This is a genomic window from Bacillus sp. Au-Bac7 (assembly GCF_021341655.1).
GTDB lineage: Bacteria > Bacillota > Bacilli > Bacillales > Cytobacillaceae > Niallia.
On sequence record NZ_JAJTTG010000014.1, the window covers coordinates 1 to 57,671 of the forward strand.

The window sequence follows — 57,671 nt, forward strand, 5'->3', positions numbered from 1 at the left end:
ACTACACTTGCGCTTGTGCTGGCGCTAGAACGCATATTTAATGAGGAACCCTTTGTAACATTTACATATTTCGTTGTAGTTTTCACAACATTGGTTGAACCACTGTCAGCAGTAGATGTTGAAGGTTTTGTTTTTGATAGATATTGTGTGGAAACATATCCTTCTTTTCCATAAACGTTTACTTTTGTCCAGCCATTAGAATCTCCGTATGATGTTACCGCCACTCCCCTGGCAAGCTTCACGATTACAGACCCGCTGTTTGAAGCCTTGTTTCTCATGTTTAAGCTTGAACCTTGGTCAACATTGACATACATCGTAGTTGTTTTTGCTTCAGCAGCTGTGTTTGGTTTGGAAGAAGAGCTTTCCGAAGAATTATCCTTTACTGCTGTTACCTTGTCAGCTAAATACTTAGAAGCTACATATCCTTCCTTTCCGTTCACTTTTATTTTTGACCAGCCATTAGATGTTGAGGAAACTTCCACACTAGTGTTCACTTTTATTTTTGTAACAACAGACGAAGAAGTATTCGGTGCGCTTCGCACATTCAGAGTAGAATTTTGATCAATAGACACATATTTTATGTAGTTACTAGTTTTTTCAGAAAGATAGGCAGTGCTTACATAGCCAGTCTTCCCATCAACAGATATTTTTGCCCATCCATTGCTTTCAGACAGAACAGTTACTTCTTTTCCTTTTTTTAACGTTGTTACTACAGCCGCGCTAGATGACGCGCTTTTTCTCACATTAAGGGAAGAGTTGCTTTCTACATTGACATACTTTACAACAGCCTCATTTGACGCTGCTTGTGCTTCTTGAATAAGGACAGGTGCTGATAATGCCGTAAAAAACACACCTGGCACAATTACTTTTTTCATCCTAAAACCTCCTTATTACTAGAATCACATCCAACAATATGATTCTATTGACCTACAAAACTTCATTATGTAATTTGTTCTCATATATTTACTGTATATTACCTATATTATTCTTTATGCGATTATACGTATATAATACTATAGTCACGTTTTATCACAATGAAGAAATGCTTTTTATACTATGTATTATCGGATGGTTTTTTCAGTTATTAAGATATTTTTCCGTGTTTTTCCACTGCCAACAGACAAAAAATCCCTAAAAATCAAGCTGACCCCTCAAAAAGACATAAAAAAAACAGGGTAGAAATACTTACCCTGTTACATGCCTGTTTAAACAACATTATTAAAATTACTGCCCATCACTTCGTTCATATTATGTACAGTAATGAATGCTCTCTTATCAATTTTATAGATAAATTTTTTTAATTTTATATAATCCTGTCTTTCTAATACAATCGTAATAACTTCTTTATCGTCATTAGAAAATGCCCCTTTGGCAGAGTGCAGTGTTGCGCTTTGATGAAGGTTTTCAATAATATACTGCTTAATGAATTCACATTTCTCGCTAATGATAACTACCTCTTTTGTCATTTGCAGCTGGTTGCGGAAGTAATCCACTACAATTCCTCTCAAGAAAACTCCAAAGCAGGCGTACAATCCTTTTTCCACACCGAAAACAAACAGTGCAGCCACAGAAATAAGACAATCTGCCATAAGTACGGCCTTGCCTATTTCAATCGAAAAATATTTATTGAGTATCATGGCAACTAAGTCCATCCCACCAGTAGAAGCATTTTGCTTTAATACAAGCACTAACCCAAAGCCCGCGATTAAAGTACCGACAACAAGCTGGATGAAAAGATCATGACTTAACGGTGCACTTACAGGATCTAGTTCTCCTAATCCCCAAACAAAAAACGTTAGCAAAAAACTAGCATAGATTGTTTTAAGGCCAAATTGAAACCCTAAAAACGCAAACCCTAACAGGAAGAATATTATATTGAGCAAACCCATCAGCCCGCCAAGAGGCATATTAGGGAACACCGCTTGAAGGACAATGCTCAAACCTCCGAGTCCTCCAGAAGCAAACTGGTTTGGCGCCATAAAATAATGAATATTAACGGCCATAAGCAATACCCCTATATGGAGCCAAATATAGCTTGCTGTCTTCTCAAACGAAATTACCTTCACTTTTCCCAATCCACTGAAAGATCCCATGCGATCGGCTTCTCCATCCATTCTTTTGCTTCTTTAACATTATCTGCTTTTCCTAATACCCACATCAGCTTGGCGATAATAGCTTCTGTGTTCATATCCGCCGATAAGATAACATTATATTGCGCAACCTTTCTTCCTACCTCATATAAATACAAGTCTTGACCTTCCTCTAGGCACTGGGTGGAGATGACGACAGCCACTCCTGACTCTACCATTTCCTGAAGCTTAGGAAGCAGGTTTCTTCCCTCAAAAGGCAGGCCTCCATTGCCGAAGCTCTCAATAACAATGCCTTTATAGTTGTCTTTTAAATAGTCGAATATTTCCGGCTTCGTACCTGGATGAAGCTTCAACAGAAACACATCTGGACACAGGCTAGTATCCTTCTTAAAAGAACCTTCTGCTTTGCCAGGCTTCCAGTAATAATGAATATGATTGTCTTGAATGGATGCAACATACGGATGATTTATACTCTCAAAAGCATCATAGCTTTTCGTTCTCATCTTCACTGCACGCGTGCCAATGATAACCCTGCCATCAAAGACAACAAATACCCCGCCGATGTTTTCTGTTGCAAAACGGATACTGTCTGCCACATTTTTCTTTGCATCAGTCTGTTTAAAGCTGATCGGAACTTGAGATCCTGTAATAACAACTGGCTTGTCTAATCCTTGAAGCATGTATGATAATGCTGCAGAAGTATAGCCCATCGTATCTGTTCCATGTGTTATCACAAAACCATCATATAAGTTATAATTGTTGCTGATTGCCTCCGCAATCACTTTCCAATGCTCTGGCTGCATATTCGTACTGTCTCTGTTCATCAGTATTTCACATGTGACATCAACAGTCTGAGAATCTCCTTCAAAATGCTCTAATAACTGCTCCGCAGACATGCCAGGAACTAACCCTTCATTTCCTTCTACAGAAGCAATTGTACCACCTGTTGCAAGCAGCAATATTTTTTTCATGAGTGTTCCTCCTACTTCCTCCATCATTTCTTTATATGCGTTACGCGTATTTATTTATTTGTATTATAGTCCCATTCCTATTAATAAAGCAATATATGTATTCAATTCGCGTATTTTTTCTTTTAAAACGAGGATTGACATGCTATACTCCAAATATAGAGTAAAAGGAGGAATTAAAGTTGCTGCAAATATTAAGTGAACTTAGGAAAAACAAAAACTGGTCTCAAGCTGAAACAGCTGAACTTTTAGGAATTGCTAAAAGCACTTATGCCGGCTATGAATCTGGCTACCGCGAGCCATCATTAAGAGCACTCATTCAAATAGCAGACTTGTTTGATGTTTCTGTTGATGTAATTCTTTCCCGCAAGAATAAGACAACAAAAGTAGAAATCGGGTCTATTCCGAAAATGGACAACCTTGTGCTGACAGTAGATGGAAAGCCGCTTACAAAAGAAGAAATTGCAAATATCGTTGCATTTACAACAGTCAGAAGACAGCTGGATAAGGAAGAAATTGCTCAATAAAAAAACCTGATTTAATAAAATCAAGTTTTTTAAATCCCTAATTCAAATGTTTTACTTTTAATTCGATCGATTGTCTTTCCTTTGCGTCCTTCGTCTCATCAGGATACCCAGCTGCAATTACACCGATCACATCATAGTCTTCTGTCACACCTAAAATATTTCTACCGTTCTCAGAAGCGCCTACAGAACTCCAAAAAGTTCCGATTCCTTTCTCCCATGCCAGCAATAGAAAGTTTTGGATAAAACAAGACACCGCAGCTGTATTTTCTTCCCTTTCTAAAGCAGTCTTTCCTTTGTGAGATAAAACAGCAAATAAAATTGGCGCATCTCCGAAATTGATTTTATGATTAAACTTAGCCCTTGTTTCTTCCCCGATAAATACGATTTCCCACGGTTCTGTTAATTTATGGTTTGGAGCAAATGCTGATACTTGCAGCAGCTCTTTAATTGTTTCCAAATCAATAGCTTCTGTTTTAAACTTCTTAAAGGTTCTTCTTTCCTTAATAATTGTAGCCAAACTCATCTCTCATATCCCCTTTGCTTTTTAGTCTCTTTTATTATACATGAATGCAAGTTTTTTCTGTTATTTTAACTACTTTATCCTGTCGACAAATTTCCCAGGAAATCTGTTAAATAAGGTTTTGCTTGTTTCACTGCCTTTCTATCAGGGAATTAGGATGGTAATTAACTAGTAATAGAAGGGAGTAGCATTATGGATAAAAAAGTAGCAGTAATCACAGGCTCCGGAATGGGGATTGGCAAAGCGATTGCAGAACGCCTTGGCAAAGATGGTTTCAAGGTTATAGTCAGTGACATTAATGAAGAAAGTGCAAACAGAACCAGCATCGAACTGATAGAGAAAGGCATCGATTCGATTGCAATTCAAGCAAATGTCAGCAAAAAACAAGAGCTAGAAGCATTAGTAGAACAAACGGTGCAAGAATACGGACAGCTAGATGTGTTTGTAAACAATGCAGGTATAGATCAAGTTGATTCTATTCTTAATATTTCGGAAGAGGATTTACAAAGAATTTTTGAAGTCAACGTGTTCGGAACCTTGTACGGTATCCAAGCAGCCGCAGTGCAAATGAAAAAACAAGGAACTGGCGGAAAAATCATTAATGCCTGCAGCATCGCAGGGCACAGAGCTTATTCCTTACTAGGTGCTTATTCTGCCACTAAATTTGCAGTCAAAGCGTGGACACAAGCTGCTGCTGAGGAACTCGCTTCTGCCAAAATAACAGTTAACGCATATTGCCCAGGCATTGTCGGCACCAGCATGTGGGACAGAATTGACGAGGGCATGGTTGAGTATATGAATCTCGAAAAAGGGCAAGCCTTTGAACAATTCTCTAAATCTATAGCATTAGGCCGCACACAGGAACCAGAAGATGTAGCCAATTTTGTATCCTTTCTCGCTTCTAAAGATTCAGACTATATGACAGGACAATCAGTATTAATCGACGGCGGTATTCTTTACGGCTAATAAAAAGGGGGCTCATGTTTATGAGCCCCCTTCTCTCTGTTACTTTTTAAACCGGAAAGGCACAGTAGTTACGATAACATTTCGTCTGTAAAGAAGATGGGCTTTAAGAAGCAAGCTGGATTGATTATGCAGGATATTATGCCAGCTTTTTTTCGTTATGAACTGTGGAATAATAACCGTGACACTATGGTTATTTTCTGCTCCTTTTTCTTCAATTACATCTATGAATCTCCTTAATGGTCTCACTAAACTGCGATATTGGGAATGGATTGTCACAAGGCGGATATCCGGTCTATATGCTTTCCATTTCTCCTCCATCCGTTTTTCGCTTTCTCTGTCAAAGGCAACATATACAGCGATAATCGTCTGTCCAATCGTTTCTGCATATGCTAAAGAATTATCGACAACCTTCGTTATCCCAGCAACAGGCAAAATAACAATATTACCTTCTGGCTTTTCTGCTTTATGATGTTCATCCATACGGAGCTGGCTGGCAACATCCTCATAATGCCCTTTAATCTTATGAAAGATAAAGACGATTATCGGTAGGAATATCAGCACAGACCATACTTGAGAAAACTTTGTCGTGAATAAAATAAGCAGCACAGTTAGTGTTATTAATGCCCCAGCCAAGTTTATGCTCATTTTCCACTTCCAGTTTTTCGGTTTTTCTGTGCACCATTTTTTAATCATTCCGCTTTGGGATAGTGTAAATGGAATAAATACACCTACTGCATACAGCGGAATAAGCATTTCTGTATTCCCTTTAAAAAGAATAATTAATAGAATAGATGCCGCTCCTAATGTAACAATTCCATTCGAATAGCCCAATCTGTCACCACGAATTGTAAAAATTCTTGGCATATACTTATCAACAGCAAGGTTGACTGCAAGCAACGGAAACGCAGCAAAGCCAGTATTAGCAGCTAATATTAAAATAAGCGCTGTCGTTACTTGAATGAAATAATAAAATCCATTCCGGCCAAACACCTCTGAAGCGATTTGTGATACAACCGTTTCTTCTGCTTTTGGCGAAATCCCATACCAATAGGCAAGTAAGGTAATACCGGAAAAGAGCACTCCCAGTATAACTCCCATCAGCGTTAATGTTCGGACTGCATTTTTTGCTGAAGGCTCTTTAAAGTTCGGTACAGCATTGGAAATAGCCTCGACCCCTGTTAACGCTGAGCATCCAGATGAGAATGCCTTCAATAATAGAAAAATACTCAATCCAGGAACAGCTGTACCAATTGGTGTATGCACCGCGTTGCCAACATCACCTGTGACCATTTTCCATAAACCTGTAAGAATCAGCACCACTAACGCGATAACAAACAGATACACTGGATAAGCCAGAATAGATGCTGATTCTGTGACTCCTCTTAAGTTCAAAATAGTAATTAATATAACAAACAAGCTGGCTATAAGCACATTATGTTCATGTAAGCTAGGAAATGCTGATGTAATTGCATCTGTACCTGCTGATACACTTACAGCAACAGTCAGGATATAATCAACGAGCAAGGAGCCTCCTGCAATCAAGCCGGCATTTTCCCCTAGATTTGTTTTTGAAACAATATAAGCACCGCCTCCGCGAGGATATGCGTAGATGATTTGACGATATGATAATATCAGTGCTACAAGCAGCACAAGTACCCCAATGGCAATCGGTATAGAATACCAGTATGCGAGAATACCAATACCTGCTAATACGAGCAGTATTTGTTCTGTTCCGTATGCAACCGATGAAAGTGCATCAGAAGAAAGAATCGCCAATGCTTTAAGCTTATTTAATTTTTGCTCCCCCAATGCACTTGTTTTTAGTGGCTTCCCAATTAAAATTCGTTTCAAAATTGAACCGCTCATGTTACCCTCCAGCTTTCTCGTAAAATGTCTTTCCAAGTAGGCGATATCCCAATTTTTGCACACAAAAAAACCACGAGGATACCCCGTGGTCGATCGTGTCAAATCGAACATCAGATTATTCCTCTCTCTAAACGCTTGCGGAGTTAGCTGTCGGGTTGGGACATCTGAGAGTTGCCCCTCCTGCAATAGGATTCACCCCAAGCGCCATTATCACGGCACATAAAAATTGGGTCCCCCGCTCCAAAAATGGATTAAGCGATTTACGAAATATTATTTACTTGAAGATATTACTCCCAAAAAGATAAAAAGTAAATGAAGGAAAAAGAGCAAAAAAGAACAAAAAAACGCTAAAAGACGCAGGCAATGCAAATTACTCGTCCTCATCTAACCAATTCTCTGTTTTTTGCTGTTTTTCTCGTTAATTCATCGTTTTATAAAATAAAAAATAAAAAAGGAAGGATTGTCGTTAAGACAACTCTTCCTTTAAAAAAAATATTAGTATGCTAAGCTGAACAAGCCTTTAATATGTGAAAGATAACGGATGTTAGAAGCTTCTTTCATCAATGATGCAGGCATGCCTTTAAGCGGTGTAGAGCTTCCGCCAACAATAGCAACTCCGTCTTTGCGGCCTAGGCTTGCAAGTGTACCAGAGTTGATTGGGCTGAATCCTTCTAGTGTTTTACCTTCAAGGTAAGCAAAAAGGTTGTACCCGATTAATTCACCCATTTGCCATGCGATTTGTGCAGTTGGAGGTGCTGGACGGCCATCTCCATCAGCTGGGAAGTATACAGCACTGTCTCCTGCAACAAATACTTCAGGATGTGAAGTTGATTGCAAGAAGTCATTAACTGTAGCACGTCCGCGGTTTACTTCTAGACCAGAAACACCAACTAGAGGGTTACCCTGAACCCCACCAGTCCATACAAATGTGTTAGCAACGATTTTTTGACCATCTTTCAAGTCAATAACATTGCCTGCTACATTTGTTACTGCAAGTCCAGTCAAGAACTTAACGCCGCGAGCTTCCAAGCTTTTAGTAGCTCTGTCGATTAAATCATCTGGAAGAACAGGAAGAATCTTTGGTCCTGCTTCAACAAGAGATAGGTTGATTTCTTTATAGTCAACGCCGTATTTCTTTGTCATTGCAGGCAGGATGTCAGCTAGTTCACCAACTAGTTCAACACCAGTCAATCCGCCGCCGCCGATAAGAATAGTAGCATCTTCTGGTTTTTTCGTTTTAGCATATTCGCTGATGCGTTCTTCCACATGCTTGAAAATTTTGTTTGCATCTTCAGCTGATTTTAAAACCATGCTGTTTTCTTCCAATCCAGGAATACCGAAGTAAGCTGTTACGCTTCCTAATGCAACAACAAGTGCATCGTAGCTTAGCTTAGATCCGCCTGCAAGGATTACTTCTTTATTATCTACGTTGAAAGATTCAACTGTTGCAATCTTAATATCAACATCAAGACCTTTAAGAAGCTTATCAAGAGGCATTGCTACAGCCTTTTCATGAACGTTTCCTGCTGCAAGGCGATGCAATTCCGTAATGATTTGGTGTGTTGGATATTTATTGATTACCGTTACATTCGCTTGTGATTTAGTGTAATATTTGCGGACATTTTGAGCTGCCAATAGACCGCCGTAGCCTGCACCTAAAATAACTATATTTTTTGCCATGGTATATCCTCCGTCCTTCGTTCTATTCAATTGTTGAACTTATTTTTGTTGGTCGCGTTCGTTCAAGATTTGAAGATAGCTTTGTGTAAAACGCAGCATTTTTTGAGCTTGAGGATCTTTTAGTAATTTAAGCAATCCGAATACACCGATTGTTTCATTGCTTTGCTCAGCACGATCCTTCGCTTCAATTACAGCTGAAGCCATACCTTTTGCTGAATGAACGACTGGTTCAAGCATTTCAGTTGTTGCATTGACCATATCACTCATGAAGACCTCATCTTTTGATAGGCCTTGAACAAGATCATATGAGCTTGTCAATGTATTAACGACTTCTGTTAATTTTGGCAGCTGTTCGATTAAAGTAGTCAATGACTCTTGTACCTCAGGCTTTAAAAGCTGATCCAATAAGTCTTGGCTATTAGTAGATGTAGCTGTCAGTTCAGCACTTGTTTGTGTAGTTGTTTCTGACATAACTGATTCTCCTTTGCTATTGGCATTTTCCTAATGTTTTTTTGAATATCAAACTATTGTGCATTTTTGCACAAAAGTTCGTAGACTAATAATTTGGATACATTGATAATAAGGTATGTAGTTATACAAAACTAGTAATTCTAAAGTTTCTACAACAACCCTTCATTAACTCCTTTAATATAATACCACTTTTTTATTAAAAATAAATGTGAGAACCGCAAAATTTTAAAGATTTTTTTGTTTTGTGTGAGATATGTCACAGCGACTCCATCCAATCCTTGCTCTTACCTACCAGGAAAAAACCTTGATGTCATGCGTTGTTATTATAGATACGTTAGTTATGCTTCAGTGAGAACTTTTTACAAATATTTGTCGATTTAATCATAGTCTTCACGTATCAACCTGCCGCTATGCATTCTATTTTTAATGTGTGGAGATAATTTCTTTTGATCCATCTAATACAAAAAACAGGCCAATTTCGGCCTGTTTTTCTTTTATATTTCAATATCCACGACGATGCTGTCGACTCTGCCGACTTCGCGAATATATGTTGCTACTGCTTGATGTTCGGGATTTGGTCCATATAATGCAAGGGCCTCCCTGTCTTCAAAACGAACCTTCAGGACTACCTGATAATCTTTACTGCTTTGGGCGAAGTTCAGTCCTGCCTGCAGGTCTACAACTCCCATGATTTTGTTTCTTAAGGCGCGGAACCTTTTAATCACTTCCTGCAGCTGTTCTTCTGTTGTTGTTTCACTAAATTTGACAAGGACAATATGATCTATCATGCTTGAACCTCTTTCTGGCATACTTTTTTCGTTCTCATTTTAGCGGAATTTTAAACAAGCAGCAAATTTTTTAGCAAAGTTATGTAAATGGACTTATTTTTCCTGAGTCCTTTGTAGTAATTAGACAAGGTCTGCCGCTTAATTTTACACATATTTTTCCATCAATGATGAAAATCAGCGCTCCGCAAATATTTCTATGAAAACGATACATACTAAGTTAAGACATATAACCATTTTTATTATTATTTAAGAAGGAGTTATTATGAGCAGCCAAGAAAAAGACAATCAGAAGGATTCAAATAAGCAAGGTAATTTAAAATGGTATGAATTATCACTTGTTGGTGTCGGCTGTACGATTGGCACTGGCTACTTTGTAGGTTCCAGCCTGGGAATCATTGAAACAGGTCCAGCGATTGTATTATCTTTCATGATTGCGGCAATTGGAACTTATATTGTTTTTAATTTATTGGCAAAAATGACAGCAGAAGATCCCCAGGAAGGGTCCTTTTGTTATTACGCTAACAAGGCTTTTGGTTCTTGGGCCGGCTTTAGCTGCGGTTGGAATTATTGGGGTTCCAATATTCTTATTATGGGCAGCCAGCTTACCGCCCTGTCTCTTCTTTCACAATTTTGGTTTCCCAACATACCTCTTTGGGTATTTGCTTGTATTTTTGCTGTATTATCGATATTTGTCGTTTTCTTGGGCACAGACGGCTTTGATAAGGTTGAGAATTATTTAGCTGTTATAAAAACAGCAGCGATTGTTATGTTTATCATCTTAGGTGCTGCAGCTTTATTTGGCTGGATTCATGGCGGAGATCATGCTATGCAGACCCCTAAAAGCCTTGATGCTTTTTTCCCAAAAGGATATAAAGGATTTTGGACATCTCTTATCTATGCCTTTTATGCATATGGAGGGATAGAAGTTATTGGAATGATGGCGATGCAGCTTAAGGACAAGAAGGATGCACCAAAAGCTGGTACTAATATGCTCATCATTTTGCTGATTATCTATGTTCTGTCTTTAGCTTTAGCAGTATTGCTTGTACCACTTGATAAATTTAATGAGAAGGAAAGTCCTTTTGTAACAGCACTCGCAGGTTATCCGCTCAGCTTTTTCCCTCATGTTTTTAATGGGGCGATCATTATTGCTGGGTTTTCAACGATGACTGCATCGCTATTCGGTGTAACTAAATTACTTGTTACAATGGCTAAAGGTGGCGATGCACCTAAAATTTTCGAAAAGAAGCTAAAGAAATTTCATAAGCTGCCCCTTCCCTCATTAACTTTAGGAGCAATAGGATTATTTGCATCCGTTCTAGCTGCTTTACTATTGCCAGGGAAGATATTTGAGTATATTACAACTGCAGCCGGGATACTGTTACTGTACAATTGGGCATTTATTTTGTTCTCCTCCTTTAAAGTTTTGAAGCCTAAAGGATGGGATAAGACAAAGGCAATAATCGGACTGCTTCTTATTCTTGCTGCTGTCAGCGGGACAGTGTTAGAAAAAGGTATTCGAACTGGCTTCTTTATAAGTCTTGCTTGTGTTTTACTGATTGGGATTGCAACCTTTATCGTACATTTAAAACATAAAAAGTCCTCACCTGAAACCACCTAAATGAAGAGGAAAGCGTTCTAAGCTTTCCTCTTTTAGCGATTTTGCCGTTTTTTATTAGAGATGCCAGCTTGGATTTGTTTCATTTCTGCTTCATTAATAATTCCTAATGTTTTGCAAATATAAGAATATGCAGCAATCTTCTTTTCAACTCGTCCGCTTCGATTCATTTAAATCACTCCTTTAATACCATTTATATGCATTATGTTAAAAAAGTTTCCTTTACGCAAAAAAACTAACCATACGCACAGGTTGGCTAGTTTCCAATTATTCACTTTACTTTTTTGTTATACTATTTATAAGGCTTGGCAGCCACTCTTGCAAATTCGAGAATAGATACCCCATCCCTTTAGCTTTATCATTGCTCATTGCCCAAAATGAGTCAATTCCATAAGGAGATGCATTATTGTCCTGCTTCTCATTAGCTAAAACCGCTTGTTTTCCAGTGCTTTTTTCAATTATTGCTATTAGTTCAGACAAGTGAATGATGCCGTCAGCACATGCATTGACTGGCCCTTCTATCCCCTTTACTCCAGCCCAGGCAATAAAGTTTCCTGCTTCCTTTTCATCAATAAATCCCATTGCTGCCTGAATGTTAGGGAAATAGATTTCTTCCCCAGCTGCCACTTTTTCTGTATGAAATTCAAGTCTTTTAGTATAATCGTTGATTCCAAGTACGATGGGAATTCTTACTGCTGCCGTCTTAAAAGGGGCTTTTTGGAAAAACACAGCTTCTGCCTGTCTTTTTCCTTCTTGATATGTCACCTCTTTGGCGGATTTTATAACGATTGGATATTCATATGGATTAAAATCTTCTTCTTTTAAAAGCTGCTTGTAAGAGTCATACACAGATAATGTGGATGTTAGTATGTAATGTTCCGTTTTTCCGCTGAAAACCTCTATTGCATTAAGTGCATCTTCTGAGGAGTAACAAATCTGGTCATAAACAGCATCCCATTTTGTATCTTTAAATGATTCCTTAAAGTTCGTTAAATCAGAGCGGTCAAAGAAAATTCGTTCCACTTCGTCTCCAAAGGGATCTGCCGCCATCCCTCTAGTTGCTACTGTTACATGAACACCCATGTCTAATAATGACTTTACAAGATGCACACCAAAAAACCTTGTTCCACCGATCACAAGCGCTTTTTCCACTAATATCCCCCCCACTGATGATACTTCCTATGTAATGCCACTATATTATTCTACAAACAGGAAGCGTATCCTTTTTCTGCACGAAAAAAGATGCATATAGCTATGCACCTTTTTGAATAATTATCTTGGGAACCCTGGTACATATTGTTGTGGAATTGCTGTTTCCTTCCTTAACTGAGCAGCTGCTTCTAATGCCCAGTAAGGATTTCTTAACATTCCTCTTCCAACTGCAACAAGTTCTGCATCTTCATTTCCAATAACTGAATTAGCAAGAGCTGCTTCATCCAATCTGCCTACAGCAATGACAGGAAGATTAAATGCCTGTTTATATGCTCGTGCGAACGGCACTTGGTAAGCAACATGTGTGCCAGGTTTTCCTGCTGCTGCAATCGGGCCTTCTCCGCCTGCACTTATATGGAATATATCCACACCTGCATCCACATACGCTTTCGAAAACTCGATGCTTTCTTCCACCTCGTAGCCGCCTTCCACATATTCTTTCGCAGAAATGCGCAAAATTAAAGGCATATCTTCCGGCATAGCACTCTTAGCTGCTTTGATAACTTCCACACCAAATTTCGTACGATCTTGACCATACTCATCTTCCCGTTTATTTGTCAGCTTTGATTGGAATTGGTGAATTAAATAGCCATGTGCACCATGAAGCTCAATTGTGTCAACGCCCGCTTTTACAGCACGCTCCACTGCAGCACGGAATTTCTCTACCATCCCTTTTACTTCATCTGTTGTTAGCTCTCTAGGTGTTTTCGAGTTTTCGTCAAATGGAATTGGCGATGGAGCGACTGGAAGCTCTGCATCTTCTGCTTTGCGACCAGCATGAGCAATTTGAATGCCCACTTTCGCACCGTGTTGATGACAAGCATCCACTATTCTTGCAAGTGGAGCAATTTGCTCATCAGACCATAATCCTAAATCATAGTCAGTAATCCTTCCGTCTGGTTCAACATCTGTCATTTCAATAATGATTAAACTCGCACCACCGATTGCTCTGCTTACATAATGAACGTAATGCCAATCTGTTGCAATTCCGTCCTTTTTCGTCACAGAATATTGGCACATTGGCGGCATAACAACTCTGTTTTTTAGCTCTAAGCTTTTGTAAGAGTATGGAGAAAATAAATGTTCCATCGTTATATTCCTTCTTTCTTTTTCAAAATGCATGCTCATGCATATAAATTATCATTCCTGTTCAAGATGGTCAAATAAAATAACTTGAAATAGCTCTCTCTTTTTTTCCACATACAAGATACCCGTTTTCTCCCAAACCTATTCCACTTCAATAGCAAAAGCATATAGTGCATCTCCATTAGGACTATCCTCATCTGTCCACAAAGCAGAGTACACAAAATAGTAGATTCCCGCTTCTTGCGGAGCCTTCATTTGGCCACCAGCTTTTAATACTGTTGTTTCTTTATTTTCAGACTGTATTTGTTGTAAGCTCCCTTCAGAAGGATTTTCATAATCAAATTCAAATTTTATCCTTTGATTAGCTTTGACCTTTTTCGGTGTTTCATCCTTGAGCAGCTCCAACGGTCCAGCTGTATCTGCACAAACACCGCTTCCGCCATTTGACCAGCAGTAGCTGCCAAGCTCCGTTTCATGCCGGATATCGTCCATAACAATAAAAAGACTAGGTGGTTCATTCATGGCAGGCTGAATGTTTGAACAGCCTATTAGCAATACAAAGAAAAAAAGCAGTAAGATTATCCTTCGCAAACGAGCACATCCCCTTAGTCTGTCTTCTTCTAATAGGGCGAAAACTGAATGGAAAAGGTTACAACAAAATATAAAAAAAGGAAAGAAGTAAAAGCGGACATGTGCTTATCAGCTTTTACTTCTTTCCAATCATCATTTGCAATATGGAACTAAGGTCATTTTTTGTTTCTGTCTTTTCCAGTATAGCTGCCAGTGTGTTAGAAAAAGTCTCATTTGCTTTCACAAACTTGTCTTTACCATACTCAGTCAATGCAGTATAAATTCCCCTCCGATCATCTGTGCACAGATGTCGCTGCAGGGCTCCGCATTCCTTCGCTTCAAGTCTTGTTACAAGCCTTGATAAGGCACTTTGGCTCAAGCCCACCATATCTTGAAGCTGTTGAAGTCTAAGCTTATGCTCTGGTGCTTTTGACAAATAAAGAAGCACATAAAACTCTCTAAGTGAAAGCTTATGCTGATGCTGCAGGACATGTTCAAGCTCCGTCGCGATTGCACCTTGTAAGCTTGATAATGCCAGCCAGCTTTCCGTATATGAATTTGCCGGTTTTTCCATTATTGTATCTCCACCTATATCCTTATAACAAAACCCGAATTCTTTCCTATAAAATACTAACTCCCATTCTACCAACAGGGAGTATAACGGTCAATGCAGAGGATATCAGTGTTGTTTGTTAACTATTTTAGCCTCTCCCAGCCTGGAAAGACGGATATTTTGTCATACCGCCGTCTGCAAACAAAGTTATCCCTGTCACATAGCTGGACTCATCAGATGCAAGCCAAGCAGCAACGGCAGCGATTTCTTCCGGCTTTCCTATATAGCCTAATGGTATCATACTTTCCACATCTTTTCGCTTGGCAGGATCGGCAAACTTTTCTGCATTAATAGGAGTGTTAATGGCACCAGGCCCGATATTATTTACACGTATTCCTTTTGGAGCATACTCAAGGGCAAGTGTTTCTGTCATCAGCTTCACCCCGCCTTTACTTGCTGCATAATGAACAAATGTCGGCCACGGAATCATTTCATGAACGCTTGACATATTGATTACATTGCCTTTAATATCATGCTCAACAAAATACTTTATCGCTTCCCTGCTGCCAAGAAATGCCCCAGTCAAATTTGTGCCGATTACCTTTTCCCAATTGTCTAATGTCATCTCATGGGATGGCACTGGATTCTCAATTCCTGCATTATTTATCATTATATCTAACTTTCCAAAGTGCTCATGCGCAGTTTTAACAAGATTGATGACATCTTGCTCCTTTGTGACATCACCTTGAATAATGACAGCTTGTCCGCCTGCTTCTTCGACTTCTTTTTTGACAGCTGATGCCTCGTTGTCATCAGAAAAATAATTGATGACAACATTAGCCCCCTCTTTACCAAATCTGATTGCCATTGCACGGCCCAAGCCCGTCGATGCTCCTGTAATTGCCACTACTTTACCTTTTAAGTCAGTATACACGGAAAGTTCCTCCTTGTTATTTTTTCGCGATGCCTAAACAGATGACCCCTGCAATAATGAGGATAATCCCAACCGCAACAAAGACAAGCTGGCGCTTTGTTTTCTTTTCTCCTAATAAGAAGATTCCGCCTAGGGTAGAAATAACTACACCTGTCTGGGATAAAGAATAGCTGATTGCCACGCCGACCTTTGGCTGCGAAATAAACAAAAACATATTTCCAGCTGCCCAAAACAAACCAGGCAATATATTCTTTAATGCATAAAGATTGAATGGCTTATGTTTATATGTAATAACAAGTCCGCCAATCACCATTCCGATTGACTGAGGGAAGAGCGCTGACCAGCCATCAACAGAAAACAGTCTTGCGATTACAACATAGCCTAAATACCCTAAAGTAGAAATCAGTAAGGTAACTGTCCCCTTTTTTAGTTTGGCAGACTCATCTGCACTTCTCTTCTGATCATATGTAGTTAAAATTATCCCTGCTAATATACAAAGAATGGCAATAATACCAAGAATAATAGTAGTAGCAGTTGTCCATTCACGAAATACTAGGACACCAAACAAGGTTGTTGATACAATCTGCAAACCAGTTGAAATTGGCATTGTCTTTGAAACCCCAATATATTCAATTGATTTAAATTGATTGCTTTGCCCAATTGCCCAAAAGATACCTGAACATATACCGACAATAAGAATAAGAAGGGACAGCTCCGGTCTTGCAATCAAATAAACTACAGCAGAGAAAAGAAGTGCACCAATTGTTGTACCTAATGTCTGACTGTATGCCCCGCCCCCTATTTTCACATTAATTAATACGATGCTGCCCCAAAACAGAGCAGGAAGAATTGCTAAAAAAAACTCCACTTTAAATCAAACCCACTTTCTTGTTATATCGTTTAAATTTCCCTAATCGTGCAAAATCTAATCAGCATATTTATTAATAAAGCAAGTAACTTAATAAAAAAAAGCCTAAAATCTCGATTTGCGGATTTCAGGCCACTCCATTGCTTATTCCATTGTCAGCACTTTTTCTTCTAGTAAACAAACTGCTTTATGGCATTCACTGTCGCTGATTGAAGATTTTAACTCACCTATTGCCATATCGACAAGATGCTTGCGGCGATTTTCCGGCTCTGCTAGCTCTTCCTCCACAAAATCGATTAATTCCTCATATTTTTTCTGATCTTCCACATTTTGCACACTGTTTCTAACCATTAGCTTTAAAGATTCAATCATACAGGAAATATTTTTACTATCTGTATGCCTGTCACTTTCGGCGCTGTCTGACAGCCATTTTAACAGCAATTCAGGAGCAAGCACTCGTTCGCCAGTCTTCGCAACATCCTCTGTCATCGCAATTATTCTATTAACACTGTACTGTACAATTTTATGAACATCTATTTGCCGCTGTTGATCTAACGAATAGAAAAAGATCATATTATGAAGGTTGCCAGTCAACATGACGGCACAATCAAGCAGATACGGTTTTTTATCAATTCCGCAAATATCCATCAGCCGCTTATACAGCCAGTTTAATTCCTGAATTCTCCTCCTGTTCAAAAATTGCTTGAGCTCCGGATCATTCGTAAATAAAATTTCTTCAAAAAGAGAGATAATCTTATACTGGTTGTTCGTGTTAATTAACAATTCAATTTGCTGAATAAAAATTGCCAATGAAGCTTTATCTTGACCAATCATAAGCTGTTTGCGCTTCTCGCCAAGTTCAGTGTATATATCCTTAAAAATAGAAATCAGCAGTTCATTTTTACTTGAAAAATAGTTGTAAAAGGTTCCTTTCGAGATTCCGCTACTTTCTAGAATTTCTTGAATGGATGTGGCTTGGAATCCTTTTTCAATAAATAGCTCATGAGCTTTATTCAATACATGCTTTTTCCGGTTATTCATATTCATCACCTTAGGGAAATTATACTGACAGTTCAAAAAACATACTAACCTATTCGGTAAATAATTTCAAGAAATCAGCAAAGAAAACGTTACCATTAAGCCTTGCTCTCGCTATTCAACAGGAAAAATAATCCAACAAAATTTATTTTTTAGTAAACCTAAACATTTTTTATTGCAAAATTTATACTGCCAGTATATTATTATTTAAGCCTAGAACAATTGTATAAAAAATGAACTAAAGGTTCATAAGGAGGAAAACATTTCATGAACAACACAGCAACACAAAATACGAAAAAGCCACCATATGGCATTATCGCCATTCTGATGGCCGGGGCTTTTGTTGCTATCTTAAACTCAACATTATTAAATATAGCATTGCCTTCTATTAATAAGGACTTTGATATTGATGCTTCTGTCGGGCAATGGCTCGTTACAGGCTACATGCTCGTTAACGGAATTATGATTCCGACAACGGCTTTTTTAATTCAAAGATATTCCATTAGACGCCTGTTTATCACAGCGATGTCATTGTTTACCATTGGTACACTTGTGGCAGGCTTCTCAGGATCGTTCCCGGTTCTGTTGGCAGCACGTATGGTCCAAGCTTCTGGTTCTGCGATTATGATGCCAGTATTGATGAACTTCCTGCTTACAAGCTTCCCTGTTGAAAAACGCGGAAGTGCAATGGGAGTATTCGGCTTAGTTATGATTTTCGCACCAGCAATTGGTCCGACATTGTCTGGTTATATCGTAGAGCACTTCCATTGGCATGTTTTATTCCGTGTAATCGCACCAATTGCCATTCTTGTTTTGGTACTTGCCATTGTGAAATTAAAAGATAAAAAGGATAAAGTAGATATTTCTATCGACACCCTTTCTGTCATTCTGTCAACATTAGGCTTTGGCGGTCTGCTGTACGGATTCAGCACTGCCGGCAACAAAGGCTGGGACAGCCCGTATGTTTATGGAACATTGATTATCGGTTTCCTAAGTTTAGTTCTCTTCATTGTAAGACAGCTTAAAATTCCAAATCCAATGCTTGAATTCAGGATTTTTAAATATCCGTTATTTGCATTATCAGCAGCGATTTCTATTGTAGTTAATATTGCCATGTTTTCTGCGATGCTGTTAATGCCTATGTACATTCAAACAGTTAGAGGTATCTCTCCACTAGATTCAGGACTGCTGCTTTTACCTGGGGCAATCATTATGGGAATTATGTCGCCAATTACTGGTAAACTTTTTGATAAATATGGTGCCCGTATTTTAGCAGTAACCGGGTTGGCTATCACAGCTGTTACAACATATATGTTCAGCAAATTAACAATGGACACATCTTATACAACTCTAATCATCATTTATTCTTTCCGTATGTTCGGGATGTCAATGGTTATGATGCCAGTAATGACAAACGGCTTAAATCAAGTGCCTGGACGTTTGAATCCGCACGGCACAGCAATGAACAATACATTGCAGCAAGTTTCTGGCGCAATCGGGTCTGCATTAATGATCACCATTATGTCCAACCGCACTACAACACATGCAAATGAATTGGCAGAAGATGCAATGAAATCTATGGCTAACAGCACAGTACAGCCAGATGCGGCCACACTTGCGGCAGCTAAAGAGCAGCTTGCGATGAAAGCAATGATGGAAGGAATTAATGATGCATTCCTTATTTCTGTCGGCGTCGTTGTTCTTGCTTTAATCCTGTCATTCTTTATGAAACGAGCAACACCTGCTGAAGATATTCAAAGCAATCCAAACAAAGTGCAGCAAAAAACTTCTGCAAAACTTGCAGAAAACTAATAAATAGATTCAAAAAGCCAAGCTGTGATTATGATCAGCTTGGTTTTTTTATATCAATATATCAACCTCCTTTTCCAAACTGAATCCCCCCCTAGATTTGCTCGTGACGAACAAGAAAATTTCTAATTTTTATGGTGAAGTCTTGGTTAGTTTTTGGTATAATTTAGCTAAGTTAATTAAAAAATTCTGTTACTAGACTTTCATATTATAACTGCTGATGCAGGATTAATAATGTATTCAAGTAACTTCAGGGCAGCTTTGATAATAGACAGACTTAAATAAAAGATAGCGGAATAATAAAAGGTGGCTAGAAAAATGCTGAAGAATAAACGAATCAAGGAAATTCAGGATTATGTGCATGAACATGAAACTGTTTCTTTAGATGAACTGGTAGAAGTATTTAATGTCTCTAAAAATACGATTCGCAGAGACATACAGGAGCTTGTTGAAGAAGGAGAGCTTAAAAAAGTCTATGGCGGGGTTGCCGTTAACCATGCGACACTCGTTTCTTTTAACGATCGGCAAATACGCAATAAGGATGAGAAAATGCTGATTGGTAAGAACGCAGCCGAGTTCGTTCAAGACGGTGATATAATTTTTATTGATTCAGGCACAACCACATTGGAAATGCTGGAGTACCTTAAAACAAAACAGCTTTCCATTATTACAAATAATCTCGATTTCATCATTAAAGCACTGCCATATGAAAATCTTCATATTATAACATTTGGCGGTGTGCTAGAAAGAAAAACGAAATCCTTTGCAAGCATCCAAAGCACAGATGTTATCAAATCCTATAACATCAATAAGGCCTTTATGGCATCAACAGGGATTTCCATCAGTAATGGTGTCACAAACTCCTCCCCATTAGAAAGCGAAATTAAAAAGAATGTTGTCGAAAGAAGTGCTGAGGTTTACTTGCTTGTTGACCATCATAAGTTTGATAAATATGCATTAATGACATACTGCACTCTACAGGATATTGACTACTTAATAACAGGTGCCGAGCCTCCAAAGGAATATCAGGCATTCGCAAGTGAAAACAATATTAAGCTTGTCATTGCTCAAAAAGAAGCATAAAAAACAGCTCCTAAATTACCATTTAGGAGCTGTTTCCATTTTTCTTTGTTCGAATTTAACAAATAGCCGGTAATAAATTACACCACTTAATATGGCTAACAAGCTGATAAAGAAGAATGTCCACGTATAGCCCACCCATGCACTCATCGGAATGGACAATGGTGCAATCATTTTCGAGAAGGTGTAGCGCAGACTTGCAGCGGCATAATACTTCCCCCTTTTATCAGCTGGTGCAAGCTCGGAAATGAACCCTTGCTGTATGCCAGCTGTCATCAACTCTGCCAGCGTAAACACAAGCATCGCCAGCAGCAGCCCCCAAATCCATGAAGTTTGGCTAAATAACAGCACAGAAGCGGCATAAATAAACGAAGATATGATAAACACATTCCGTTCTTTGTATTTACTCATCCATCTTGTAACTGTAATTGTAAAGATAGCGACTAACAAGCCGTTTTCTGCGAGCACAAGACCAAATGCCTGTGTGCTTTCCACCACATAAGACCAATTACCGAATTGAAGCAAAGGCTGGTCTGTCACCACTTCATTTATATACACTGGAAACAGGAGATCTAATTGCATGAAGGTTTGTCCGACAAGCACGCCTGCGATGATGAAAAGCAAAAAAATGCGGTCATTCATGATTACCTTATAATCTTTAAGCTGATCGCCGAGCACAGAAATCCAATTACTTGCTTGCCCGCTCTCCTCCATTTTGGAAACGGGTGCAGTCTCTGTGATCTTATAATGAAGAACAATGCCGAGAACAAGATTCAGCACGCCGGCCATCAGCAGTAATGCAAATCGGTAATCAGCGAAAAAAATACCGCCAATAATAGGGCCAATCACGACTGCAATATTTGTCGACGTATAAAAAATCGCAAATACATCGCTGCGATCCTTCTCTTCCACTACATCCGCTATCATTGCCTGACTTGCCGGCCAATACACTGCACCGAACATACTTACAACAGTAAAGCACACAAACCCTAGCAGTGCTGAGTCAAGCCAAGGGGAGCTTGAGAAGGCAAAAACGGTGAATGCAGCTCCTTGGGCAAATGCTGACAGCACCATCATTCTTTTCCTGCCGTATTTATCTGCATAATAGCCTCCGAGCAAATTGGCTGCACAGGAAACAACTTGAGATAATATTAACAGCAGGCCAGCTGTTGATTTTCCGAAGGAATCAGTAAAATATATAGCTAAAAAAGGGAAGAACATCCAAAATGTAATATTAACAACAGATTCCCCTGCAAGGCGGATCTTTAAATTCTGATCCCAATCTCTTAGACGCATACTCATACGAAGCATTCTCTCTTTCTATAATCTTCTTCTATAATACCAATCTTTTACATGCATCCTCAAGTTAATTTTACTATATTAAGAAAACGAAAAAGGACAAACCCTAAGCTAGTTTCTTAGGATTTGCCCTTTTTCTTAAATAGATATCTTTACCTCTGCATTCATACCGAGCAGCACTTTTTTTGTCGGATTCTGAATGGAAATTTTCACTTGGACTTTTTGTGTCACTTTCGTATAATTCCCTGTTGCATTTTGCGAAGGCAATGCAGAAAAGACAGAGTTTGTCGCATAGCTGATATCTTCTATCTTTCCGTCAAACATTACATCTGAATCACCGTCCACGGTTATATCAACATTATCACCAATCTCAATGTCTTTTAATTCGGTTTCCTTAATATTCGCTAAAACATACATATGATCCATATCTGCTGTTTGAGCGAGCACCTGCCCTGCTTGAACAAGCTCATTTGCCTTTGCTTCATTTTTAATAATCGTTCCAGCCTCCATACTGTTTACGTTACTTGCAGTCTTCCCACTGCTTACCTTTCCTACTGATTCCTTTTTATTTAAATCTTTTCCAGCTTCCCCGTTCCAGCTCGTTAGAACCCCTGAAGTTGGCGCCACAATCTCCGTAATATCTGCTGAAACGACAGCATCATCTGTTTTTACATAATTTTTGTTTTGATAATAAAAATAAGCTCCTAAAGCAATCAGACCTAATATAACAACAAGTCCGATGAAGTTTATTAATAATATTTTCCCTTTGCTCATCTGTTTCTCTCCAATCTTGATTAGACTCTAATGTTTTCCGCCTTGTGATTTACAGCTTCCTTTGACGGTTTTTGAACAAGTGATCTGCCCTTGCCTGTGGCAACTTTACCGATGGAAGAAAGCAGCATAATTACACCTAAAACTAGCAGTATTGTGAAAAGCTGATGGTAGGCTCCTAAAATAGCAGATTTTTTGGCATGAACAACGAGTTCATAAGATGCCAATGATTTTGCATCTGCAACAGAATTCCCCTGCCCCATTAAACGACGCGTCCAATTTGCCATTTCCAATTTAAACTCTGAACTGTCACTTTGCAGGCTCCAGCGAATCATTTCATAATTGACGGCGTTTTGCTTTGTTAAAAACCATGCGAGTAACGGGGAAACAATGGCACCGGCAAAGTTACGCATAGAATGTAACGTGACAGACCGCATGGAGGCTTGGTGAATGTCTCCTGCAAGAGCAGTTCCTAATGCTCCACCCACTAATACCATGCTTACCCCCGCTCCTAGACAGGCGACTTGAAAATATAATTCATGCAAGGAGGTTGCTGAATCAATTGTTCTCCATTGAATGCTTACGTAAATAACGGCAATTGAACCAATAATACCAAGGATACCTGCTCCTAATTTGTCATATAAAACCGTTTTTAGAACAGCTGTCACAACTATACCGACGAAAAACCAGAAATAAAAATGGGACAAGTATACAAACGGCAAATCTAAATTATTGCGTAAGAACCCATTAATACCAGCAATTGCAAAAACTAATGCCAGATGAGAAGCGATGGCCATGATTGTGCCTGAGATAGGCTTTGATGCCTTTAATGTTCTAAATGGCACTAATGGGGTTTCAGCCTTTCTATCAACAACAATAAATAGGCACATCAGTATGAAAGCTGCTAGTAAAAATGGCCAAACATAGATTGATGAAAAGCCTTTGTCCACTAAATTACATAATGGAACGGCAAGCACCGCTAGCAAAGCCGTCCATAGGAATATGCCTGTTTTGTCCTGTGGCAAATGCTCTTCTTTCTGCTCTAGCTTTGGCAAACCGAAAAAGCCAACCAATAAACACAGAACAGAAGCTATAACATTCAGCACAAACAGCCAGCGCCAAGCGCCGGCCTGTAAGGATACGGCTCCAAATAAAGCACCTAAAGCGCTAGCACCGAACAGACCTGTGATGATCATCAGCAAAAACGTGTTCCTGATTTTATTAGGAAACGACTTTAGACTGGCAGGCAAGATCGTTAAAAACAAAAATCCTGCACTGATTCCTTGGACAACCCTCCCGATGATAAGAAACAATAAATCTTCTGTAAGGACTGCCATAATGGAGCCAATCAGAAAAATAAATGTAAACAGCAAATAGTTCTTTCGTAAACCAAATTTCCTTGTCAACACTGGTCCTATAGGCACACCAAATGCAAACCCAAGATTAGATAAGGTCGAAGGCAGCAATAGGCTGCTTGTTCCAAGCTGCAAACCATTTTGTATCACACCTTGGTTTAATATATAAGAAAGATTGGAAAAATACTGTGAACCGATGGCGAATATTGTCAAGATGGAAATGATTAAATATGGAGGAACTGCCACCTTCTCTGATTCAGATGCAGATGTATTAACTTGCTGACTCATTTTCCCTCCCCCTTTTTGTGGTTATTTATATATTGTATACAACAAGTTGTATTATACAATATATAAATAAATAATCAATCTTTTTTTACGGCAGAAAAAAAGAGACTCTTTGTAAGAATCCCTTTTAATCTTGCCCCCACTTCTTAAAATCAGCATTAAGGCGACTAATTAATTTATCCAATTGGCCGATTTCTTCCTGTTTCCAGTCTTTTAAGATATCCCCATACACTGTACGGCGTGCCTTTTGCACTCGTTTTAGAACCTCAAGTCCTTCTTCTGTTATTTCAATCAGGCTTATCCGTCCATTATTCGCATCAGGGTATCTTTTAATATAAGCTTTCGTTTCGAGATTACTAACCTGTCTGCTGGCAGTTGAGATATTTAACAGCAGCTGGTGTGCTATTTCATTAATTCCAATCGGCCCTTTTTGCTGTAATTCACTTAATATTAAGTATTCGGATCGATCAAGACTCCCAAGCTTTGGATTGCTTGCCGTAATTAAACGAACCAGAAGTGCAACTTCATATTCTATCGACTGAAGTGAACTATTCATTTGCATCCTCCCCCTTTGAAGCTTCTCTTTACTATTTCTAATGTTTCCTTGATGATGCTGCCGAGATTATGTAGTAGCTGATAACTAATACAAGAATAGCACAGGTATACAGCAGTGTGTGCAATGGATTATCGTGGTAGACAATGATAAGTCTGACCATTGCAGTGATGCCGATATAAAGAAAGTATCTTAATGGAAAGTGATAGCTTTCTTGAAAATATTTCACTATGAGGGCAATAAACTCAAAGTACAAAAAGAACACCAATATTCTTTCAAGCAGTTCATAATTGCTGCTTATCTGATGGAGCTCCATTGCATGTCCGACAAAGTAAATGATTTCTTTGCATAATAAAACACTTAGCATTAACGCAAGCAAAATCAAGGAAATATTCAAAATTTGCTGCAAGATATTGGCAAGCAGCAAATGCTGTTTTTTTACTTGTTTTTTCTCTTTTTCCTTTCGAGACTCCAACAACACTCCTCCTAGCTTGAGGATAATTTCAAACGATTCTTTTATTTTATACATAAATTTATTTTTTTACTATGAGTTTACTGCAATTTTTATTTGGCTATAAAAAAACAGGTTGAGATAAAACGAAAGATAACCAGTCTAAACACGATTAATAAGATTACAATTTGAAAAATAAAGCTTGTGACTAAATTACGGCTTTAAAATTAGTTCGTTTCATTGCGCTCCAGCCACTCGCTTTCCGCGGGGAGGAAGATGAGCCTCCTCGTCTTCGCCTGCGTAGTCTCATCCTTTCCTCTATTTCCCGCAGGAGTTGAGTGTCCTCCGCTCCATTCCACTAAGATTTTTAATTAGTGTATTAAAACTAAAACACAAAAACCGATCTATTAATCAATACATGATTAATAGATCGGTTTTTACACAAATTCACATACTTATGTCTCTGCCTTTTTCATAAAACTTTATTCCATCCGAAACGATGCTGTTTGTGCTTTTTGCTTTTCCTTTCCGAAAAGGATTAGACATAGTAAGGCAACAATGGCGAAAATCGCATAAATAATAATGACATTGCCATAGCTCATCGCTTCTGCTAAAACGCCAAACAGCAAATAACCAACCGTGTTGCCGATTTGGGTAGAATTCATATACAGTGTTGTTGCCGTTCCTTGTGCTTGAGGAATAAAATCCTGAAAATAAGAAATGGCAATTCCTGAAGTAATGGAAACTTGTGCAGCACTTAATATTTGCAGTGGATAGATCTGCCAAGGTTCGCCAACAAAAAAGAATAGAGTAAAATAAATGGCAGCAATGCCAAAGCCTATCCTTATGAGCAGACTGTTATCAAGCTTTGTAGCCAAGATTCCGACAGCAATCATCATCGGTACTTCAAAAATCGGCGGCACACTGAATATTAATCCAACATCAAACTCGCTGCCACCAAGCACTTTAGTAACAAATTGCGGAGCATTCAACATATGAATTGATGTTGCCGCTGCTAAAAGCAAAGCAGCAGCCAAGTTTCCGAATATATGAGGCTTCCGGACATAAGAGCTCACCCCGGTAGGGACAGCCTTCTTTTCACCAACAATTTTCGGAATATCCTTCAAGAAAAGCAGTATTACAATCATTCCTATTCCATAGCTTGCTGCAACTAACAGAAACAATCCTTTGAAGTCTATTATTGCCAGCAGCCATGCTGCTGCTGCAGGTCCTACTGTCCAGGAAAGGGCAAAGAACATCCTGAAAACATTCATTACAAACGGCACCTGTTCTTTCGGAACATCAGAATGATACAGCGCCTCCCGCGCATAGGCCCACAGCTGCGGCACAGAGGCAGCTGCCGAACCAAGCAGAACAAAGGCTATCACTGCCAAAAAGAGATAATCCCGGACAAAGGCAAAGCCTATATAGCCGAGCATGCCTGTAAAGCTTGTAAATAATAAAATTTTCTTTCTGCTTAATTGTGCATCTGATTTTTTGGCAATGATGGTGCTGATTACGACACCGCCAATTGCCATAATTGTCATAAATACCCCAAATCCGATATTGCTCATTCCAACCTCATCAATTCCAAAAAGGGAAGAGAATGGGGCAAAAAATGACATAGACAAGCCAAATATGAAATTCGCTAAAAAAAGAATTGGAAATGATGGGATTCTCCACACAAACAACAGTTTTTTTATCATGATGATTTCCTCTCCTTTTTTCTATCAATACAGTTGTATTCTGTCTTTAGCAAACAAACATTGCTGCCATTTAGACAGCAATGTTATTTTGTAACTGCTAGAAGGAAGCAGTTAAAATATAATCAATATCTGCAAGCTCTTTCTCCGAAAAATCTAAGTTGTTCAGTGCTGCGACATTTTCTTCAACTTGGCTAACTCGGCTTGCACCGATGAGAGCAGAAGTAACTTTCCCATGGCGAAGAACCCATGCTAATGACATTTGAGCAAGGCTTTGACCGCGATTTGATGCAATTTGATTCAATTTCATCACGCGATCTACCAACTCCTCGGTAACCTGGTCTTTCTTCAGGAAGCTTTGTGGTTTTGCAGCCCTTGAATTTTCCGGAATGCCGTTTGCGTATTTGCTTGTCAGCAAACCTTGTGCCAGCGGACAAAAGGCAATCGAACCAACACCGTTTTCTGCTAATACGTCTTGAAGCCCTGTTTCTATCCAGCGGTCCAAAAGAGAATATTTCGGCTGATGAATAAGCAGCGGAGTGCCAAGGCGATTGAGAATTTTGACTGCTTCTGCAGTCTGTTCTGCACTATAGTTAGAGATTCCAACATACATAGCTTTCCCTTGCCGAACAACGAGGTCAAGAGCCGACATCGTCTCCTCTAAAGGCGTATTTGGATCTGGACGATGCGAGTAAAAGATATCCACATACTCAAGTCCCAGTCTTTTCAAGCTTTGATCAAGACTGGAAACAAGATATTTTTTTGAGCCCCAGTCACCATATGGACCTGGCCACATATGATAGCCTGCCTTAGTGGAAATAACCATTTCATCCCGATATGGCGCAAAATCATCCTTTAACATTTTTCCGAACATCTCTTCCGCTGTTCCAGGCGGCGGCCCGTAATTATTTGCCAGGTCGAAATGGGTGATGCCCAAATCAAATGCTTTCCTTAAAATAGCCCGGCCATTTTCATATGTATCCACACCGCCAAAATTATGCCAAAGCCCTAAAGAGATGGCTGGGAGCAAAAGACCTGAGTTTCCAGCTCGATTATATTTCATCGATTCATAACGGTTTTCATTCGCTGTATACACCATTTCGTTATCTCCTTTTCGATTTAGTTTAAGACGGCTTGAAGCCATGTTTGTGCCATCAGCATATTTCCAGCTGTATTCATATGAACACCGTCTGTTGTCAGCACTTGGTGATTCTCTTTTTGAAGATATGCAATAAATGCTGTATGTGTTGGCACAAGCACGGCATTATAGCTTTCAGCCAGTTCCTGTACTGCTTTTACATATGGTATGAGCAGCCTGTTTCCTTGGGCATCTACATTCTCTTCGATTACAGTCGGCTCCATTAAAATGACTTTGGCATTTGTGCGGGCGCGAACTTGCTCAATCAAATTAGCATAAACTTCTTTAAATTGTTCTGGCGACAATGACTCTTGATGCGGGGAATCCAGCTGTCGCCATACATCATTGATGCCAATTGATATCGATACATAATCTGGCTTTAGATTCAGTACATCTGCTTCCCAGCGCTCCGCCAAATCAGGGACTCTATTGCCGCCAATCCCTTTATTGATGATTGTTGGGAGAGACTCTGGCCGATTAATCGCCATATAATCTCTAATATAACGGACATAGCTGAAACCAATCTGTTCCGGATCTTCATATCTGCCTGCTTCTGTAATGCTGTCACCAATGAACAGCAATAGATCCTTTTTGTTCAAGCTGACCAACCTCTTTCCCTCACAAAAGTTTAAGTGTTCTACATGTATATATTAATAGTTCAAACGCTTTCATCACATTGTTCGCACCAATACTAGCATTCTCTTATTCTATTTGCAAACCCTTTTTTTCTATTTACAAAAATTGAAAAACATGTTTTTTTTATTGACAGCTAAGAAAGAGGACCCCCAATCAGGAATCCTCTTCATATTTATTCACGTTCTGCTTGGACAATGGCTGCTAAATTTGTTTTTTGACTTTCATTTAATCAAGTCAATTAATTTAGTATAGCTTTTGGCAAATGTCATTGCAGAGTGTTTCAGCTACCTTTGAGTCTTCACAAAGGTTCGTCAAGCCAATTCTTTTTGCGATGTATTTTGTTGGAATACAACTCTTTCTCTTTTCTTGCCAGATTCATAGATAGCACAAATCATTTTTTGTGTTTTTAATGCATCTGTTCCCGTAATATCAGGGGCTGCTCCTGATTTTAGAGACTCATAGAAATTGTTGATTTGCTTGACATGACTTACACCCCAATAGCCCTTTGCACCATTATCATAATGGAATGTTTCTTGCGGATTATTGTCAGCGATAAACTCTCTGCCATCCATCAAACGAACAGTTGCACGGTCTGCAACCATTTTAGCAATTCCTTGTTCACAATGCAGCTCTATTTCCACAGGTGCATCATATGTGTAGTAATTGATGGCATGAAAAGCTGCTACAACATTGTTTTGAAAGGAAATTACTCCTTCAGCAGAATCCTCTACTTCAATTATTTCATGAGCTCTGTTGCTGATGGTTGCATCGACATATTTAATATCACTGTCAATGAACCATCTCATCAAATCTAATGTGTGAATCGCCTGGTCGATAATAACGCCGCCGCCTTCTTTCTCCCACGTACCTTTCCAATCACTTTTTTGATAATATTCATCAGAGCGATCCCATGTTACTGATAATTTTCCTGATTTAATCGCACCCAATTCACCGTTTACAAGCATCCTCTTAATAAGCTGAGAGCCTGGATTATAACGATTCTGGAAAATAACGCCTAATGTTGTGCCATTTTCCTGATGTGCTGCTACCATCTCTTCTGCATCTTCTAAGCTGATAGACATCGGCTTTTCTGTCAGCACATGAATCTTTCTTTTTGCTGCAGCAATGGCAACAGGCGCATGCAAATGATGGGGCAGACAAATATGGATAACATCGAGAGACTCTTGCTCAAACATCTTTTCATAGTCTGTGTAGCTGGCACAATTATAAATGGCCGCTTTTGAATCTGCCCGGTCTTTTTTTACATCACAAACTGCAACAAGCTCAGCATCTTCTCTTGTTACGATTGATTGTGCATGCATCGGAAAAATATTGCCACACCCTACGATCCCTACTTTATATGAAGTCATGCTTAAATCCTCCTAAATTGGTATTTATGCCCACCACATTTGAGATGGTGCTTCTTCGATAACAACTGACTTAAGTGTTGAAACAGCTCTTGCCAGCCCTTCACGGATAGACATAAGTGGATCCTCATGCTCGATACTGACAACATAGTCATAGCCGTATGTGCGCAGTGCACTCATCATATCAGACCATTCTGCAGCACTATGGCCGCAGCCGACAGACCGGAAAGTCCACGCCCTTGACTGTACATTTCCGTATGGCTGCATATCTGTCAATCCATACATATTCGCATTATCCTGGTCGATATACGTATCTTTAGCATGGAAATGATGGATTGCATTTGCTTTTGCCAATATTTTAATGGCTCCCACAGGATCAATGCCCTGCCACCATAAATGGCTTGGATCAAGGTTGGCTCCGATTGCATCACATGTTTCTTCGCGCAGCTTCAAAAGTGTGTATGGAGTATGAACTAAGAATCCGCCATGCAGTTCAAGACCAATTTTCACATTGTGATCACTTGCGTACTGTCCTACTTCCTTCCAGTAAGGAATCAGCTTTTCCTCCCATTGCCATGTTTTCACATCACTGTATTCAGTTGGCCATGGAGTGACTGGCCAATTCGGAAACTTCGCTCCTTCATGATCACCAGCTGTTCCAGAGAAGCAATTAACAACAGGCACATTTAGAAGGGAGGCAAGCTTGATTGTTTTCATCAAAGTTTCATGAGATTTCAACGCGAACTCCTTCTCAGGAGAAATTGGGTTGCCGTGACAACTGAACGCACTTATCATTAATCCTCTGTCTTCGACTTTCTTTATATATTCCTGCCTCTTTGTTTCATCCTCCAGCAATGTGTCCAAATCACAGTGTGCATTGCCCGGATAGCCTCCTGTGCCGATTTCAACAGCCTGCAGGCCGGCTTCCTTTACTTCATCAAGCATTTCTTCAAACGATTTATCTGCAAACAGGACTGTAAAGACTCCTAGTTTCATTGCCATTCTCTCCTTCTAATCTATATATTTTATTGATTTATTGTTGCGATTTGCTTTGTCTCTTTTGATTTAATCGCACCTAATATAACTTCCAGAGATTTTTTGCCTTCTTCTCCTGTAATCAAAGGTTCACTGTCCGTTAGAATGGAAGCGACAAAATGATCAATCACACCTGTTGCATTTTGGCCGCCTTCATCATTTGATTGGATTTTACCAAGCTCATAGTTTACTGTTTCCCCATTAGCATACTGCACGATTAAAGAGTATTGAGGATGATCTTCCAATCTTAAGATTGCCTTCTCACCGTAAATCACCGTCGAGTTATCTTCTTTGCTCGTGTAAGCCCAGCTTGCCGCCAATGTTCCGATTACTCCGCTTTCTGTCTTCAATACGCACACAGCATTATCATCCACATCGGCAAAATCCTTCGCATTTGTTTCCACAAAGGCTCCAACCTCAACGAATTCCTCCCCTAGAATATAGCGGAGAAGGTCTGTTTTATGAACACCTAAGTCTCCCATTGCGCCAATGAATGCTTTTTCTTTCTGGAAGAACCAGCTTCCCTTGCCGTCCACGCTCCATTGCTCCGGACCACCATGGCCGAATGCTGTGCGGAAACTGTATAATTTGCCAATTTCACCTGATTTAATTAGTTCACGAGCTTTTTGATGTGATTTTACAAAACGCTGATTATGCCCGATCATTAATTTTTTTCCGCTCTTTTTGGCTGCTTCTATCATTTGGGCTGCTTCTTCAGATGAGGTTGCCATCGGCTTTTCGCACAGCACATGTTTGCCTGCATTCAATGCAGCAACAGAAATTGGTGCATGCAGATAGTTTGGTGTACATACACTTACCGCATCGATTTCTGCAACAGCAAGAAGCTCTGTATAATCTGTATATGCTTTTGCACCATATTTTTTGCCAATCTCAAGAGCGCGCTCCTCATTAATATCACAAACAGCGACTATCTCCACATTCTTATTCCAGCTGTATTCAGGCAGATGCCTGTGCTGAGCGATGCTCCCGCAGCCAATTACACCAATTTTTAATGTACTCATGTTTTTTTCCCCCTATGATTTTTTTCTATAACTTTTCTAAAGGCTGACTGTTCCCGTATACAGGACGTGTTCTGGCAACCGGCTTCGCCCAGTTCACTGCATTAATGATGACTTGTTGAATGTCTTTCTGATGATATGTAGGATACGTTTCATGTCCCGGTCTGAAATAAAATATTTTTCCGTTCCCTCTTTGGTATGTACAGCCGCTTCTGAACACTTCTCCGCCTGTAAACCAGCTTGTAAAAATCAGCTCATCTGGTGCTGGGATATCAAAATGCTCGCCATACATCTCCTCTTTTTCTAGCTCGATATATTCACCGATTCCTTCAGCAATCGGATGACTTGGAGCAACTACCCACAGCCTTTCCTTATCATCCGCTTCTCTCCACTTCAAATCACAGCTTGTTCCCATTAGCTTTTTGAATATTTTCGAAAAATGGCCGGAGTGCAAGACGATAAGTCCCATTCCATCTAGAACACGCTTATGCACTTTTTCTACAATTTCGTCCTTTACTTCTCCATGCGCAATATGCCCCCACCAGACAAGAACATCTGTGTTTTCCAGCACCTCATCTGTCAGGCCGTGCTCCGGATCATCCAAGGTTGCCGTTTTTGTATCAAAGCCTGCATTTTTTAGAACGCTGTCAATACAGCCGTGTATACCATCAGGGTAAATTTCCGCTACAACAGGATTTATTTTTTCATGGCGATTTTCGTTCCATATAGTTATCAAGTTAGCCACACTCCAATACCGATTTATGGTATCATTATAAAAAATGAAAGCGATTTAATAAATGCTCAAAATTGGCTTCTTTTTATTCAATTGTGTCATTTATCGAAAATAAAAAAATACACTTCCATAATGGATGATGCATTTATATCTTTTGTCGGGGGTCTTAGAGAATGGTTAAAAATACATATGAAGAACCTGTTAATGAAGTGGTTCATTATGAAAATCCGTTATTATCTTTAAAGGTTTGGGAAATTAATGATGAGCCGGATTATACTGCGCTTATCGAGCAGGAGACATGGCATTTTCATAAGGAAGTCGAATTTCTCGCAATCATGGAAGGCAATTTAGCGATTCAGCACCAATATCAATCCACTGTGATTGGAAGTGGGGACACTTATATTATGGGTGCATCCCAGCCCCACCGGACATGTAAACCTTCTAAAGGAAATCTGCGCTATATTGTGTTTCAAGTAGACTTAGTGAAGCATTTCGACCAGAGCATCCTGCCCTATTTGCACTGCTTTTCTGAGGTCACAACACCGCTGCAGCATTTAAATTATATTTTTGAAAAAAATGAACAAGTAAAAAAACAGGTATACAGCCTGATTATGGAGATTTATATGGAGGCACAGCAAAAGGAAAAGGGATATGAGATTGCCATCAATTCGGCCATTAAAAAGCTTTTGCTGCTGCTCATTAGAAACGACGAGCAAAATTTGCTGAAATTTGCCGATGCGGAAAGCTTCACCCGGCTAAAGCCAGTGCTAGATTATATTGAAGATCATCTAAAAGATAAGCTTTTTGTCGAGGAAGCCTGCTCTATCTTAAACTTAAGCTATCACTATTTCATTAAGTATTTCAAAAAAAGCATGGGAATTTCCTTTATAGACTATGTGAATCTTAAACGAATTAAAAGAGCAGAGCTGCTGCTGTTAACAAGTGAAAAAAGCATTATGGAAATCAGTTTTGATGTTGGCATAAGCAATATTGCCCAGTTTTATAAGCTGTTCAAACGTCATAATCTCTGCTCTCCAAAGGAATATCGTCTTCGCATGCAGCAAAATGCTGCAGTTTAAACAAAAAGAAATTTAAGCATATCTTAAGCTTTCCTCTCTACTATTAATACGGATTTATCTATACTACTAGATTCCGAATTTTTATTAGAAGGGAAGTTTTTTTATGTCCATATCAGTAAGTAATGCTTCTGCTTATTTGCAAATGCTGCAAAAATCAGCAGTGCAAACAGTCACTGCTCAAGATGACTCTATCGCTTCATTCCAAGATATGCTCACAGCAAGCAGCCAAGGAAGCGAGGTGCCCGTCACAAGCACAAAGGACTTACCAGCATTAACAACTGAACAAAAAACAGCATTTCTAAAAAATATGCAACCGAAGGCAGAAGAGAGCGGCAGCTTGACAGATACTACCCTGCAAGACAGCTTGCAAACAGCATATACAACCATCAGCAGTCTCTTATCAGAATTTGACACAGAAGAAAGTACAGAAGACGAAATCTCCTCCCTTTTTGAACAAGTATCAGACACTTTGGAAAGTGCTAAGCCTCAAAGGGTGATGTCTATAGGAACAATGCCTCCACCAGTGATTTCACAAATGAGCGAGGAATACACTGTTGCCCAGATGAGTCAATTCCTTTCCAATATAATCAGCAGCTTAAACACGGAGGATACTGCGGAAGCTTCCATTATTACAGATTCATTATCTAGTGATCTGTCTGGCCAGCTTGCAGGCTTCGATTTAGAATCGGCCTCGGATGAACAGATTGCTAACATTTTCGAGAGCATACTGCAAGAACTAAATGAAGAGCAGAGCAATGCTGACAGTTCATCAAGTGTTACTAGTGAAACTATCTCTGAAGCCTTCCCAAACAGTATACAGCTGTCTGGAAGCTCACTGCCTCCCTTTAACTGGAAGCCAGGTTCAAGCACGAATACTGCAGCAACGAGCAGTGCTTCTATTAGCACTTCTTTCTATTAATAATGCAAAGAAAACGGGTGGCATTTATTGTCACCCTTTCGTTATCACCTTTTTGTGCTAGGTGAATAGCCTATAACAAAAAAGGGGGCGGTGATTTATCTTGCATTTACCTGATATCCTCGCTGGACCAATCTTAAGAAGAACAGAAAGCAAAGAGCTGTACTGCTGGATTGCATTAAGCAAGCCAATGGAAGCAAGAACCGAAGTGTTTGCTGTTCAGCAGTCTAATGATGCTTGCTTTCTAGAACGTATAAGTTCTCATAGTGAAACAACCCTTGTCAAAATGGGAAAAAACTTATTTATATATTTAATGAAGGCTGAACCAGCAGAAGGTAGCTTTCCAACAGGACAGCTGCTTGGCTATAATGTATTTTTTAGCGATGGAAACAAAGAATGGCATCTTGGTGACTACCAAATGCTTGATTCACATAATCCGTATTCCATTGTATACGGTGATTATCCATTGCCTTCTTTTTTTATTCCCGAAAATAAAAGCACCTTTATGTACGGATCTTGCCAAAAGCTGCATGGCACAGGCAATGATGCATTAATTAAAGGAGACAGCCTGCTTACAGAATTCTGGTCTGATTTACAAGTAAGGCCATCCTCTCTCTTCCTTCTTGGAGATCAAATCTATGCTGATGATGTCGCAGACCCAATCACGCCATTCATTCAAAGTCTTGGAGAAATATTGATTGGCAAGAAGGAACCTCTCCAAGATTTAGCTTTGGAGCTTGACCAAAAATACAGCACAAAAATGTATCAAGTGAACGGTCGTGGGGAACTGACAAAAGAGCTGTGCGGCTTTACCTCCAGAAAAGCAGCAAATCATTTGTTATCGTTAGGGGAATATGCAGCGATGTACCTTTTGAGCTGGAGTCCCGCTCTTTGGCAAGCAGCCGGACAAAAAGCAGCAATCCCTAATTTGGATCATCTGTTAGCTGAAAATAAGTATTTTGTCGACAAATCATTACAGTCAGACAAAGCTTTGCACACAAAACGGAAAGAATATGAAGAACAATCCAAAAGCCTGATACAATTTGCAGCATCCACGCCTCATATTCGCAGAGTGTTGGCCAACATGTCTGTTTATATGATCTTTGATGATCATGATATAACAGATGACTGGAACATTTCCGCTGACTGGATGGAAAATGTTTGGTCTGCCCCTCTTGGCCGTCATTCCGTCGCAAATGGACTGACCGCCTACTGGGCTTTCCAAGGCTGGGGCAATGCACCTGATTCTTTTTCTGCCCCTTTTTTAGCTGTTATTAATTCCCGTCTTCAAGGCTTAAATTATAAAACAACTCCATATGAGAATTGGATTTCTGCAATGTGGACCTATGACAACTGGCATTATACGATCCCGTCTACTCCAATTACACTTGTCCTCGATACTAGAACACAGCGCTTCTATCCTGACACAAAACAACGGATGATTACACCATTCCTTACCAGCCGGACAAACGGCCCCAATCTGATTAACAAGGACGCATGGGACCAGCTTGAATCAAGCCTTAATGAATCTGGCTGGCAACAAGGGGAACCTCTTATCCTTTTGTCTGCAACTCCTTTATACGGCGTCGACCTGATTGAGACTTTCTTAAAAAAGATTGTCCTGCCTGTTTCAAAAAATATCCCAAAACTGCAGGAGGCAATGGACTTAGAATGGTGGAAATTCAACAGTCGCGGTTTCCATGAATTTCATACAAGAATAGCTAAGTGGAACCCTTCTGAGTGTGTTATTCTTTCTGGTGATGCACATATGGCTTTCGCCTTAAAATCGGAGGTCGAGTTTTTTCCTCATGACAAGAGAACTATTCACCAATACACAAGCAGTCCGATTAAAAATGAATCATTTCGCGGACTGGCCAATCTTGCAATCAAAGGATCTTTATTCTTAAGCAATCAAGTTATCAAAAAGAATATTACGCATCGTTATTATGATCACAGTCAACTCTTGAGTGAGGGAGAACCAAGCACAGCTTGTATATGGAAGGAAACAATCCGACATGAGACGTTAGAAAATGGCTTTCTCATTAAGACGACTAACAATATTGGTCTGATTGAATTTACAGGCTGCGAAATTAATAACAGCTTTTTATAGGATGGAAGCCGTATGAAACATCTTCGTCCTGATGTTTCATACGGCTGCTTTTACCTATTCGTATAGCCTATTCTCTTTAATATAGCTGTAGCAGGAGTCTGGCAGTAAATAGCGCGGTTCTCCGCCCATTGCCAATTCCTCGCGAATGTAGGTAGAGCTGATTTCCATAGCCAGCCCTTTATCAAGAAGGTGAAATGTCGTACCATCATCATTATTTCTTAAAATAGGCGAGTGACTTATTGCCTGCAGCATATCAATGCCGTTTCTTGCCATTACAATGAACTTATTTTCTGAAATTAGCTCCTCGCCCTTCGTCCACTTTCCTTTGCCGATATCAACGAGCAAATCTGCACCCATAATAAAGTAAATATCATCTTCAGGAAATACTTCTTTAAAGTGATTCAACGTGTTATACGTATAAATATTCCACGCCTCTTGTTTCATTTCATAATCATCTGCGACAAATTTAGGATTGTTATCAATTGCAAGCTCCAGCATCCTCCAGCGATGCTGATCTTCAACATGTAACTGTTTGTCACGACGCTTGCTTGAGCAAGGCAGGAAAATAACTTTATCAAGCTTACAGCGATGTGCGACAGTGCTCGCCGTCCACAAATGGACATTCGTGACAGGATCAAAAGATGACCCATATATTCCGATTTTCCCCATTGTAAAGCTCTCCCTTCCTTACAAACTGTTTTCGACTTCCTCTTGCACTTTTTTGATAAGTGTCATTTTATTGTTCCAGCATTCCTGGCTGAGATCAACAGGATATTCCTCTGGATTCAACATCCGCTTGTACTCATCCCAAAATAGCTTCAGACTGCTCTTCGCATAGCTTTGCACTTCTTGGAGAGGCGGAAGTTCATAGCAGACTTCTCCTTCTTTGACAACAGCTACATGAAGTTCCTTAGCTGTATAATCTGTCACAAATTTGCTTATATATGTGTGAACTGGGTGGAACATTTTCAGTCTTTCTTTGTGCACCTCTTCTTTAGCAAGAGCAATATAGTCCCCTTCTGCATGGCCGTTTCCATTATTAATGATTCGGTACAGTCTTTTTTCCCCTGGTGTAGTCACTTTTTCAGGATTAGCTGATATTTTTATCGTATCTGTCATCTGTCCATTCGCTTCCTCAATACATACAAGCTTGTAAACACCGCCTAATGCGGCTTGATCGTATGCGGTAATAAGCTTTGTCCCGATTCCCCACACATCGATTCTTGCTCCTTGCGCCTTAACATTCATGATTGTTTTTTCATCAAGATCGTTTGAAGCAATGATTTGTGTATCCTTGAACCCTGCATCATCAAGAAGCTTTCTGGCCTGTTTTGATAAATACGCTAAATCACCGCTGTCTAATCTTATTCCCTTAAAGTTTATGCGGCCTGCAAATTCCTTTGCTACTTTAATCGCATTAGGCACACCTGAACGCAAGGTGTCATAAGTGTCTACTAAGAAGACACAATCCTTGTGACTGCTGGCATAGCTTTTGAAAGCTTTGTATTCGTCCCGGTATGCTTGCACAAGTGCATGAGCATGAGTTCCGGCAATTGGAATATCAAAAAGTTTTCCTGCTCTGACATTGCTTGTTGCCGAAAACCCGCCGATATAGGCTGCTCTAGTACCCCATAAAGCAGCATCAAGCTCATGTGCTCTTCTTGTGCCGAATTCCATTGCAGTATCTTCTCCAATGACCATCTTAATGCGGGAGGCCTTTGTCGCAATCAACGTTTGATAGTTTACGATATTCAAGAGAATTGTTTCTAAAAGCTGAGCTTCTGCCAAAGGGGCCTCCACTCTCAGCAGCGGTTCATTTCCAAAGACAATTTCCCCCTCTTTCATCGAGTAAATATCACCAGTAAAGCTTAGCTTGCTGAGATAGCTTAAAAAATCTTCTGCATAGCCGTATTCTCGCAAATATTGAATGTCTGTATCAGAGAAATGAAAGTTTTTAATAACTTGTAAAACCCGCTCGAGCCCTGCAAAGACTGCATAGCCATTACCAAAAGGAAGCTTGCGGAAGTACATTTCAAACACTGCCTTTTGTTCATGGATATTATCCTTCCAATATGTTTCCACCATGTTGATTTGATATAAGTCTGTATGCAGCATTAAACTGTCATCTGAATATTTCATTTATTTAACACACTCCTTTTCCCTTGATTATCGTAGCTCCTAATGCCGCTTTAAAATGTTCCATTGCCCAATCATGCCCTTGTTGGGAGAAGGAGGCAACTGCATCCTCATAAACTGCTATGCTAAAGCCTTTGTTATATGCATCCACAGCCGTATGAAGCACACATATATCTGTGCATAACCCAACAAGATGAAGTTCTGTTATCCCTCGTTCCCTTAATTTCAACTCCAAATCTGTCCCTGCAAATGCTGAATATCTTGTTTTATCTAGATAATAAATATGTGGAGACTGTTTATTTCTTTCATAAACTTCCCGTAAACTGCCGAATAAATTTCTGCCCGCACTGTTCCTAATATTATGTGGGGGGAACAATGCTCGCTCTGGATGATAATGATCATTTAATTCATGAACATCAATTGCAAACACTGTAAAATCACCGTTTTGTATAAATCTTTCCGTAATGGCTGAAACTTCTCTTTCTATTAATTGCCCCTTCCCCGCAAGATAATCGCCCGTCCACGGCAGCAAAATCGAATGTATAGTCAATATTTATTAACGCCTTATTCACCATAGATTATTCCTCCCTTAACTAAAAATTTGCTGATTTAAAATTTTAAAGTTATTTGTAATTAACAATTTACAAATTACTAACCTTAAAGAGAAGGAGGAAAGCTGCTCTCTTTCCTTCTTTTCAGATATTAATGATAAATGGATTCCACTATTTCAAAATCATTAAAAACATACAGCTGTGATGGTCTGAATGAATTCCTTTTCGTTTTTTTCGGCGTTCCGTCTGCATCTAATGCTTTTTCAATGAACGGAAGCTTTGGCGCCTTTGTGAAAAAAACGGAATCATTTGAGATTCTAGGGTCTTCTCCTACCGTCAACAAAACGCGCTGCAGCTCAGACAATGTAAATTCCTTTGGCAAGAAGCTTTTTGCTGCAGTTGTGGTAATCATGTCACGTTTTATAAACATATGGGCATCTGCAATAATTTTTTCGTGATCAAAAGCTAATTTCAACTGAGTTACCTCTTCCATATCAAACAGCTCCACTTCTGCTGCGTCATCGTTCGCCTCGCGCTTTTGAATATATTCCTCAGGAACAATGGCGTAAAAAGCATTGGAAATCATCCAGCCCCGTGGATCTCTTGTGACATTGTCATACACACCAAAATGCTTAATATGCAAACCATCAACATTTGTCTCTTCCTTTAATTCCCTTTTCGCAGCTTCTAAAGCTGTTTCTCCTTTGATTGCATCAACAAAGCCCCCAGGAAGAGCCCATTTTCCGCCCTCAATATTTGGGTTTCCGTCGTTATCCGCGTCTGCCCGCTTTATGAGTAACAGTTTTAATGTCATTATTGGAGGTGCCTTTTCTTCTTTTCTTTCTGAGACGATTGTGAAAATGGCAATATCAGCAGTATAGCCGTCTGGAGTTCGGTACTTTGCCGAATCATAGTTTGCCAGAACTTCTTTTTCTGTTTTATATTTCATGCTTATAAACCCTCTTATCAATCAGTAATTTGTAATTCAATAATTACTTGTTAATGATAATATAACTCCTTTTCCTTCCAAATGCAAGCCTAAAATCAGATCATTTATTTTATATCCACAAAATTAAAATTTTTACAAATAAAGCATTTTCATTTTAGGAATTTTGGCACTAATTAAAATTTCTCAGAAGCAGTGCTTAACTATAATGTTGATGTGCCGAAATAAATCTTAATAAGATTGCTTAACAACGTTAAATAGTTGCAAGTAATCTAAATTTCACTTAAGGAGAAGCATCATGAAAAAAATGAACTTCAAATGGAATTTAAGATCTAAGCTATACACTGCTTTTGCTGTTATTCTTTTACTTCCAACAGTATTAGTAGGATTCCTTTCCTATAACAGCGCAAAACATGAACTGGAAAACAGTTTATTAAAAAGTGCGGAAGAAAATGTAAAGCTTCTTAATTCAAATATAGACAATACCCTTTCCCCAAAGATACATGATGCAAGCTTTTTTGCTGATCTGCTGAATGCTGATATGTATGAAGGCGGAGATAATTCTGAAGCATTGCAAAAGTTTACTCAATATATCGGCTTACATCCGGAGGTGCAAAGCATCTATATTGGCACAACGGATGGTCAGATGATCTCATATCCTAAAACGGATTTGCCAAGCGATTTTGACCCGCGTGAAAGACCATGGTATCAAGATGGTATGAACAATAATGATGTTGTTGTTACAAGTCCTTATAAAGATGCAAGCACTGGAGAAATGATTGTAACAGTAACGAAAAAGATTGCTGACTCAAGCGGTGTTGTCGCGATTGATATCAACATTCAAAAACTCGAGGAAACAGCAAAAAGCGTAAATATCGGTGAGGATGGTTATGCTATCCTGCTTGATACACAGCAACTGTTCATTGTGAATCCGCTTGAGGAGGCTGGTGCTAAAGCGGAGCAAAGCTATTATAAGAAGATGTTCGAATCAGATAGCGGTATTATAAATTATACTGCTGACAGCGAAAAAAGCGTTATGTATTTCACAACAAATAAGCTGACAGGCTGGAAAGTGGCAGGCACAATGTTTTCATCTGAAACAGAGGACGCTGCTGCCCCAATCCTAAACACGACCTTCCTCGTGATTGCTGCCGCAGTGATTGTTGGCGCAGCCATCGTCATGCTGATTGTACGATCGATTGTTATTCGAGTGAAATCACTCCAACAAACAGCACAGAAAATCAGCAGCGGTGATTTAACAGAAGAAATTCACGTAAAATCAAATGATGAAATCGCCGACCTTACTGCGACTTTCATTGACATGCAGACAAGCTTGCGCGCTTTGTTAAGAAACGTTGAACAAAATGCAGTACATGTTGCCGCCTCAGCAGAAGAGCTGAATGCAAGCGCAGTCCAAACAAGTGAAGCAACAGAACAAGTCGCAGATGCCATCCAAGAGGTAGCAAGCAATGCAGAAAAGCAGACAGCTGGAATGGATGAAAATATTATGTCAGTAGGCAAAATCTCTGCTGGTACAGCATCTATTGCTGAAAGTACTGCAGCTGTTTCGGAATTAACGAGAGCAACTACAGAAAAAGCAGAAGAAGGCGGCCATTCTGTTAAGCAGACTGTCGATCAAATGAACCTAATTCATGCCTCTGTATTAGATTCTAATACAGTAATACGTTCCTTGTATGACCGTTCTAAAGAAATTGGCTCCATACTTGGTGTTATCACAGCAATATCAGAGCAAACAAATCTCCTTGCTTTGAATGCTGCTATAGAAGCAGCTCGGGCTGGTGAGTCTGGGAAAGGTTTTGCTGTTGTAGCAGAAGAAGTTCGCAAACTCGCTGAACAGTCTCAGAATTCAGCAAGCCAGATTTCCGAATTAATTAAGGCAATCCAGCAGGACACAGAAAATACTGTGCAAAAAATGTCTACCGTTGTTGACAATGTGCAAAGCGGGTTGTCTGTTTCGGAGGATGCCATTCAAAAATTCAGCGATATTCTTTCCAGTATGAAAGATATCAATCCGAAAATGGACGTTGTAGCTGACACGATTAAGACTATGCTTACAGTTGTTCAAGTAGTGGAAGGAACGGCCTATGAAGTTTCAGATATTGCCAAAAGCAATGCAGCCTCATCAGAAGAAGTTGCTGCCTCTACACAAGAGCAGCTTGCAGCAATGGAGGAGATTACGTCAGCTTCTCACACTCTGTCTGTCATGGCAGATGAACTTCATGAAATAATTAAGCAATATAAATATTAACAATAAAGACCGCCGCAGATACGCAATCTGCGGCGGCCTTTATTATAGTTTGTTATATTAACTAAGCGGGAGCCTGATTTCAATTGTCGTTCCTTTATTCACAGAACTCTCAATATGAAGATGGCCTTGATGCTGTTCAATGATTTTAATGATCACCATATACCCTAAGCCAGTGCCAGTATCCTTTGTCGTATAAAACGGGAGGCCGAGTCTTTTAATTTGTGCTGGTGTCATGCCAATCCCATTATCCTCTATTTGAATAATCGCTTCTTTATCCTCTGTCACATTTGTGCGAATTTTAATATTTCCCCCATAAGGCAATGCTTCTACACTATTTTTGAAGACGTTCATGAAGACTTGCTTTAATTGATTTTCATCACATTGGACAAAGATATTATCTTGAGCATAGTTTTTTTCTATTAGTATATTGTTCATGTTTGCACTCGCCTGAAAGAGAGAAACTGTCTCATCCATAATTTTCTGCAAATCCTGATTAATGAAATGGACAGCGTGCGGCTTGGACAAAATCAGAAACTCACTAACAATAAAGTTAATGCGCTTTAGCTCTGACATGATAAGGTCATAATGCGACTTTTCCCGAAAGTCTTTTTCCAAATATTGAATAAAACCTTGAATAGTTGTCAGCGGGTTGCGGATTTCATGTGCAACACTTGCAGCCATTTGGCCGACAGCTGTCAGCTTTTCTGAATTTAGCAGCAGCTTCTCTGTATTCTTCTTTTCGGTATAATCTCTGAATTGGGCAAAAGCTCCAACAAGTGTGCCGTTATTCAAGAAAATAGGAAAACAATCAAGCAAAAAAATTAGAGCTTCCTGATCTTTTTCCCGTGTAAAGGTTATTTCTATATCTGTATACGGCCTTTTTGTTAACAAGACATTCTGCAAATATTCACCGAAATACTCCAGGGTTAAATGGCTTGCACCAATAATGTTCTCCTTTTTCCAGCCTGTTATATGTTCAGCATATGCATTGAAGGCAATCAGCTTCCCGCTTTGAGCGGCAACCAATATTCCATTTCTTGTTGTATCCATAATTATTTTGTTTAATATGTTCAGCTCATGGTTTTGTCTGATTAAATCAATTTCCCGTTCAATCGTTTGGTTGACCGTTGACAAAAGGGTCAGCATAAGAGGGCTTGCATGCTCGATATCAGTCATAATGGAAATCGTTCCAAGAACCTTATCCGCTGTCCAGTCGATAATCGGCACAGCATAGCAGGCTTTACGATGGAGATATTCATGGTAATGCTGAGTTCCTACGATTTCTACACTTTTTTTGTGCTTTAACGTCAAGGAAATCGCATCAATGCCGCAATCCTCTTCTGTAAAGCGAACTCCTTCTTTAATTCCGAGAGCTTCAGCATCCCGCATGCTCTGCTCATGACCAAGATTTTTTAACAGATACCCCTCTGCATCACAGACAGAAGCGATTATAGGCATCTCTTTTAACGAATCGAGGAATTTATCGAGAAAATAGATGACCACATCCAAGATTTCCTGGTACTGCATATGCTTTTGTAATAATTCCTCTTCATTTAATCTTTCCGAAAAAACAGTAATAGCGGTAGGCTGCAAGCCATTTTCGCGGAACTTAGCTTTCATTAAATTAAAATCAATAGCTGCTTTCTCCATTATAAATTGCTCCTGTTTCCATCCTTTTATATTAAATGTTAATTTATCACAATAAATAGTGCTTTTCTCACACTTCACTAAAATTATATCATAACAAAAAAAATCCCACATGGAGATGATAAATTCTATAATTTCTAACAAAAATTTGAAAAAACTTTGTTCTATGAAAATATATATTATCATAACTACAGGACTATTTTTTACAATTGGCTATTATTATTAGTAGTGTGCTAATTTAATTTTCAGGAGGGATTAGATGATTAACCAACATACAATTCTGATTATCGGCGGTGATCAGCGTCAGCTGCATGTAATCGAAAAGCTTGCCAAATCAGCTGGACAGATTATATTAACAGGTTTTGAAAATGTACAGCTTGAGTATGCCAATGTATGCAAACAGCATATCTCAGAAGTTGACTTCAGCAGTTTGGACAGCATCCTTTTGCCTATCCCAGGTATCGGCAATGATGGAAAAGCAGAATCCAAGTTTTCCAGTGAAGACATTTATTTGACGGAGGATATGTTCCGCAAAACAAAGGAAAACTGCTGCATTTATTCTGGCATTATCACTCCCTTTTTAGAATACATAAAAAAAACAACCGGACGAAACATTGTGGCTATTTTTGCAAGAGATGATGTTGCTATCTTAAACTCTATCCCGACTGCCGAAGGAGCTTTAAAAATCGCCATTGAAGAAACGGATTACACGATTCATGGCTCTCATGTATTAGTTCTTGGGTTTGGAAGAGTAGGAATGACTGTTGCCCGTCTCTTTTCAAATCTCGGCGCTGTTGTCAGTGTTGCTGTAAGAGAGTCTGCTGACAGAGCACGTGTTCAGGAAATGGGCTTAACACCTGTCTTATTTAAACATTTACCTGATGAGCTTGACCAGCAAAATATTCTGATTAATACTGTTCCCTTTCATGTTTTGACAAAACAGCTGCTTGATAAGCTGTCAGACCAAACATTAATCATCGATCTCGCTTCTCGGCCTGGCGGAACCGATTTTGCTTATGCAAAGGAAAAAGGAATATCTGCAATCCATGCCCTTGGACTGCCGGCAAAGGTTGCACCCGTTACAGCTGGTGAGATTATTGCAGATATCATACTAGAATAATCTATAAAGTTAGGAAAATAATAAAAAAGGGGCAGTGCCCCTTTTCCTTCAATACGGTCCTCTGATGCTGTTTTTTACGTTCTGTTGATAAAAATGGTTAAGCCTCGTTTTTTCCTCCTGTGTAAAAGGTGCTTCATCCAGCGCTGCTAAGTTTGCAAGAATTTGGTTTTCATTTTTGAAGCCTGGGATAATGCAGGACACTTCCTCATGATCAAGTATCCATCTTAAGGCAGCAGATGCCATCGATTGACGTCTATCACCAATCCACGCAATCTGCTCTGTGAGCTCAACACCCTTTGAAAAACCGAGTCCGCTAAAAGTCTCTCCGATATTAAAGGACTCCCCATTTTCATTAAATGCGCGATGATCATCTTTTTCAAAGCGGTGCCCCTGCGTAAATTTGCCTGTTAACAGGCCGCTTGCCAGCGGCAGGCGAACTAAGATACCCGTTCCCTTCTGCTTTGCTTCTGGCAGCAATTTCTCTAGAGGCTTTTGACGGAAGATATTAAAGATAACCTGCAGTGAATCTACCCCTTCATGCTCAAGACACAGCAATCCCTCTTCCACTGTTTCAACACTGACACCATAATGCTTTATTTTCCCTTCCTGCTTCAAACGGTCCAGCACTGCAAAAACTTTACCGTCCTGAAGGATTTCAAGGGGCGGACAATGAATCTGATATAAGTCAATTGCTTCTCTGTTCAAGCGCTTCAAGCTGTTTTCGCAGAAGGTTCGAACATTTTCATAAGTGTAGGTGTCGGCTGCATGAATATCTCCGCCTCGGCAAAATTTTGTCGCAATGTGAATATCCTCTTCCTTCCCCTTAGACACCTTAGCCAGCAATTCCTCACTGTGTCCATTCCCATAGACATCGGCCGTATCAAAGAAATTCACCCCTTCCCCTATTGCCCTGTCAAGCGATTTCAGTGCCTCTTCATCATCCGTTTTCCCCCATGAACCGCCAATCGCCCATGTTCCAAAACTGACCTCGCTTATCTTCAGACCTGTTTTCCCCAGCTCTCTATACTTCATATTAGAGCCTCCTTGTTTCCATTATTTTCGAAACTGTGTTAACTCTTCAGACAGCATTTTGGTTTGACCATAGACCTTCTTGTAGATTCGGTATAATTCTTCATACCTTTTTACATTCTCTTGAATAGGCTCATATTCCTTCACAGTCTGCAACATCGTGTTCGCACACTCCTCTAATGACGAAAACCACCCTGCTCCAACTGCTGCAAGCATGGCCGCTCCCATCCCTGGCCCTTGTTCACTTGATAGCTTCAGGACTTTTGCATTAAAGATATCTGCCTGCATCTGCAGCCACGCTTCATTTTTGGCTCCGCCGCCAATTGAGATAATTGTGTCAATTGTCTTACCGTGCTCTCGAAAAATCTCAATTGATTCATTTAAGGAAAAGGTAATACCCTCCAGTACAGCACGAACAAAATCTCGGCGTTTATGTGTTGCATCTATTCCTATGAAACTGCCCCGAATCAATGCATCTGCATATGGTGTTCTCTCACCTGCTAAATATGGGGTAAATAACAGTCCGTTTGACCCAATTGGAACAAGATTTATTTCTGCCAGCATTTCCTCAAAACCATCATGCTCGGCAAAAGTATCTTTAAACCAGCTCAAGCTGTGACCTGCTGCTAATGTCACTCCCATCGTATAATAGGCATTTTCCTCTCCATGATTGAAGTAATGTACCTTTCCTTGAAAATCCTTCTCTGCTTTTTCTTCATAGGAAAGCACAACACCAGATGTGCCGATGCTGCAAAGTGTTTTCCCACTCGCCAGAATACCTGCGCCGATTGCTCCACAAGCATTATCCGCACCGCCGGCGAACACTTTGCATTCAGGAGACAGCCCTGTTTTCTCCGCAACTTCTGCTGTGACAGTTCCAACAAGTGCATGTGATTCAACAAGCGGCGGACAAAGACTAGCATCAATGCCGAACAATTCACAAAGCTCTGCACTCCATTCTTTTTTACTTATATCTAACAAAAGAGTGCCTGCAGCATCGGAGTATTCTGTATGTATGCTGCCAGTGAGCCTGTACCTGAGATAATCCTTTGGCAGCATGAAAACAGCGGCTTGTTTGAAAATATCTTCTTCATATTGCTTAACCCATAACAGTTTCGGCAAAGTAAAGCCTTCTAATGCCGGATTTTTTGTGATAGAAAGCAATTTTTCACCAGCCTTTTCCTCAATTAACCGGCACTGCTCTGTTGTTCTCGTATCATTCCAAAGTATCGCGTTTCGCAATACTTGATTTTCCTTATTGAGCAGGACAAGGCCATGCATTTGACCTGAGAAACTTATCCCGTCAATATCCTCTTTCTCCCCTTCGAACACTTCTATGATATCCGTGAAGCCCTCAAGTGTTTTGTTCACCCACTCCTCAGGGTCTTGTTCACTGTAGCCTGATTTTTCATGGATCAAAGGATACGACTTTGATACCTCATGAGCGACATTTCCGTTTTTATCAACAAGTAAAATCTTTACAGCACTTGTACCTAAATCTACTCCAAAGCAATACTTCATGTCAGATCACCTCATTTAGTCATTTACCTTACCTGTTAAAAAATGTGCTGGTATGATCCCCAGCACATTCTCTCTTTTATACGCGTACTTGCGCTAATGTTTCCAACAAATATTGATTCACAATCGCCTTCAAGCGTTCTTGGCGGCCAGACTTATTTGTCACTTCACCAATTGCAAGAGCATGTTGCTCCAGTTTATGGAGGTTAGTTCTTCCTTCGACGACATCAAGGCCAATTCCTTCCTTAAAGCTTGCATAGCGGTCAGAAATAAAGTCTTCTAGAACTCTATCCTCAATTAGCTTATTGGCAACCTTAAGGCCGATTGCAAAGGAATCCATCCCTGCAATATGTGCATGGAAAAGATCTTCCGCATCAAAAGAGCCTCTGCGCACCTTCGCATCAAAGTTTAAACCGCCTTTGCCAAGTCCGCCATTCAGCAAGATTTCATACATGGCTAAAGTGGTGCTGTATAAATCTGTCGGGAACTCGTCTGTATCCCAGCCAATCAATGTATCACCTTGGTTAGCATCAACAGATCCAAGCATGCCGTTAATTCTCGCTACTCTCAATTCATGCTCAAAAGTGTGACCGGCAAGCGTCGCATGGTTTGCTTCAATATTAAACTTAAAGTGATCCTGAAGATCATATTTCTGCAGGAATGCCAATCCTGTCGCCACATCAAAATCATACTGATGCTTTGTCGGTTCTTTTGGTTTTGGTTCGATTAAGAATGGAGCATCAAAACCGATTTCCTGTGCATAGTCAATCGCCATATGGAAGAAACGGGCTAAGTTATCCTGCTCCAGTTTCATATCAGTGTTCAGCAATGTATCATAACCTTCGCGGCCGCCCCAGAACACATAGTTCTCTGCACCAAGCTCCTTGCCAATTTCAAGGCCTTTTTTCACCTTTGCTGCAGCATACGCAAACACATCGGCGTTATTGGAAGTTGCTGCACCGTGCACATATCTAGGATGTGTAAACATATTAGCTGTATTCCAAAGTAATTTCGTTTTGCTTGTTTTCATATATTCCTTGATCATCGCTACAATCGGGTCAAGATTATCATATGTTTCTTTTAATGTATTTCCCTCTGGTGCAATATCAGAATCATGAAAGCAGAAAAACGGAGCGTTCAGTTTCTCAAATAATTCAAAAGCAGCTTCCACACGGGCTTTTGCCAAATCTAAACCTTTTAAGTGATTCCAAGGGCGGATGGCTGTACCGCTTCCAAACGGGTCCGTTCCATCTGCTGTGAATGTATGCCAATAAGCTACCGAAAAACGGAGCTGCTCTTCCATGGAAACGCCATTTACTATCTCTTCTGGATTATAGTACTTAAAGGAAAAGGGATTTTTCGATGCTGGACCTTCATACCTGATTTGATTGATATTTTCAAAATACGCCATTGTTAACTGCCTCCTCATTAAAATTATCGATTTTGATATCGCTTACAAAATAAAAGAAAAAGAAAGTCCTATATTCATTTCTCTCTCTATCTTCTTGTTAGCTATGAAGCTATTATATCAGCACAAACTTAGTTTGTCTATTGAATAAACTAAGTTTGTTGCACTTTGTTTGTTTATTAGATAAACTTAATTCAATATTATTAATGTTTTCCGTTATTAATGATAAAATGGGAATATTATTTTTGACAAAAAGGGGGCTAAATGACGTTTATGCCAATCACTTGGAACCAACAGCTTGTAAAAAAGGAAAATAAGTCACTCGTACTTTCACAAATTATCAATCATACTCCACTGTCTCGTGCAGATATCGCACAGCGTTCTGGCCTTAATAAAGGAACCGTTTCCTCGCTTGTAGCGGAGCTGTTAGAGGAAAAATTTATTAATGAATCAGGTCCAGGCGAATCAAGCGGTGGCCGGAGACCAGTAATGCTCCACTTCAACCACGGGGCAGGATACACAATTGGTCTAGATTTCGGTGTCAATTATATACTTGGCGTCCTGACAGATCTCAGCGGCAATATTATTGTACAAAAGAATGTAGCATACAAAAATATTTCCTATGAAGATACAATGAGCCGACTAGTGGAAATTATCACCGCCTTAATAAGCTCTGCCCCAGCCTCTCCTTATGGTATTGTTGGGATTGGAGTAGGCGCACCCGGTATCGTCGATAAGAAAGGAACACTTTTGCTTGCCCCAAACTTAGGCTGGCACGATATTCATTTTCAATCAGAACTGGAGAAAATCTTTCAAGTACCTGTAATTGTTGAAAACGAAGCGAACACTGGTGCCTACGGAGAAAAGCGGTTTGGTGCGGGTCAGCATGCTGATAACTTGATTTATATCAGCGCCGGCATTGGTATTGGTGCAGGAGTTATCATTAACGGTGAGCTTTACAGCGGATTTAACGGCTATTCTGGTGAAGTCGGGCATATGACGATTGATCGAAACGGAGCCAAATGTACATGCGGCAACAAAGGCTGCTGGGAGCTTTACGCTTCAGAACAGGCTTTACTATTAAAAGCAAACAGCAAGAATCTTAAAAAGGAAAGTGACATTTGTTTAGATGATATTTTACTGCTCGCAAAAAAAGAGGACGAACAAGTAATAAATATATTAGAAGAAATTGGTGAGAACTTGGCTGTCGGCATCATTAATATCATCCATGCCTTCAATCCTGAACAAATTATTATCGGAAATCGGCTTGCTTCCTTTAAACAGTGGCTTGAACCAAAGGTAAAGGAAGTTATCAAAGCATATACTTCCCCGTTTAACCAGACAGATATCAGAATTGATTTCTCCGATTTGTCTCTGCCAGTGTCTGCATTAGGAGCGTCTGCTTTTTCAGCAGAAGCATTTCTGAAGGCACAGCTTCAAAGCTAAACACGATAAAAGCGTAAACCAAATATGGTTCACGCTTTTTTTACAGCTATTTGCGGCAAAACATCCATATTCCATTTCAAAACATATCATAGTAACACCAGTCTCCTGTGCGCACAGACGTTATTATAATAATTGGGAATAATCTTTATCAGGAAATCTCATTCTCCCGAATGCTTGCTACGAATTTGCATCAATTTCCTTTACGCAACTTTGTTCCAAGCCTAAGTCGAATACTTTTCTAATAAATGGTTCTATGCTTATTGTCGCCAATCCCCGATTTGCGAAAAAAGTAGGAGTTGACAATATCTCTCCATTCCTTGGCATCAGAAAGCTGAACACTTAATCGGTGGAGAACTCCTGTAAATCTCTCTTCATTAATTTTCCCTTTTAGCTTTTGCCAGTCTTGCATCAGCCTCTCTACTTGTTCAACCCCCTCAAAATGGGTGTTATAAATATGCTGAATTACCGTTTCACCAGATTGAAGCACATGCTTATAGGGAACATGGTGAAAGAAAAGCAGCAGCTCATCGGGGCATGTTTCCATAGATTCATATAGTTTATAGTTTTCCTTAAAGTACTGGGACGTGTAGCCTGTTCCGTCTTTAGCTGTACGATTGACACCGATTCCATTGCAGTCAGCAAAATGATAGGTTCCCCAAACCGAATACTCATATCCGTCAATATTCGGCCCATAATGATGGCCGGGATTTACCATCCAGCCGACTCCAAGGGGTGAGGTATATGCTTCGTATATACTCCACGATTTACGCAGCATATCGCATACCTGCAGCATAACTGCTTCATCCGTTCCAAATGTCTGAGCGACCCATTCTTCTGTAATCATCTCCTCCGAATAGTCAGGGTTCCAGGCAAGGCGGCCGTAACCATACAAATTAGCCTGTGCAAGGGTATGTCCCGTCCAGTTCCAATTATCGCCGATGTTCGCTACTGCTGTTATTCCACCATGCTTGTTTCCATAAAGGGAGCCATCGACAGATCTTTTGACAAAAGATTCTTGCCCTTTCGCATAGGTGTCAAAATCCAGTACTTCCTTCCATTGGGGAACAAGATAACATACATGCTTCTGCTGCCCTGTATATTCCTGCGTAATTTGAAACTCTAACATTTGATTCGTGTCAGGCATTGCTCCGAACAGTGGCGAAACAGGTTCTCTCACTTGAAAATCCATTGGCCCATTTTTGATTTGCAGTATTACATTATCTAAAAACATACCGTTTAGCGGCCTAAAATGATCATATGCGGCACGAGCCCGGTCTGTCTTTCTGTCCCGCCAATCCTGAAGGCAGTTATAAACAAAACAGCGCCAAATTACAATACCGCCAAATGGCTGCAAAGCTTCTGCAAGCATGTTAGCACCATCTGCATGATTTCTGTTATAAGTAAATGGACCTGGACGGTGCTCAGAGTCCGCTTTAATGAGAAAGCCACCAAAATCTGCTATTTCATTGTAAATCTCTTGCGCTTTTTCCTTCCACCAGTTTTGCACTTGCGGATTTAATGGATCTGCAGTGGGTAAGCCGCCAAGCTCCATCGGACTGGCAAAATTAATGCTCAAAAATATTTTAATTCCATACTTCCTAAAAACTGATGCTAGTTTCGCCACTTCCGGCAAATATTGATCTGTTATTAGCTTTGTCTCTGTTTTATGTACATTGACATTATTTACAGCTATGGCATTAATGCCTACAGAAGCTAAAAGTCTGGCATAATCTTTTATTCTCTCTGAATCAGCTAGGATTTGATCATCTTTATAGAAAATAGAGTTTCCTGCATAGCCCCTCTCGATTGAGCCATCCATATTATCCCAATGATTAATCATCCTAAATTCGTTTGTTGGATTCTCTATTGTTTCCATGTTTATATTTGTACCAGTTTGAAGCATTCGCAATAGATGGAATACGGCATAAAGAATACCCTTATCTGTTTTGCCGATTAAATATAAGCATTCCTCCTTATTGTCCATCCGTATGCAAAATCCTTCTTCATTCAATTGAGAGCTCAGCTGCGCTACATCTATTTCCGCTGGTAACTCAGGGCTGTTTATTGTTGCTAAAACAATGGCTGATGTTTGTCTTTGATTGATTGCTGGCGGGGTGCCAACAATGGCTGATAAGCCTCTGTACAGCTCTTCAACCGCTGTTTGTGTTACATCTGTTTTACTGTATTCGGACACATTAATATTCGTAAAAAAAGCTCTCTTTACTTTTGGATTTCTTTCATATTGAAGCCAGCAGCAATATTCTGCATAATCCTTTTCAATAGTCTGCGAAGCACCCATACTTAGCTCTCCTCTCAAGTTTCATACATCTTAGCCTAAACACCTGAATACGCCATAAATCCGCCGTCAACTGGGATACTGATGCCTGTTACAAACCCGCTTGATGAGTCATCCACAAGCCATAACAAGGTGCCTAATAAATCCTCCGGTTTGCCAAGCCTTTTTTGCGGTGTATGGGCAAGGATTTTGTTTGTTCTTTCTGTATAACTGCCGTCATCATTTTTTAAAAGTGCTTCATTTTGTTTTGTCAAAAAAAATCCCGGAGCAATAGCATTCACTCTGACACCACTTTCGGCCATGTGAACGGCGAGCCATTTCGTAAAGTTCTCTATGCCTGCTTTTGCTGCACTGTATGCAGGCACTTTTGTCATTGGACTTGGTGCGCTCATCGAGGAAATATTGATGATAGTGCCTTTATTGCCAACCATTCTTTTCGAAAAAACCTGCGTTGGAATCAATGTCCCGATAATGTTAAGATCGAAAACATATGAAAAACCTTCCAAGGTCAAATCGAAAAAGCTAGTCAATGTTTTATCCTGAAGGTCCTCAAGCTGTAATGTCTCTTTAGAGGTAATTCCGTTGGCATGATTCCCTCCTGCCCCATTAATGAGTACATCGCAAGCTCCAAATGCCGAAAACACCTTTTTCTCTGCCTGTATTACATCCTCTTTTTGGACAACATCACATTGTACCGCAATCGCCTCTCCACCGTTTTTTATGATGTGATCTGCAACAGCTGCCGCTTTTTCATACGTACGATTAAGTATCGCTACCTTCATTCCCTGTCTCGCCAACTCTTTGGCCATACAGCTGCAAAGAACGCCTCCGCCTCCAGTCACAACTGCTACTTTACCAGTTAATCCCTCATATATTGGAAGCATTTAATGCACTCCTTTTTATATTCTGTTTTCTTTGTTCAAGACTGTCCCAAATGCCCAGAATATACATTATTCCTAAAGCCCTGTCATATAAGCCATAACCTGGCCGAGCCTGCTCCCCCCATATCATGCGACCGTGATCTGGACGGAAATAACCGGAGAATCCTCCGTCATGAAGAACCTCTACAATTTCACAAATATCAAGAGAACCATCTGCACTTCGATGGGAGGACTCCTCAAAGTCACCATTTTCGAATATCTTCACATTTCGGATGTGTACAAATGGAACACGATCCATCTGCAAAAAATGAGCCATAATTTCGGGAATATTATTAGCTGGATTAGCCCCTAATGACCCTGAACAGATGGTGAGTCCATTTGCTGGATTATCGACAAGTTTGACAATCCGCTCTAAATTCTCTTTATTGACAACAATTCTAGGCAGCCCAAACACTGGCCATGGCGGATCATCTGGATGAATGGCCATTTTAATCCCGCAGGCATCTGCAACAGGAATAATTTTCTCCAGAAAATATTTCAAATGTGCAAACAGGTCTTCTTCCGTTATAGCACTATAGGAGCGAAACAGTTCCTCAAGCTTGGCAAGACGCTCTGGTTCCCAGCCTGGAAGTGAAAATCCCTTTGAACCATCAGCTATTTTCTTGACAAGGAAGAAGGGGTCCATATCAGCAAGTTTATTTTTTTCATAAGCAAGTACATTGGATCCATCAGCCAGCTCCTTAGCAAGATCTGTTCGTGTCCAATCAAAAACTGGCATAAAATTATAGCAAATCACTTTTACACCAATTGCTGCTAAGTTGCGGATTGTCTCTTGAAAATTGCTTATATACTTGTCGCGCGAGGGAAGGCCAAGTTTAATGTCCTCATGAATATTCACACTTTCAATTACTTCAAGCTGAAGTCCTTTGCCGTTGATTTCTTGTTTTAATGCCAGTAGCTTTTCCAATGGCCAAACTTCCCCGACAGGAATGTCAAATAAAGCTCCAGCTATCCCCTCCACTCCGGGAATTTGCCTAATATGGTCTAAAGAAACACTGTCATCCTCTGCCCCAAACCACCTAAATGTCACTTTCACACTTTTTTCCTCCAAGCTTTTAAAGTTTCTATATGCTGCTGATAATCAGCACTGCCAATAAATTCACTTATATGAAATAATCGGGATACTTAACTTTAAGGTCATTTTGTTCAATTACAACAAGGCGAAGATGTTGCTCCATTATTTCCATTGCCTCTTTTTTCTTACTCTCGGTTATAAACTGAAAGACTTTCTTATGCTGATAAATAATAATTTCCCAATTAGAATTACTTGTGAGCCTTAAAAGCCTTAATCTATTAAAATGGCTATTTAGTAACTCCAGCATTCTCCATGTTCTTTCCTTTCTGCAGCCCTTAAAGATTAACTGGTGAAATTCCTCATCCAATTCAAACAGTTCATGATGGTTGTTGTGTTTGGCGCAAAGCTCTTGTAAGGCAATATTTTTTTCCAGCTTGTTTTTGTACTCATCAGGAAATAGCTCACACGCAAGTGCAACAATCTCTTTTTCTATTTTTTCTCTTATAAATCGCCCTTCCTCTACATACTCCAAGTTTATTTTTGAAACAATTGTGCCAATCTGAGGTATGACATCAAGAAGGTCTTCTTGGGCAAGCATCATAAAAGCCTCTCTCACAGGTGTTCTACTTACACTGAGTTCATCTGCTATCTCCTTTTCAGAGATTTTTGTGCCTGGCTTTAATTCCAGATTGAGTATTTTTGTTTTTAATATCTGGTAAGAAAAGTCTCTTGTTGAACCAGTGCCTTTTTTAACCGGCATAGGTTTCCTCCTATCTTCCTAGCTGTGGTGCCAACTATAGGAATCCAGATTTCTGCTTAATGTCATATCTCGCGTCTTAAAATGATGACGTCCTTTGCATCAATCGTTATTTTGTCACCGCTTTTGTATATTTTTTTATCTAAAAGTGAGTAGCTGGCATCATCTATAATGATTTCTTTTTCTTCGTCCCCATGGTTCATAGCAAAGGAAAAGATATAGTTATCCTTCTTGCGCTCTGTTATTTCAACACCAGAATCAGCCTGAATCATACAGCTGATTCCTCTGGACTCTAGTATTGATGCAAATAGCTTCTCAAGAAACTGCCGATTTGGTTGGCTGCCAATGTACCAGCCTTCTCCCTTTCCAAATTTATTTTTTGTTACAGCCGGCATGCCTGCATAAAAATCCTGTCCATATTCGGCAATAGTTTCCGCACCCTCTGTCTGAATAACATCATAAATTAAGCTGCAGTCATAATTACCTTTCCAGTCGCCATAGCTGACAACAAGGGAGTTCCTTTCGTTTGGCATCGATGTATCTGTCTCATCAATGCGGATTCCAAGCAAGTTCTTCAGTAATCCCGGATTATCATCCAAAATAGCATTATCATTTTCATCAACAATCCCGCTTAAATAGGTTGTGATGAAGCATCCGCCATTGGCAGTGAATTGCTCTGCTTTTTTATGAAAGTCATCTTTAATCATGTGCAGTAACGGTGCTACAACAACATCATATTTCTCAAGATCACCATCAATGCTGATCATATCAATAGCAATATTCTGCGAAAAAAAGGCCTGATAATAATGAATCATTGTTTGCTGGTAGTTCATGTAACGCGTAGGACCGTCTGATATTTCCACTGACCACCAGCTGTCCCAATCGAATACGAATGCTACTTTTGCCGCTGTTTCTGCTGAAATAAACTGATTTCCAACAGCAGACAATTCTTCCCCCAACTTCTTCACTTCTTTAAAAGCCCTTGTATCGTTGCGACTGGCATGGTTAATAACCGCACCGTGATATTTCTCAGAGGCTCCCTTTGATTGTCTCATTTGGAAAAACAGAACAGAATCAGAACCATGGGCAATAGCCTGATAACTCCATAAGCGCATTACTCCAGGCCTTTTCACAGGATTAATATCCCTGCATGCTGTCGTTGTCGGTGTTTGTTCCATCAGCCAAAAAGGCTTGCCTTTTTTCAAGCCCCTCATCAAGTCATGTGTCAAAGCCATCCTTGCCTCTGAGTGCATGTCAGGCGGATAATTATCCCATGAAATGAAATCAAGATGGTCTGCCCACTTAAAATAATCTAGAGGTCTAAACATCCCCATAAAATTTGTTGTTACAGGAACGGAAGGTGTTACTGCCTTTAATTCTGCTTTCTCACCTAAAAAGTTGTTTAAGAGACTGTCAGAATTAAAGCGCATATAATCTAATGTTATGCCTTGAAAAGCTGTTACATTTTCTCTGCCGTAATGTTCACTTAAAGCATTAG

The 57,671-nt window shown here is 39.8% G+C and carries 51 protein-coding genes, 2 pseudogenes and 1 riboswitch (1 of these 54 running past the window's edge); of the genes and pseudogenes, 12 read left to right on the forward strand and 41 right to left on the reverse strand.

The features are described from left to right. From LXM54_RS22875 to LXM54_RS22885, 3 genes are all read right to left on the reverse strand, one after another. Positions 1 to 875 (reverse strand): SH3 domain-containing protein (locus LXM54_RS22875; protein WP_233317733.1); only part of this gene is annotated, 875 nt, incomplete at its 3' end. 330 nt (positions 876 to 1,205) lie between these two features. Beyond that, positions 1,206 to 2,093, reverse strand: coding sequence for a YitT family protein (locus LXM54_RS22880; protein ID WP_233317735.1), 888 nt, complete (start codon positions 2,091 to 2,093; stop codon positions 1,206 to 1,208). Continuing rightward, positions 2,063 to 3,061, reverse strand: a complete 999-nt coding sequence (locus LXM54_RS22885; RefSeq protein ID WP_233317737.1) for an asparaginase — start codon at positions 3,059 to 3,061, stop codon at positions 2,063 to 2,065. Before LXM54_RS22885 ends, LXM54_RS22880 begins: the two co-directional genes overlap by 31 nt. A gap of 179 nt (positions 3,062 to 3,240) precedes the next feature. Here LXM54_RS22885 and LXM54_RS22890 point away from each other — a divergent pair, with 179 nt between their 5' ends. Next, entirely contained in the window at positions 3,241 to 3,585 is a 345-nt protein-coding gene (locus tag LXM54_RS22890) for a helix-turn-helix domain-containing protein (RefSeq protein WP_233317739.1), read from the forward strand. Positions 3,586 to 3,622: 37 nt separating this feature from the next. Here the strand turns inward: LXM54_RS22890 and LXM54_RS22895 are convergent, their stop codons facing one another. After that, a complete protein-coding gene (locus LXM54_RS22895; RefSeq protein ID WP_233317741.1) occupies positions 3,623 to 4,108 on the reverse strand; it encodes a nitroreductase family protein in 486 nt (161 codons plus the stop codon). A 189-nt stretch (positions 4,109 to 4,297) separates the two neighbouring features. Here LXM54_RS22895 and LXM54_RS22900 point away from each other — a divergent pair, with 189 nt between their 5' ends. Continuing rightward, complete coding sequence (locus LXM54_RS22900) at positions 4,298 to 5,071, forward strand: acetoin reductase (RefSeq protein WP_233317743.1); 774 nt, start codon at positions 4,298 to 4,300, stop codon at positions 5,069 to 5,071. A gap of 39 nt (positions 5,072 to 5,110) precedes the next feature. Here LXM54_RS22900 and LXM54_RS22905 read toward each other — a convergent pair whose 3' ends face one another. The 4 genes from LXM54_RS22905 to LXM54_RS22920 form a co-directional block, all read right to left on the reverse strand. After that, complete coding sequence (locus LXM54_RS22905) at positions 5,111 to 6,937, reverse strand: APC family permease (RefSeq protein WP_233317746.1); 1,827 nt, start codon at positions 6,935 to 6,937, stop codon at positions 5,111 to 5,113. Positions 6,938 to 7,053: 116 nt separating this feature from the next. Then, positions 7,054 to 7,205: riboswitch (cyclic di-AMP (ydaO/yuaA leader) on the reverse strand. 227 nt (positions 7,206 to 7,432) lie between these two features. Then, positions 7,433 to 8,617, reverse strand: coding sequence for an NAD(P)/FAD-dependent oxidoreductase (locus LXM54_RS22910; RefSeq protein WP_233317748.1), 1,185 nt, complete (start codon positions 8,615 to 8,617; stop codon positions 7,433 to 7,435). Between the two features lie 39 nt (positions 8,618 to 8,656). Next, the gene (locus LXM54_RS22915) at positions 8,657 to 9,088 is read right to left on the reverse strand and encodes a DUF1641 domain-containing protein (protein WP_127735207.1); all 432 of its coding nucleotides are present in this window, start codon (positions 9,086 to 9,088) and stop codon (positions 8,657 to 8,659) included. A 494-nt stretch (positions 9,089 to 9,582) separates the two neighbouring features. Further along, the gene (locus LXM54_RS22920) at positions 9,583 to 9,876 is read right to left on the reverse strand and encodes a Dabb family protein (RefSeq protein WP_233317750.1); all 294 of its coding nucleotides are present in this window, start codon (positions 9,874 to 9,876) and stop codon (positions 9,583 to 9,585) included. 262 nt (positions 9,877 to 10,138) lie between these two features. Between LXM54_RS22920 and LXM54_RS22925 the strand changes: the two genes are divergently transcribed. Beyond that, a complete protein-coding gene (locus tag LXM54_RS22925; protein WP_233317752.1) occupies positions 10,139 to 11,497 on the forward strand; it encodes an amino acid permease in 1,359 nt (452 codons plus the stop codon). A gap of 32 nt (positions 11,498 to 11,529) precedes the next feature. Here the strand turns inward: LXM54_RS22925 and LXM54_RS28095 are convergent, their stop codons facing one another. The 8 genes from LXM54_RS28095 to LXM54_RS22960 form a co-directional block, all read right to left on the reverse strand. Continuing rightward, a complete protein-coding gene (locus LXM54_RS28095) occupies positions 11,530 to 11,664 on the reverse strand; it encodes a hypothetical protein (protein ID WP_267913467.1) in 135 nt (44 codons plus the stop codon). A 106-nt stretch (positions 11,665 to 11,770) separates the two neighbouring features. Beyond that, positions 11,771 to 12,661: an NAD-dependent epimerase/dehydratase family protein gene (locus LXM54_RS22930; protein WP_233317754.1), complete on the reverse strand. Its 891-nt coding sequence runs from the start codon at positions 12,659 to 12,661 to the stop codon at positions 11,771 to 11,773. A 105-nt stretch (positions 12,662 to 12,766) separates the two neighbouring features. Continuing rightward, on the reverse strand, positions 12,767 to 13,795 hold the full coding sequence (locus tag LXM54_RS22935) for an NADH:flavin oxidoreductase/NADH oxidase (RefSeq protein WP_233317756.1): 1,029 nt from the start codon (positions 13,793 to 13,795) through the stop codon (positions 12,767 to 12,769). A 138-nt stretch (positions 13,796 to 13,933) separates the two neighbouring features. Further along, complete coding sequence (locus LXM54_RS22940; RefSeq protein ID WP_233317759.1) at positions 13,934 to 14,383, reverse strand: hypothetical protein; 450 nt, start codon at positions 14,381 to 14,383, stop codon at positions 13,934 to 13,936. A gap of 115 nt (positions 14,384 to 14,498) precedes the next feature. Continuing rightward, a complete protein-coding gene (locus tag LXM54_RS22945) occupies positions 14,499 to 14,936 on the reverse strand; it encodes a MarR family winged helix-turn-helix transcriptional regulator (protein ID WP_233317761.1) in 438 nt (145 codons plus the stop codon). Positions 14,937 to 15,063: 127 nt separating this feature from the next. After that, positions 15,064 to 15,849 carry a glucose 1-dehydrogenase gene (gene gdh, locus LXM54_RS22950; RefSeq protein WP_233317763.1) on the reverse strand — a complete coding sequence of 262 codons (786 nt, stop codon included), beginning with the start codon at positions 15,847 to 15,849 and terminating at the stop codon, positions 15,064 to 15,066. A gap of 16 nt (positions 15,850 to 15,865) precedes the next feature. Further along, positions 15,866 to 16,717, reverse strand: a complete 852-nt coding sequence (locus LXM54_RS22955) for a GRP family sugar transporter (protein WP_233317765.1) — start codon at positions 16,715 to 16,717, stop codon at positions 15,866 to 15,868. A gap of 144 nt (positions 16,718 to 16,861) precedes the next feature. After that, positions 16,862 to 17,758 carry a TetR/AcrR family transcriptional regulator gene (locus LXM54_RS22960; protein ID WP_233317766.1) on the reverse strand — a complete coding sequence of 299 codons (897 nt, stop codon included), beginning with the start codon at positions 17,756 to 17,758 and terminating at the stop codon, positions 16,862 to 16,864. Positions 17,759 to 18,022: 264 nt separating this feature from the next. Between LXM54_RS22960 and LXM54_RS22965 the strand changes: the two genes are divergently transcribed. Both LXM54_RS22965 and LXM54_RS22970 read left to right on the forward strand, forming a co-directional pair. After that, positions 18,023 to 19,567: a DHA2 family efflux MFS transporter permease subunit gene (locus LXM54_RS22965; protein ID WP_233317768.1), complete on the forward strand. Its 1,545-nt coding sequence runs from the start codon at positions 18,023 to 18,025 to the stop codon at positions 19,565 to 19,567. A 315-nt stretch (positions 19,568 to 19,882) separates the two neighbouring features. Beyond that, positions 19,883 to 20,647 carry a DeoR/GlpR family DNA-binding transcription regulator gene (locus LXM54_RS22970; protein ID WP_233317770.1) on the forward strand — a complete coding sequence of 255 codons (765 nt, stop codon included), beginning with the start codon at positions 19,883 to 19,885 and terminating at the stop codon, positions 20,645 to 20,647. Positions 20,648 to 20,662: 15 nt separating this feature from the next. Here LXM54_RS22970 and LXM54_RS22975 read toward each other — a convergent pair whose 3' ends face one another. From LXM54_RS22975 to LXM54_RS23030, 12 genes are all read right to left on the reverse strand, one after another. Then, complete coding sequence (locus tag LXM54_RS22975; protein WP_233317886.1) at positions 20,663 to 21,940, reverse strand: MDR family MFS transporter; 1,278 nt, start codon at positions 21,938 to 21,940, stop codon at positions 20,663 to 20,665. A gap of 141 nt (positions 21,941 to 22,081) precedes the next feature. Next, complete coding sequence (locus LXM54_RS22980) at positions 22,082 to 22,717, reverse strand: efflux RND transporter periplasmic adaptor subunit (RefSeq protein ID WP_233317771.1); 636 nt, start codon at positions 22,715 to 22,717, stop codon at positions 22,082 to 22,084. A 20-nt stretch (positions 22,718 to 22,737) separates the two neighbouring features. Further along, entirely contained in the window at positions 22,738 to 24,357 is a 1,620-nt protein-coding gene (locus LXM54_RS22985; protein WP_233317774.1) for an MFS transporter, read from the reverse strand. A 124-nt stretch (positions 24,358 to 24,481) separates the two neighbouring features. Beyond that, on the reverse strand, positions 24,482 to 24,910 hold the full coding sequence (locus LXM54_RS22990) for a MarR family winged helix-turn-helix transcriptional regulator (RefSeq protein WP_233317776.1): 429 nt from the start codon (positions 24,908 to 24,910) through the stop codon (positions 24,482 to 24,484). Positions 24,911 to 24,947: 37 nt separating this feature from the next. Beyond that, positions 24,948 to 25,388 carry a phosphate-starvation-inducible protein PsiE gene (gene psiE, locus LXM54_RS22995; RefSeq protein WP_396953772.1) on the reverse strand — a complete coding sequence of 147 codons (441 nt, stop codon included), beginning with the start codon at positions 25,386 to 25,388 and terminating at the stop codon, positions 24,948 to 24,950. A gap of 452 nt (positions 25,389 to 25,840) precedes the next feature. Next, entirely contained in the window at positions 25,841 to 27,064 is a 1,224-nt protein-coding gene (locus LXM54_RS23000) for a sugar efflux transporter (protein WP_233317783.1), read from the reverse strand. Between the two features lie 97 nt (positions 27,065 to 27,161). After that, on the reverse strand, positions 27,162 to 28,160 hold the full coding sequence (mgrA, locus tag LXM54_RS23005; protein WP_233317785.1) for an L-glyceraldehyde 3-phosphate reductase: 999 nt from the start codon (positions 28,158 to 28,160) through the stop codon (positions 27,162 to 27,164). 20 nt (positions 28,161 to 28,180) lie between these two features. Continuing rightward, positions 28,181 to 28,798 (reverse strand): SGNH/GDSL hydrolase family protein, encoded by a 618-nt coding sequence (locus tag LXM54_RS23010; RefSeq protein WP_233317787.1) that lies wholly within the window; start codon positions 28,796 to 28,798, stop codon positions 28,181 to 28,183. Positions 28,799 to 29,146: 348 nt separating this feature from the next. Beyond that, positions 29,147 to 30,205, reverse strand: coding sequence for a Gfo/Idh/MocA family protein (locus LXM54_RS23015; RefSeq protein WP_233317789.1), 1,059 nt, complete (start codon positions 30,203 to 30,205; stop codon positions 29,147 to 29,149). A 24-nt stretch (positions 30,206 to 30,229) separates the two neighbouring features. Then, positions 30,230 to 31,198, reverse strand: a complete 969-nt coding sequence (locus LXM54_RS23020; RefSeq protein ID WP_233317791.1) for a sugar phosphate isomerase/epimerase family protein — start codon at positions 31,196 to 31,198, stop codon at positions 30,230 to 30,232. 29 nt (positions 31,199 to 31,227) lie between these two features. Further along, positions 31,228 to 32,259 (reverse strand): Gfo/Idh/MocA family protein, encoded by a 1,032-nt coding sequence (locus LXM54_RS23025; protein WP_233317796.1) that lies wholly within the window; start codon positions 32,257 to 32,259, stop codon positions 31,228 to 31,230. A 25-nt stretch (positions 32,260 to 32,284) separates the two neighbouring features. Continuing rightward, positions 32,285 to 32,992 (reverse strand): ThuA domain-containing protein, encoded by a 708-nt coding sequence (locus LXM54_RS23030; protein ID WP_267913468.1) that lies wholly within the window; start codon positions 32,990 to 32,992, stop codon positions 32,285 to 32,287. Between the two features lie 170 nt (positions 32,993 to 33,162). Between LXM54_RS23030 and LXM54_RS23035 the strand changes: the two genes are divergently transcribed. From LXM54_RS23035 to LXM54_RS23045, 3 genes are all read left to right on the forward strand, one after another. Further along, complete coding sequence (locus LXM54_RS23035; protein WP_233317801.1) at positions 33,163 to 34,068, forward strand: AraC family transcriptional regulator; 906 nt, start codon at positions 33,163 to 33,165, stop codon at positions 34,066 to 34,068. Positions 34,069 to 34,171: 103 nt separating this feature from the next. Then, positions 34,172 to 34,987, forward strand: coding sequence for a hypothetical protein (locus LXM54_RS23040; protein ID WP_233317808.1), 816 nt, complete (start codon positions 34,172 to 34,174; stop codon positions 34,985 to 34,987). A gap of 100 nt (positions 34,988 to 35,087) precedes the next feature. Further along, the gene (locus LXM54_RS23045; protein WP_233317810.1) at positions 35,088 to 37,094 is read left to right on the forward strand and encodes a hypothetical protein; all 2,007 of its coding nucleotides are present in this window, start codon (positions 35,088 to 35,090) and stop codon (positions 37,092 to 37,094) included. Between the two features lie 54 nt (positions 37,095 to 37,148). Here the strand turns inward: LXM54_RS23045 and nadD are convergent, their stop codons facing one another. The 4 genes and pseudogenes from nadD to LXM54_RS23065 all read right to left on the reverse strand — a co-directional run bounded on the left by nadD (position 37,149) and on the right by LXM54_RS23065 (position 40,730). Continuing rightward, positions 37,149 to 37,763, reverse strand: coding sequence for a nicotinate (nicotinamide) nucleotide adenylyltransferase (gene nadD, locus LXM54_RS23050; RefSeq protein ID WP_233317811.1), 615 nt, complete (start codon positions 37,761 to 37,763; stop codon positions 37,149 to 37,151). 18 nt (positions 37,764 to 37,781) lie between these two features. After that, the gene (locus LXM54_RS23055) at positions 37,782 to 39,233 is read right to left on the reverse strand and encodes a nicotinate phosphoribosyltransferase (RefSeq protein WP_233317814.1); all 1,452 of its coding nucleotides are present in this window, start codon (positions 39,231 to 39,233) and stop codon (positions 37,782 to 37,784) included. Positions 39,234 to 39,237: 4 nt separating this feature from the next. Continuing rightward, positions 39,238 to 39,802, reverse strand: a pseudogene (locus LXM54_RS23060) (cysteine hydrolase family protein). 130 nt (positions 39,803 to 39,932) lie between these two features. Further along, complete coding sequence (locus LXM54_RS23065) at positions 39,933 to 40,730, reverse strand: NUDIX domain-containing protein (RefSeq protein ID WP_233317817.1); 798 nt, start codon at positions 40,728 to 40,730, stop codon at positions 39,933 to 39,935. A 304-nt stretch (positions 40,731 to 41,034) separates the two neighbouring features. Here LXM54_RS23065 and LXM54_RS28605 point away from each other — a divergent pair. After that, positions 41,035 to 42,057 (forward strand): annotated as a pseudogene (locus tag LXM54_RS28605) (HAMP domain-containing protein); the annotation flags it as partial. Then, complete coding sequence (locus tag LXM54_RS28610; RefSeq protein ID WP_442780533.1) at positions 42,049 to 42,996, forward strand: methyl-accepting chemotaxis protein; 948 nt, start codon at positions 42,049 to 42,051, stop codon at positions 42,994 to 42,996. The pseudogene LXM54_RS28605 and the gene LXM54_RS28610, both read left to right, overlap by 9 nt. Before the next feature lie 57 nt (positions 42,997 to 43,053). Here the strand turns inward: LXM54_RS28610 and LXM54_RS23075 are convergent, their stop codons facing one another. Continuing rightward, positions 43,054 to 44,646 (reverse strand): ATP-binding protein, encoded by a 1,593-nt coding sequence (locus LXM54_RS23075; RefSeq protein WP_233317821.1) that lies wholly within the window; start codon positions 44,644 to 44,646, stop codon positions 43,054 to 43,056. 256 nt (positions 44,647 to 44,902) lie between these two features. Between LXM54_RS23075 and dpsA the strand changes: the two genes are divergently transcribed. Continuing rightward, positions 44,903 to 45,763 carry a dipicolinate synthase subunit DpsA gene (gene dpsA / locus LXM54_RS23080; protein WP_233317824.1) on the forward strand — a complete coding sequence of 287 codons (861 nt, stop codon included), beginning with the start codon at positions 44,903 to 44,905 and terminating at the stop codon, positions 45,761 to 45,763. A 48-nt stretch (positions 45,764 to 45,811) separates the two neighbouring features. Here the strand turns inward: dpsA and LXM54_RS23085 are convergent, their stop codons facing one another. The 3 genes from LXM54_RS23085 to xylA all read right to left on the reverse strand — a co-directional run bounded on the left by LXM54_RS23085 (position 45,812) and on the right by xylA (position 49,721). Next, a complete protein-coding gene (locus LXM54_RS23085) occupies positions 45,812 to 46,795 on the reverse strand; it encodes an aldo/keto reductase (RefSeq protein ID WP_233317826.1) in 984 nt (327 codons plus the stop codon). Positions 46,796 to 46,816: 21 nt separating this feature from the next. Beyond that, positions 46,817 to 48,313 (reverse strand): xylulokinase, encoded by a 1,497-nt coding sequence (xylB, locus tag LXM54_RS23090; RefSeq protein WP_233317828.1) that lies wholly within the window; start codon positions 48,311 to 48,313, stop codon positions 46,817 to 46,819. Positions 48,314 to 48,389: 76 nt separating this feature from the next. Then, the gene (gene xylA / locus LXM54_RS23095; RefSeq protein WP_233317829.1) at positions 48,390 to 49,721 is read right to left on the reverse strand and encodes a xylose isomerase; all 1,332 of its coding nucleotides are present in this window, start codon (positions 49,719 to 49,721) and stop codon (positions 48,390 to 48,392) included. A 261-nt stretch (positions 49,722 to 49,982) separates the two neighbouring features. Between xylA and LXM54_RS23100 the strand changes: the two genes are divergently transcribed. Beyond that, on the forward strand, positions 49,983 to 51,164 hold the full coding sequence (locus tag LXM54_RS23100; protein ID WP_325169593.1) for an ROK family transcriptional regulator: 1,182 nt from the start codon (positions 49,983 to 49,985) through the stop codon (positions 51,162 to 51,164). A 238-nt stretch (positions 51,165 to 51,402) separates the two neighbouring features. Here the strand turns inward: LXM54_RS23100 and LXM54_RS23105 are convergent, their stop codons facing one another. The 5 genes from LXM54_RS23105 to LXM54_RS23125 all read right to left on the reverse strand — a co-directional run. Further along, a complete protein-coding gene (locus tag LXM54_RS23105) occupies positions 51,403 to 53,463 on the reverse strand; it encodes an alpha-glucuronidase family glycosyl hydrolase (protein ID WP_233317831.1) in 2,061 nt (686 codons plus the stop codon). A gap of 35 nt (positions 53,464 to 53,498) precedes the next feature. Next, entirely contained in the window at positions 53,499 to 54,344 is an 846-nt protein-coding gene (locus LXM54_RS23110) for an SDR family oxidoreductase (RefSeq protein ID WP_233317833.1), read from the reverse strand. Further along, a complete protein-coding gene (gene uxuA / locus LXM54_RS23115) occupies positions 54,328 to 55,437 on the reverse strand; it encodes a mannonate dehydratase (protein WP_233317836.1) in 1,110 nt (369 codons plus the stop codon). Before uxuA ends, LXM54_RS23110 begins: the two co-directional genes overlap by 17 nt. 67 nt (positions 55,438 to 55,504) lie before the next feature. Further along, entirely contained in the window at positions 55,505 to 56,176 is a 672-nt protein-coding gene (locus LXM54_RS23120; protein WP_233317838.1) for a GntR family transcriptional regulator, read from the reverse strand. A gap of 62 nt (positions 56,177 to 56,238) precedes the next feature. Then, on the reverse strand, positions 56,239 to 57,671 hold the 3' portion of the coding sequence (locus tag LXM54_RS23125) for a beta-galactosidase (RefSeq protein ID WP_233317840.1). The gene runs 580 nt beyond the window's last position; the window shows 1,433 of its 2,013 coding nt (coding positions 581-2,013); its start codon lies beyond the right edge, outside the window; it ends in the stop codon at positions 56,239 to 56,241.

Coding starts and splice junctions, on each gene's coding strand:
- LXM54_RS22880 (WP_233317735.1), bottom strand. CDS start 2,093: ATGGGATCTTTCAGTGGATTGGGAAAAGTGAAGGTAATTTCGTTTGAG.
- LXM54_RS22885 (WP_233317737.1), bottom strand. CDS start 3,061: ATGAAAAAAATATTGCTGCTTGCAACAGGTGGTACAATTGCTTCTGTA.
- LXM54_RS22895 (WP_233317741.1), bottom strand. CDS start 4,108: ATGAGTTTGGCTACAATTATTAAGGAAAGAAGAACCTTTAAGAAGTTT.
- LXM54_RS22900 (WP_233317743.1), top strand. CDS start 4,298: ATGGATAAAAAAGTAGCAGTAATCACAGGCTCCGGAATGGGGATTGGC.
- LXM54_RS22905 (WP_233317746.1), bottom strand. CDS start 6,937: ATGAGCGGTTCAATTTTGAAACGAATTTTAATTGGGAAGCCACTAAAA.
- LXM54_RS22910 (WP_233317748.1), bottom strand. CDS start 8,617: ATGGCAAAAAATATAGTTATTTTAGGTGCAGGCTACGGCGGTCTATTG.
- LXM54_RS22915 (WP_127735207.1), bottom strand. CDS start 9,088: ATGTCAGAAACAACTACACAAACAAGTGCTGAACTGACAGCTACATCT.
- LXM54_RS22920 (WP_233317750.1), bottom strand. CDS start 9,876: ATGATAGATCATATTGTCCTTGTCAAATTTAGTGAAACAACAACAGAA.
- LXM54_RS22925 (WP_233317752.1), top strand. CDS start 10,139: ATGAGCAGCCAAGAAAAAGACAATCAGAAGGATTCAAATAAGCAAGGT.
- LXM54_RS28095 (WP_267913467.1), bottom strand. CDS start 11,664: ATGAATCGAAGCGGACGAGTTGAAAAGAAGATTGCTGCATATTCTTAT.
- LXM54_RS22935 (WP_233317756.1), bottom strand. CDS start 13,795: ATGGAACATTTATTTTCTCCATACTCTTACAAAAGCTTAGAGCTAAAA.
- LXM54_RS22945 (WP_233317761.1), bottom strand. CDS start 14,936: ATGGAAAAACCGGCAAATTCATATACGGAAAGCTGGCTGGCATTATCA.
- LXM54_RS22960 (WP_233317766.1), bottom strand. CDS start 17,758: ATGAATAACCGGAAAAAGCATGTATTGAATAAAGCTCATGAGCTATTT.
- LXM54_RS22965 (WP_233317768.1), top strand. CDS start 18,023: ATGAACAACACAGCAACACAAAATACGAAAAAGCCACCATATGGCATT.
- LXM54_RS22970 (WP_233317770.1), top strand. CDS start 19,883: ATGCTGAAGAATAAACGAATCAAGGAAATTCAGGATTATGTGCATGAA.
- LXM54_RS22975 (WP_233317886.1), bottom strand. CDS start 21,940: ATGCGTCTAAGAGATTGGGATCAGAATTTAAAGATCCGCCTTGCAGGG.
- LXM54_RS22980 (WP_233317771.1), bottom strand. CDS start 22,717: ATGAGCAAAGGGAAAATATTATTAATAAACTTCATCGGACTTGTTGTT.
- LXM54_RS22985 (WP_233317774.1), bottom strand. CDS start 24,357: ATGAGTCAGCAAGTTAATACATCTGCATCTGAATCAGAGAAGGTGGCA.
- LXM54_RS22990 (WP_233317776.1), bottom strand. CDS start 24,910: ATGAATAGTTCACTTCAGTCGATAGAATATGAAGTTGCACTTCTGGTT.
- LXM54_RS23000 (WP_233317783.1), bottom strand. CDS start 27,064: ATGATAAAAAAACTGTTGTTTGTGTGGAGAATCCCATCATTTCCAATT.
- mgrA (WP_233317785.1), bottom strand. CDS start 28,160: ATGGTGTATACAGCGAATGAAAACCGTTATGAATCGATGAAATATAAT.
- LXM54_RS23015 (WP_233317789.1), bottom strand. CDS start 30,205: ATGACTTCATATAAAGTAGGGATCGTAGGGTGTGGCAATATTTTTCCG.
- LXM54_RS23020 (WP_233317791.1), bottom strand. CDS start 31,198: ATGAAACTAGGAGTCTTTACAGTCCTGTTTGCAGATAAATCGTTTGAA.
- LXM54_RS23025 (WP_233317796.1), bottom strand. CDS start 32,259: ATGAGTACATTAAAAATTGGTGTAATTGGCTGCGGGAGCATCGCTCAG.
- LXM54_RS23035 (WP_233317801.1), top strand. CDS start 33,163: ATGGTTAAAAATACATATGAAGAACCTGTTAATGAAGTGGTTCATTAT.
- LXM54_RS23040 (WP_233317808.1), top strand. CDS start 34,172: ATGTCCATATCAGTAAGTAATGCTTCTGCTTATTTGCAAATGCTGCAA.
- nadD (WP_233317811.1), bottom strand. CDS start 37,763: ATGGGGAAAATCGGAATATATGGGTCATCTTTTGATCCTGTCACGAAT.
- LXM54_RS23055 (WP_233317814.1), bottom strand. CDS start 39,233: ATGAAATATTCAGATGACAGTTTAATGCTGCATACAGACTTATATCAA.
- LXM54_RS23065 (WP_233317817.1), bottom strand. CDS start 40,730: ATGAAATATAAAACAGAAAAAGAAGTTCTGGCAAACTATGATTCGGCA.
- LXM54_RS28610 (WP_442780533.1), top strand. CDS start 42,049: ATGCAGACAAGCTTGCGCGCTTTGTTAAGAAACGTTGAACAAAATGCA.
- LXM54_RS23075 (WP_233317821.1), bottom strand. CDS start 44,646: ATGGAGAAAGCAGCTATTGATTTTAATTTAATGAAAGCTAAGTTCCGC.
- dpsA (WP_233317824.1), top strand. CDS start 44,903: ATGATTAACCAACATACAATTCTGATTATCGGCGGTGATCAGCGTCAG.
- LXM54_RS23085 (WP_233317826.1), bottom strand. CDS start 46,795: ATGAAGTATAGAGAGCTGGGGAAAACAGGTCTGAAGATAAGCGAGGTC.
- xylB (WP_233317828.1), bottom strand. CDS start 48,313: ATGAAGTATTGCTTTGGAGTAGATTTAGGTACAAGTGCTGTAAAGATT.
- xylA (WP_233317829.1), bottom strand. CDS start 49,721: ATGGCGTATTTTGAAAATATCAATCAAATCAGGTATGAAGGTCCAGCA.
- LXM54_RS23100 (WP_325169593.1), top strand. CDS start 49,983: ATGACGTTTATGCCAATCACTTGGAACCAACAGCTTGTAAAAAAGGAA.
- LXM54_RS23105 (WP_233317831.1), bottom strand. CDS start 53,463: ATGGGTGCTTCGCAGACTATTGAAAAGGATTATGCAGAATATTGCTGC.
- LXM54_RS23110 (WP_233317833.1), bottom strand. CDS start 54,344: ATGCTTCCAATATATGAGGGATTAACTGGTAAAGTAGCAGTTGTGACT.
- LXM54_RS23120 (WP_233317838.1), bottom strand. CDS start 56,176: ATGCCGGTTAAAAAAGGCACTGGTTCAACAAGAGACTTTTCTTACCAG.